Origin of the sequence: Streptomyces sp. NPDC127106, assembly GCF_042677605.1 — a bacterium.
GTDB lineage: Bacteria > Actinomycetota > Actinomycetes > Streptomycetales > Streptomycetaceae > Streptomyces.
The window spans coordinates 98,521-156,191 of sequence record NZ_JBHXTC010000004.1 but is presented as its reverse complement, the minus strand read 5'-3'; the positions used below and the strand labels follow the sequence as shown (position 1 = coordinate 156,191).

Sequence of the window (57,671 nt, the reverse complement as noted above, 5' to 3'; positions counted from 1 at the left end):
ATCCGGTGCAGTGGGCCGGGTCGATGTCCTCGCCGCCGGTGAGGAGCAGGCCGTCGACGGCCTCGATCAATTCCTCACAGTATTCCGCGCCGAGCGTCGGTAGGACGATCGGCAATGCGCCGGCGCGGACGACCTGGTTGATGTAGCCGCGGTGAATGCTGTGACTGTCGATCGCAGTAATCGTGAGGTCACCCCTATTCGGGGCCGCCCGGACGAGGACGTCACCATGACCCAACCCCCCGTGATGGCCCCCGCCGAAACGGCATCAGAGGCGCTTCGCGCGACGAACCGGACGGAACGCTAGTCGACGCCCAGACTCCAAGGCACGATCGTGGACGGTCGATCTGCCTGTGTATCGAGCCTCGGGCAAGAGAATCTGCGCTTCTTGGTCCAGCCTGCGAAAAAGTTGCCGCACCCTCCCCGTCTGGCCTTTCCTGCCGCATTCACCGAAGCCCCGAGGGTTCCGGATGGTTGGCGACGCCAGGCACGCACGCACCGCACGCGTGCATTGAGTCCCGTGCCCGACCTTTCCCCGGAATGCAGACCGTACGCCTCCACCCCGATTTCCGGCCACCCGACCCCAGGGTTCGGCCGGATTGCTTCCGGAAAGCCGCCGGGAATTCGCGGCGGTGGATTGAAGCGTCGGAACTCCTGCACCCGGTCGACGACCCGGCGACGCGCCCGGTGCCGGAGGCCGGCACCGGGCGGTAGGGCGTCAGCCGACCAGCTTCGCGTACGCGGCGGCGTCGAGGAGGCCGTTGCCGGAGGTGCCTGACTTCGGCTTGATCTTGAACAGCCACGTGCCGTAGGCGTCGTCGTTCACGTCTTCGGGTGAGTCGGCGACGTCGGCGTTCACCTCGACGACCTCGCCGCTTACCGGGGCGTAGATGTCGGAGGCGGCCTTGACCGACTCCACGGTGCCCACGGGGTCCCCGGCTTCGACGGCCCTGCCCACCTCGGGCAACTCAAGGAAGACGATGTCCCCGAGCGTCTTCTGGGCGTGGTCGGTGAGGCCGATGGCCACCGCCCCGCCGGCTTCGGTGCGCACCCACTCGTGGTCCTCGGTGTACTTGAGATCGGCAGGGACGTTCGACATGGCAAGACTCCCCAGAGCGTGCTGTGATCAACGGGTTACACAGTGCCATGCCGGCGGGCTCAGGTGACGACTCCCACGGTGCGCCGTGGCGCGATCTGCCGTCCGATCAGGTGCTGGCGAGCTGGAAACGAGGGCACGGCCAGGCAGGCGGTCGTGGACTACGTCCCCGGGGCGACGACGCCGGGGCCGGCGTTCGTCGAACCGGCCGATCGGATCGCCGCGTTCGACAACGACGGCACGCTGTGATGCGAGCAGCCGATGCCGCCGCAGTTCGTCCCCTGACTGCGGGTCAGCCGCCAGATCTGGTCCTCGCCGGTCCCGGCCGGGGCAAGGCGCTCGGCGGGGCGGCGGAGGTGTTGGGTGAACCCGAGGCGGGCCGGGACGGCACCGCTGGCGCGGTTGGCCGGGTCGTGGACGACCTCGACGTAATCGACGCCGGGGAGGCGGAAGGACTGTTCAACCAGGGCGCAGGCGGCCCGAGTGGCCAGGCCACGGCCGGTGGCGGCAGGGTGCAGCCAGTAGCCGATCTCACGGCCGTCGTCCGGGGTCTGCCCGCGCCGGAACAGTACGCAGGCGCCGACGATCGCCCCGTCCACCACGATCGCGTAGGTGAACGCCTCGCCGCTGGCCCAGAGCTCCGGGCGGCGGGCCAGGAAATCGGCGGTCCTGGCCAGGCTGTGCTCAGCGATCCAGGGCATCCACGGGCGCAGGTGCTCCAGCGACTCCTCAATGACCTGGAAGAACTCCGGAAGGTCCGCCTCGCCGTTGAAGCGGCGCAGCGTCAGGTCGTCCAGTTCGATCACCTGCTGTGGAAGGTCCATGCCAGGAGGATCGTGTGCGGGCCCTACCGCCGGCAAGCATTTCGCCTCACGGCCCAGGGTCTGCCGGCCGGCCGTCGACCGGGATGCCCAATCGGTCGGCGACGGTGCTGAGGGCCGCCCCCAGGGGCAGCGTGACCCGGGTGCGCGCGTGCGGGTCGCCCCGGGTCGGATCCCGGTTGACGATCAACACGGGCTTCCCGGCCCGGGCCGCCTGGCGAACGAACCGGAGCCCGGACATCACCGTCAGCGAGGAGCCCAGGACCAGCAGCGAGGCCGCCTCACGGACCAGCGTGCGGCAGTGCTCGACCCGCCCCGGCGGAACGGCTTCACCGAAGAACACCACATCGGGTTTGAGGATGCCGCCGCAGATCGAACAGGGCACCGCGCGGAAGTCCCCGACCTGTTCCGCGGTGAGGTCGGCGTCACCGTCCGGGTTGATTCCGGCGACCACCGGCTCGAAGCCGGCATTGGCCTCCTCCAGCCGCTCGGCCAGCTCGCTGCGCCGGCTGAACGCCCCGCAGGAAAGGCAGACGACCCGGTCCAGGCTCCCGTGGAGTTCCACGACGCCCTCGCTGCCGGCGGCCTGGTGCAGTCCGTCGACGTTCTGGGTGATGACACCCGAAAGCAGGCCGTGGCGCCCGAACGCGGCCACCGCCCGGTGCCCGGCATTGGGCCGGGCGCGGCCGAAGGTGCGCCAGCCGAGGTGGCTGCGCGCCCAGTACCGGTTCCGGGCACCGGTGCTGCTGGTGAAGTCCTGGTAGGTCATCGGGGTGTGCCGGCTCAGGCTCCCGCCCTCGCCCCGGTAGGCGGGGATGCCCGACTCCGTGGAGAGGCCCGCCCCGCTGAGCACCAGCACACCGCCGGTCCGCAGCGCATCGGCAACCGGATCCAGATCCGTGGTGCCGGGCGGCAGGTCCTCGGTAGGGGTCCAGTGCAGAGTGGGGCGCATGCGCATGCCGCCAGGGTACGGAACCGGCTCCACCACCCGCTTCCGCCGCCGATGGCGCCGCCGCCGATGGCGCCGCCGGCCGAGGCCATGGCCCCGGCCGCGGGGCTTCCCGGGGACACCGCGCGCGGTGCGGCGTACGCTCGTCAGCAGGGCTTCGTGGTCGGCGCCGCGCCCGTGGGCGGCAGGGCCGGCCCACCGTGGAGGCCCGACGGGCAGCGTCACCCCGCACCCCGCACCCCGCACCCGGGCCCCGAATCCGCCCCGCCAATCCGCCCCGGCCCCCGTCGCCCGCCCCGCACGGCTCCGCCCCGCACGGCTCCTGAGCGGGCCCGGCCCAGACCGCGGGAGGATCCATGACCGCGCTCGGTGACCTCATCGAGATCGACGACCGGACCGTGCTGGTCCTCGGGCAGGAACTCGACGTCGAGCACGATCAGCCGGACGTCGCCAACGCCCTCGTACACCGGGTCGGCGACACCCTGGTGATGATCGACACCGGCGTCACGGCGGCCTTCCGCGCGGCACTGCGGGACGCGGCCGACCGGGTCGGGCCCTGGTCCCGGGCACTGGTGCTGACCACGCACGGCCATCCGGACCACGTCGGCAACAACGACCTGGCCGACGAGCTGGGTGTGCCGGTCGAGCACTACGTCCCCGCCCTCGACCTCGACCAGATGCGGGACCCGGCCTCGTACTGGGTGCGGTCCTTCGACCGCATCACCGGGCTGCCACCGCTGCCCGCGCCGCCCGCAGCCACCGCCGGCAAGGTGGTGTCGCTCTTCCAGCCCATGCGGCCCTTCGGCGCGACGACCCGGACGTACGAGGAGCGACCCCTGGAGCGGATTCGGATCGGCTCGCTTCGTTTCACCGGCTGGACCTTCGCCGACGGGGCGGTCCGCGTGCTGCGCAGCCAGGGGCACTGCGCCGGGCACGTGATCGTGTACCTCGGCGACTGCGGCGTCCTGCACCTGTCCGACGAGGGCAACGGAGCCTGCGGTGCGATGGTCGACGCCGACCAGCTCAAGATCCAGACTGTGCTCGGCGCCGTCTGCCGCCTCTTCGAGGAGGGAGAAGCCGTACTCCTCACCGATGGGCACACCTGCGCCGTGCGCCGCAGCGCCGAGGCGGTGACCCACCTGGACGGGCTGCTGGACCAGGCCACCGCCCTACAGGCGGCGGCACTCGACCTCACCAGGGAGTACGGTCGGATCCGGCCGAGCACGTTCACCACCCGCTACGCGGAAGCCATTGCCGACCTGCGCGTCGAAGGCGCCAACCCGAATCCGATGTTCACCGCCATGATGGCGGTCAACGAACTCCGCGAGCTGGGGCTGCGGCCGGAGTCCGACGACGCCGACGCGCCCTGGTCCCGGCCCGCCCTGTACGACCCCGGGCCCGCCGTCACGGCCACGGAGCCCGGCGCCGTGCAGTCCTAGGAAATGCGGGTCCGTTCCGTTCCGCTCTTCGAGCGGGAACGGGTGCGGGGACCTGTCCCCGCATGCTTCGCACGGCCCGGCCCTGCCGCCACTGCTCGGTGACCTCTGCTGGCGCCGGCGTGTGCGTTCAGCCTCATCTCATTGCAACGCGATCGGTGATCACCCATTGCGTTCAGCGTCACTATCATTGCAATGAAAGGCCCAATCTTCAGCTGTGGTAAGGGCAATCGCCCTCACTGTCGTCGTTGACGGATCTGTGAACGCAATGTAGCGTCGCAGGCGTTCGGCGATTGTCGAACAACCCGACCGGGGCGGCTCGTGAAGGCCGGACACCGTACGCAAGGAGATTCACGATGGAACACGGCAACGGCGGCTTCTCCGCGTCAGGGCTGCGCAGGTGGCGTGACGTGCTGGCGCGGCACGTCGACTCCGGGAAGATCCCCGGGCTCGTCGCGCTGGTCAGCCGGGGCGGTGAGACGCACGTCGAAGCGATCGGGACGATGCGCCACGGCGGGGGCGCGCCGATGCGCCGGGACACGATCTTCCGGATGGCCTCGACGTCCAAGCCGCTCGGGGTCGCGGCGGCGATGGTCCTCCTCGACGAGTGCAGGCTGCGGCTGGACGATCCGGTGGACCGGTGGCTGCCCGAACTCGCCGACCGGCAGGTGCTGAAGCGGATCGACGGCCCGCTGGACGACACCGTGCCGGCGCGCCGGCCGATCACCGTACGGGACGTACTGACCTGCACGTTCGGTCTCGGCATGGATCTGACGTCGATGGGCACGCCGATCATGGCCAAGATCTTCGAACTGGAGCTCACGGGCCACGGAGGGCCGCTGCCCGACCCGGACGAGTGGATGCGCCGCCTCGGCGCGCTCCCGCTGATGCACCAGCCCGGAGAGCAGTGGCAGTACCACATCGGCTCCGACCTGCTCGGCGTGCTCGTCGCCAGGGTCACCGGCCAGTCGTACGAGACGTTCCTGCGCGAACGCATCCTCGATCCGCTGGGGATGAAGGACACCGGCTTCCACGTGCCCGCCGAGAAGATCGACCGGCTGCCGCCGAGCTACGCGCCCGATCCGCAGACCGGGGAGTTCATCGTGTGGGACGAGCCGGCGGGCGGACGGTTCAGCGAGCCCCCGGCGTTCCAGGCGGGCGGTGGTGGACTGGTCTCCACCGTCGACGACTACCACGCCTACTTCCGGATGCTGCTGAACCACGGCATGCACGGGAGCGAACGGATCCTGTCCCGGCCGGCCGTCCAGCTGATGACCACCAACCGGCTCACGCCCGAGCAGGAGGCCGTCCGATCCGCCCTGGCCCGCAACAGCGTCCACGTCTCGTTCGGCCAAGGGCAGCAGGGTGGGTGGGGCTTCGGCATGGCGGTACGCACCTACCGCGGAGACTACGCGCCCCTCGGCCAGTTCGGCTGGGACGGCGGAACCGGCACCTCGGCCTACGCCGACCCGGACGCACAGCTCACCGGAATCCTGCTCACCCAGGTCGGCCTGTCCATTCCGGACCCGGCGCAGCTCATCCACGACTTCTGGACCACGCTCTACCAGGCCGTGGAGGACTGAGACCGAGCCGAGCCGTGCGAGGGCGCGGGCCCTGCCCGGAAAGCCTCCACCAGAACGTCCGATTATCGACGGTCCGCCGGGAACACACCGTTCCCTCCCGTCAGTTCAAGGAAGGCGGGGGCGGGCCGGCACGACTCGTCCTCGACCTGGAGACCGTTGGCAAGGAGAGACCGTGCGCATACTCTTCACCGGACCGGCTTCGGCCGGCCACCTCTTCCCGATGATCCCGACCGCGCAGGCCCTGCGCGCCGCCGGCCACGAGGTGCTGTTCGCGGGTTCGCGGCCACTGGACCGGCTGCGTGAGGCGGGCTTTCCGATCGTCGAGATAGGTGACGGCCGCACCGTCATGGAGGTGTTCGAGCAGTCCACCGACGAGGAGGTGCGCTACGTCAGCCCCGACATGACGACGGACCAGATCCTCGACAGGGCCGCCCGCGGCTTCGCCCTCGTCTCCCGCCCCACCGTGGACGGCCTGCTCGAAGCCGCCGACAGCTGGGGCGCGGACCTGCTGGTCTACGACTCCTTCCAGGCCTCCGCCCCCCTGGTCGCGGCCAAGCTCAAGATCCCGTCGGTGGTCCACAACTTCGGCGTCACCTCCGGCCTCGACATGGTCGGCCGGCTCGCCGCCAACTTCACCGAGGCGTACGAGGCGTACGGCGTGGCCGGCCCGGCCCGGCCCACCGCGCTGAACGTCGTCCCCGCCTCGCTCGGCGGCGACCCGGACGGCCTGCGGATGCGCTACGTCCCCTACAACGGCGGCGGCACCGTCCCCGCCGGGCTGCTCCGCCGCGGCACCCGCCCGCGCGTCGCCGTCACCCTGGGCACCGTCCTCACCGAGATGGACGGCGTCCGCGCCATCGTCCGGCTGATCGAGACCGCCGCCTCGGTGGACGCCGAGTTCCTGCTCGCCGTCGGCGACGCCGACCTCACCCCGCTCGGCACCCTCCCGGACAACGTCCGCCCGCTGCCCTGGATCCCGCTCGCCGAGCTGCTGACCGCCTCCGACGCGCTGGTCCACCACGGCGGCTCCGGCACCCTGCTCACCGCCCTGCAGGCCGGCCTGCCCCAGCTGCTGCTCCCCCAGGGCGCCGACCACTTCGTCAACGCCGACGCCCTCACCGCGACCGGGGCCGCGCTGCGCTCCGCCTCCGACGACGTCGACGTCCCGCTCCTCACCAGCCTCATCACCGACCCGGCCCTGCGCGAGGCCGCCGCCCGCCTCCGGGCGGAGAACGCCGCCCTGCCGACCCCGGCCGCGACCGTCCCCGCCCTGGAGGCCCTGACCACCTCGTAGGCGCTCCGACCCGCAGCACCCCACCGGGCGGGGACCGGCACACGCCGGTCGACCGATCCCGTCAGTGGCCGTGGCCGTGGCCGGGGCCACTGACGGGGGCACCGCCGCCGTGGTCGCCGTCGTCGACGATCGTCCACGGGCGCATCAGGTCGTCGTCCTCGTGTTCGAGGATGTGGCAGTGGTGGACGTACGTCGCCGGAACTCGGTGCCGCTCCCCGGAATCGACGCGATCATGTCCGTCGGCGGGCTGAATTCCTGAATGATGCTCCGGGTCACCGTCTCCGGATAGGACTTGACCGTGTCCTTGTAGGAACGTCCTTCGTCCGGGTCCGGCGGAATCGGGGGGCCGGTGAGATAGCGCGCCAACACCGGCCTGTCCTCCGGTTTGCGGCCGCCGTAGACCCACCTCTTGCGTCATGCGCTCGCCCCGACACCACCACGGGCGATGACGTCCGCGTACCAGTGGGCGCTGTCCTTGAGCGTCCGGCGCTGGGTCGGGAAGTCGACGTGGACGATGCCGAAGCGCTTGCTGTAGCCGTAGGCCCATTCGAAGTTGTCCAGCAGGGACCACAGGAAGTAGCCGCGGACGTCGGCGCCGTCCTCGATGGCGCGGTGCACGGCTGACAGGTGGGCGTGGAGATAGGCCACCCGCTCGGGGTCCTTCACCTGCCCCGAGGGGTCGGCGTAGTCCTCGTACGCCGCGCCGTTCTCGGTGACCACCAGCGGTACGCCCGGGAGGTCGTCCCGCAGCCGGAGCAGCAGCTCGTGCAACCCGTCGGAGTCGACCGGCCAGTCCATGGCCGTGCGCGGCCCTGCGACGGGGAGGAAGCGGACGTGCCGTTCCGCGCCGGCCCACGCAGAGGGCGCCGCCGAGGGGCCCGGCGAGGAGCGGGCCGCCGCGACCGCGGTGGGGGAGTAGTAGTTGACGCCCAGTGAGTCGATCGGCTCGGCCGCCGTCCGCAGATCCCCGTCCCGGACGAAGGACCAGTCGGTGACGGACGCCGTGTCACGGACGAGGTCCTCCGGAAGGCGGCCGTGGAAGACCGGTTCGAGGAAGAGCCGGTTGCCGACGGCGTCGACCCTGCGGACCGCGTCCAGGTCCTGCGGTGCGTCGGTGTGGGCGCGCAGCGCGTGGAGGTTGAGGGTGAGCGACACCTCGGCCGCGGCGGGCACGGCGCCGCGCAGCGCCCGGACGGCGAGGCCGTGGGCCAGGTTGAAGTGGTGGGCTGCGCGCAGCGAGCCGACGGCGCTGGTGCGGCCGGGGGCGTGCACCCCGCTGCCGTAGCCGAGGAAGGCCGCGCACCAGGGCTCGTTGAGGGTGGTCCAGGTCGCCACGCGGTTGCCGAGCGCCTCCGCCGCGATGCCGGCGTACTCGGCGAAGCGGTACGCCGTCTCCCGGTTCGGCCAGCCGCCGGCGTCCTCCAGTTCCTGGGGGAGGTCCCAGTGGTAGAGGGTGGCCACGGGCCGGATGCCGGCCCGGCGCAGCTCGTCGGTCAGGCGCCGGTAGAAGTCCAGGCCCTTCTGGACGGCGGGCCCCCGGCCGGTCGGCTGGACGCGGGGCCAGGCGATGGAGAAGCGGTAGTCGGTCACGCCGAGCCGTCGTAGGAGCGCGACGTCCTCGCTCACGCGGTGGTAGTGGTCGGCGGCGATGTCGCCGGTGTCACCGTTGCGTACCTTGCCCGGGGTGCGGCTGAAGGTGTCCCAGATGGATGGGGTGCGGCCGTCCTCGCCGGCGGCTCCCTCGATCTGGTACGCGGCGGTGGCGGTGCCCCAGCGGAAGCGTGCGGGGAACCGGAGCGTCGCCCCGGTGCGGGGGCGTGCGTCGAGCGCGGTCATGAGGATGGATCTCCCGGAGGTGAGAAGGCTCGTGCGTGCGAGGGGTGAGGGGCCGCGTGTTCAGCCCTTGACCGCGCCCTGCATGATTCCGCCGACGATCTGCCGGCCGAGCAGGCCGAAGACCAGCAGCACGGGCAGCGTGCCGAGCAGGGTGCCGGCCATGATGACCGACTGGTCGTTGACGTAGCCGCCGCCGAGCTGGCGCAGGGCGACCTGGACGGTCGGCTCGGAGGAGGACAGGGCGACGACGGGCCAGAAGAAGTCGTTCCAGGCGGCCATGAAGGTCAGGAGGCCGAGCACGGCCATGCCCGGCCGCGCGACGGGGACGACGATCGACCAGAAGATCCGGGCGGGGGAGGCGCCGTCGACGCGGGCCGCCTCGATCAGTTCGTCTGGCAGCGACTGGGCGAGGTACTGCCGCATGAAGAACACGCCGAACGCGGAGACCAGTCCCGGCAGGACCACGGCCTGGAGCTGGTTCACCCACTGGAGTTCGGCGATCAGCATGAACAGCGGGATGACGCCCAGCTGCGGAGGGATCATCATGGTGCCGACCGTGACCGCGAGCAGTGCGCCGCGGCCCCGGAAGCGCAGTTTGGCGAAGGCGAACCCGGCGAGGGTGGAGCACAGGACGGTGCCGAGGGTGATCGACCCCGACACGATGAGGGAGTTGACCAGCGCCCGGCCGATGTCGGCCTCCTCCACCACCGCCTCGAAGTTCCGCATCAGGTGCGGACCGGGCAGCAGCGCCGGCGGCACCCTGGCCAGATCGGCGTTGGAACGGCTGGCCGCGACGACCGTCCAGTAGAACGGGAACGCCGAGACGAGCACGGCGAGCACCAGGACCGCGTGGGCGAGTCCTCCGCCCCGCATCGTGCGCCCGGCGCGGGAGCGGCGGCGGCCGCCCCGGGCGCGCCGCCCGGGGGCCGGGCGCCCGTCCGGAGGACCGGTGACGTGATCGGCGAGGACGGTCATCGGCCGGTCCCCCTGCGGGCGCGGCGGTACCCGATCACGGCGTGGACCCCGACGACCAGCAGGACCAGCAGGAACATCACCCAGGCGACGGCGGCCGCCCGGCCCAGGTGGAAGAAGCCCCAGCCCTGTTCGTACAGGTAGAGGCCGAGCGTCTGGTACTGGTGGGAGATGCCGCCGGAGACGGATCCCTCGAACAGGAGCGGCTCGCCGAACAGCTGCGTCGCGCCGATGGTGGACACGACGACCGTGAAGACGATCGTCGGCCGCAGCCCGGGCAGCGTGACGTGGAAGAACTGCCGCCACCGCGATGCCCCGTCCATCTCGGCGGCCTCGTAGAGCTCGTGCGGGATGGACTGCATGCCGGCCAGGTAGATCAGCGCGTTGTACCCGGTCCACCGCCAGACGACGATGCTGGAGACGGCCACCTGGGAGGCGACCGTACCGGTCTGCCAGTCGACCGGGCCGATGCCGGCGAGCCCGAGCACCTGGTTCACCAGGCCGAAGTCTCGGCCGTAGAGCTGGGCGAAGACGAGCGTGGCGGCAGCGACCGAGGTCGCGTACGGAAGCAGCATCACCGTCCGGAAGAACGTGCGCCCGCGCAGCCTGTGGTTCAGCAGGTGCGCGAGGCCGAGCGCCATCACCAGCTGGGGGACGGTGGAGAGCACCCCGATGGTGAAGGTGTTGCGCAACGAGGTCCAGAAGAACTCGTCACCGAGGAGCGCGGTGTAGTTGCCGAGCCCGCGCCACTGCATGTCGCCGGGCGCCTGGAGTTCCACCCGGTACAGCGACACGTACGCCGTGTAGAGCAGGGGGAAGAGCCCGAAGGCGGCGAACAGAATGAAGAAGGGGGCGATGTAGGCGTACGGGGAGACCGTGTGCCACGCGCGCCGGACGGTGGACGGCCGGGCCGGCGCCGGCCGTGGGGGTGCTGCCAGGGTCACGATGCGGCCCTTCGGGAAGAGTCGGTGCCTGGGGCGGTGCCTGGGTCGGTGGGTGGGAGGGGCCGGTGCGGGGCCGGTCACGGGCCGGTGCGGGGCCGGTCAGGGGCCGGTGCGGGGCCGGTCAGGGGCCGGTCAGCCGATGGTGTTCGCCACGCCCTTCCTGGCGTTCGCCCAGGCCTGGTCGGGCGCCGTGCCCTTGCGCTCGACCTCGCCCAGGGCGTTGGTGATCTGCTGGGCGATGTTCTGGTCGTGGACCCCGAGGACCTGGACGGGAGCGGCCTTCGCGGCATCGCCGAAGATCCGCCCGATCGGGGCGTTCGAGAAGTAGGGGTCGGTGGCGTCGGAGATCTGCGCGATGGCGCCGGTCGCGGACGGGAAGTTGCCCTGCTTGCGGAAGACCTTGGCCTGCTGCTCGGGCGCGGTGAGCCAGGCGATCAGCTCGTACGCCTCCTTCTTGTGCTTGGCGGCCCGCGGAACGGCGAGGTACGAGCCGCCCCAGTTGCCCGCACCCGCGGGCAGCTCCGCGACGTCCCACTTGCCCCGGCCCGCGTCACCCGCCTGGCCCTTGATGTAGCCGAGCATCCAGGCGGGGCAGGGGAGCGTGGCGAAGGAGCCGGCGGCGAACGCCTGGTTCCACTGCGGCGACCACTGGTCCAGTTTGGCGCTCAGCCCGCTCTGCGCCGCCGTGACCGATGCCTCCCAGGCGGCCTTCAGGGCCGGGTTGGTGTCCCAGACGAGCGTGCCGGAGGCGTCGTAGTAGCGCTCCTTCTGCTGGCCGATCATGACCGAGTAGAGGCTGCCGACGCTGTCGAGCCACGCGCTCCTGTCGGGGGCCTTCGCCCGGTACTGCCGGCCCAGTTCGAGGTACCCCTCCCACGTCGACCACCTCTGCGAGAGTTCCTCGCGGTCGGTGGGCAGGCCCGCCCGGGCGAAGAGGTCGGTGCGGTAGCACATCGCCTCGGGGCCCACGTCGGTGCCCAGGCCGAGGACCTCGCCGTTCTTTCCGGTGGCCGCAGCCCACGTGGCCTCGGCGAACCCGCCCTTGAGCGCACCCGCGCCGTACGTGCGCAGGTCCTCGAACCTGTCGCCCTGCTGCTGGGCGACGGAGGCGATCCGGCCCACCTCGACGGCCTGGACGTCGGCGAGACCGCCACCGCCGGCCAGCCGGGTCTGCAGCGACTTCCAGTAGTCGGCCTCGTCCTCGGTGTCGGTCTGCTTGACGGTCACGCCGGGGTGCAGCGCCTCGTACTCGGCGTAGAGCCCGGCCTCCGCGTAGCCGAAGGAACCGAACAGGTCCACGGTGATCGTGACCCTGCCGTCCGCGCGGTCGGAGGCGCCCTCCGACGAGCCGCCGCAGGCGGTGAGCAGGATCCCGGCAAGAGCGACCGCCCCCAGGCGGACGGCGGCTCTCCTGGCGGCTCTGGCAGTGGGCATGGGAAGCCTCCCTCGGCTCCGGGGTCGAATGGGAACGCATCCTTGAGAGCGCTCTCAGTCAGCGAGGGGAGCGTGCCCGCGGCGCGTGTGATCCGTCAAGAGTCGAAGGCGCATTGGACCGGAATCGGCTCCAACTTCCGTTGTTGCGCGGTCCCTTGACACCCGTGTTTCGGGAGTCTTACGTTTCCGGCCAGCTGAGAGCGCTCTCGGATACGAGTCCCGGACATGACCACCGAGCTGACATGAGGTGTTCCCCGTGCCCGTCCCCCACGCGCGCCGAGCCGCCCCGCTCGTCCGAGCCGCCCCGCTCGTCCTGGCCGCCGCCCTGGTGGCCGTCGGACTCGGACCGGCCGCGAGCCCTGCGGCAGCCGCCACCGTCCCCGTGGGCGCCGGAAGCTACTCCGACTCCCGCCCCGCCGGAACCTCCGGCCCCACCACCCACACCGGTACGCCCGTCACTCCCAAGGTCACCTCCGCGGCCGAGGGCAAACCCGTCCCCACCAACGACTGGTGGTCCTCGCTCGCCTTCCAGCGCTACGGCGACAACCCGTACTCCACCCCCATGTACGGCCACCCCCTCACCTACCAGGCGGTCGCCGGCGGGCTGGAGATCGGCTACCCCACCGGCCCCGCCGTCGTCGGGGACGGCCGCCAGTACGAGTTCGCCCACAAGCGCGACCTCACCGTCGGCCTCGCCGGACTGAACTCGCCCGACGCCAAGGCCGACTCCTGGTCCGACTGGACCGTCACCCCCTACTGGTCCGACGGCGCCCGCACCCTGCGCACCACCATCGGCCACGGCAGCCCGTTCGTGTACGCCCAGGGCTCCGGAGGCAACGCCCTGGTCACCACCGCGAGCGCCCCCACCGTCTTCGCCGACCAGGGCAACGTCCTCGGCATCACCGTCGCCGGCCACCACTACGCCCTCTTCGCGCCGACCGGGAGCGACTGGACCGTCTCCGGCAGTACGATCAGCGCCGCCCTCGGCGGTAGGAACTACTTCTCCGTCGCCGTCCTGCCCTCCGCCGACGCGCTCGCGACCTACCGGAAGTACGCCTTCAGCTTCGTCACCGGATCCCGGGTCGACTGGAGCGTCGCCGGCGGCACCGTCCGCGCCACCTACACCCTCACCACGGAAGCCAGGGAGGGCACCGAACGCGGCACCCTCCAGGCCCTCTACCGACACCAGTGGCTCCACACCGCGGACCCCCTCACCCCCTACACGTACGTCTCGCCGCGCGGCACCATGAAGGTCCGCGAGGGCAGAGCCTTCACCACCACCCAGAAGACGGCCCCGGTCCTGCCCGGCCTGCCCCGCACGACGGACGTCGACGCCGCCCGACTGCGCGCCCACCTGAACGAGGTCGCGTACGCCGCCGACCCGTTCTCCGGAGCCGTGGACACCTACTGGACCGGCAAGGCGCTCGGCCGGCTCGCCCAGCTCGTGCCGCTCGCCGACCAGATCGGCGAGACCACCACCCGCGACCGGCTCCTCGCCCTGATCAAGGGGCGTCTCCAGGACTGGTTCACCGCGGGCGGTGCGAACGGCTTCGCCTACGACCGCACCTGGAAGAGCCTCACCGGCTACCCGGCCTCCTACGGCAGCGACACCGAGCTCAACGACCACCACTTCCACTACGGCTACTACGTGTACGCGGCCGCGATCACCGCCCAGTACGACCCCGGCTGGGCCGCCGATTCCGCCTGGGGCGGCATGGTCAAGGCCCTGGTCCGCGACACCGCCAACCCCTCCCGCACCGACAGCGCCTTCCCGTTCCTGCGGGGCTTCGACGTCTACGCCGGCCACAGCTGGGCCTCCGGACACCAGGGCTTCGCCGCCGGCAACAACCAGGAGTCGTCCTCCGAATCGACCAACCTCAGCGCCGCCCTCGTGCTCTGGGGCTCCGCCACCGGTGACACCGGCCTGCGCGACCTCGGCTCCTACCTGCTCGCCACCGAGGGCGAGGCGATCGCCCAGTACTGGTTCGACGCCGACCAGCAGGTCTTCCCCGCCTCCTTCGGGCACGACACCGTCGGCATGGTCTGGGGCAGCGGCGCCGCCTACGCGACCTGGTGGACCGCCAACCCCGAGGAGATCCACGGCATCAACGTGCTCCCCGTGACGGGCGGCGGGTCGCTCCACCTGGGCGGGCACAAGGAGGCGATACGGCGCAACACCGCCGAGATGGAGCGCGAGAACGGCGGTCCCGCCGCCGAATGGCGCGACATCCTCTGGGAGTTCCAGTCACTGGCCGACCCGGCGGCCGCGAAGACGAAGTGGGACGCGGGCCACGCCGCCTACACCCCCGAGGCGGGCGAGTCCACGGCGCACACCTACCACTGGATCACGACACTGGACGCACTGGGCGCCCCCGACCCGTCGGTGACCGGCGACCTGCCCACCTCCGCGGTCTTCAGCAGGAACGGCACCCGCACCTACGCGGCCCACAACCACGCTGCCACGGCCCGCACCGTCACCTTCTCCGACGGCAGGACCCTGACCGTGCCGCCCCGCTCCACCGCCACCGGAAGCGGGACCGGCACCGACCCGGACCCGGACCCGGACCCGGACCCCGACCCCTCCGGCGGCGACACCTACCACCTCCGCTCCGGCGGCGTGCTCACCACTGCCTCCGGCGGCACGGCAGGCAGCGACACCATCCCCTCGGCCGGCGGCGCCAACCACGACGGCACCCCGTACCGGCCGCTGGTCTACGAGGCCGGAAACGTGAACGGGACCCTCAGGGCAGGCGGCGCGACCGCGTTCCGCCTGCCGGTGGACGCGGGCACGGCGGTCGGCCTCGGCCAGCAGGCCCGGGTCAGCTACGACCTCACCGGCGACGGCACCTTCGACCGGACGGAGACCTACCACTACTTCGCCACCGACCCGCTCCCGGGCTGGGAGGAGTACCAGCAGGCACGGGGCCTGAAGGCAGCCACCGGCGCACTCGGCGACCTGCGCGGCGGAACGATCCGGCTGGAGGTCTGGAGCGCGATCGGCAACGCCGACTCCCGGCTCCGGACGGGCACGGACACCGCCGTTCTGGTCATCCCGTACGACTGACGTCCCCCGGGGGAGGGGGAGGAGGAGGGGGAGCGGCGGCGGGCCCGGGGCACGGCCCCGTGCGCCCGCCGCCGTCCGGCATGCCGCCGTCCGCCAGGCCGTCGTGCGGTCGTGCGGTCACGCGGACGCCCGCCGGACCAGGTGAGTCGGCGTGATCACGGACGTCGATGCGGCGTCGGCCGCCCCGTCCAGCACGCGCATCAGCAGCCTGACCATGAGCCGGCCCATGCCCTCGATGTCCTGCCGCACCGTGGTGAGCGCCGGTTCCGCATCCCGGACCACCGCGTCCATGTCGTCGAACCCGACCACCGCCACGTCCTGCGGCACCCGGATCCCGCGCTCCCGCAGGGTGCGCAACGCGCCCGCCGCCATCAGGTCGTTGGCCGCGAAGACGGCGTCAACGTCCGGCCGTCGGTCCAGCAGCCCGGCCATCGCGCGGGCCCCGCTCTCCCGGGTGAAGTCGCCCTGGCACAGCAGCTCCGGGTCCGCGTCGACCAGCACGTCGTGGTAGCCGGCGATCCGGTCCAGCGCGGACGTCTGCGTCCGGGGGCCCGCGATGTGCCCGACCCGCCGGCGCCCCAGGGACACCAGGTGCCGCACGGCCTCCCGGGCGCCGCCGCGGTTGTCGCAGTCGACGAACGGCACCGACGGCCCCGACCCCAGCGCCGGGCGGCCCCCGAACACCACGGGGACCCTGCTCCGGGCGATCAGTGCGGGCAGCCGGTCGTCGCTGTGCAGGGAGAAGGCCAGCGCCCCGTCCACATGCCCCCCGTCCAGGTAGCGCGCGATCCGCTCGTGGTCGCCGAGGCCCTCCACCCAGAGCAGCACCAGCTGGGTGTCCTGAGCGGTCAGCTCCCGGCTGATTCCGCGCACCTGCTTCTCGAAGAACGGGTCGGAAAAGATCCGGAACTCCGGCTCCGCGATGATCACGGCCACCGCACCGTGCCTCCGCGTCACCAGTGAACGGGCCGCGTGGTTCGGCACGTAGCCCAGCTCCTGCACCGCCTCGCGCACCTTGTGCGCCACGGACTGGCGCACGCCGGCGCCGCCGTTGACGACCCGGGAGACGGTCGCCCGGGACACGCCGGCCCGCGCGGCGACGGCTTCCAGGGTGGGCCGCGACGATCCCGCGGTCTGCTCGGACAAGCCAGTCACTCTCCCGTCTCCCTCCACGGCCACCGCCGGGCCGCTGCTCGGACGCCGACCCAGGATAATCGCTGCCCCCACCGCCTGAGAGCGCTCCCAACCCGGCGCTGCGGCGAGCTGTCCCAGGACGCGTTCTTAACCCAACGTCACGGCCCGCAACGATACGTCACGCCCGGTGGTGGAGTACCGCTCGCGAGGAGCAGGTGCACCGGGTTCCGTCAAGTCCCGAAATGCAGGGGCATGACGTGACGCGTCCGGCGGGGCCTACTGGAGACATGGGTCCACGCAGCACCGGTGGCCCCCTCCCACTTCCCCCCACCAGGAGATTTCCCATGTCCCGCACCTCCCGCACCTCCCGCACTCTGCGTCTCGTGCTGTTCACCGCCTCGGCTTCGCTGGCGGCAGGAGGCGTGCTGCTGCCCACGGGTGCGATCGCCGCCCCGGCGACGCCGTACCCGGCCGCCGTCACGGCCGAGCGCGACGACAGCGACCGCGGGGACGACCAGGGCGAAGGCGGGAGCGTCGGCGAAGAGCGGAGCAACGACGGGGACGACACCCAGCAGAAGGACTCCGGCGAGGGTGAAGAGCAGTCCCCGCCGCAGGGCGACGCCGAGTCCGGCGTGGTTCCGGAGAGCTCCTGCAACGACCCGAAGCAGCTCCCGGGGCTGTGCGTCGACGGCAAGCCGCTGCCGAAGGGCGACGGCACCGTCAAGGTTCCCCAGGGGTCCGTCCCCTGCCTCGGGATCGACACGCCCGAGCAGTGCGCCGAGCGGCAGCGGCCCGTCGTGAAGAGCCCCACGGGCAGCTCCACCGTCGAGCTCGCGGTGTGATCCGAGCGGGTCGGCCGGAGGGCGGATCGGTCCGCCGGTGAACCGAGCGCCGCATTGTGGATCTTCCGTCACTCACCGTTACGGACAGTAGGCGACCCCCGCCCTCCGCGAGCCAAGATGCCCGCTTGACCCCGTTCAGTGCCCCCCCGGTGGCGAGCGGCCGACACAGAGTGTGATTGGATCTTGGTCGTGGTTCTCCTTCCCCAAGGGGGAACGCATGAACGGAAATGCCGAGAAACGGAGTACGGGGAACATGCGCAAGACGGTTACGGGGCTGGCACTGCTCGCTGCGGCGGTGCTGCTGACCGGCTGCGGAAGCGACAGCGGGCAAGACGGCGGCGCGAAGGCGGACGGCGCCGGCGCCAAGGGGGCGGCGTCCCAGGGCGCTTCGCCGGAGGCCAAGGCGCCGGACGCCAAGACGGGCGCCGACAGCGCGACCCGCGAGGTGACCCTGGAAGTCTCCGGCCAGGGCAAGACCCAGATCATGTACAACGCCGAAACGAGCGGCTTCGAACAGCAGACCCTGCCGTGGACGAAGACGGAGACCGTCAAGCTCATCGGCGCGGAACAGAAGGCGGGCCGGCTCCTGACGGTCGTCCCCGGCTCGGTCCAGGGCGCCGACGGCATGCTGCAGCAGGCCCCGTGCGTCATCAAGGTCAACGGCAAGCAGGTCGCGGACAACGACGGCGGAAAGAACCCCAAGGGCTGCTTGTACCGGCTCAAGTAGCGTCGTAGTGGAGGCGATTCCCATCCGGGGACTCCTGCCCCGCCGCTAGAACCGCGGCGTGTTCGGCAGCCGGCACGCACCAGCCACAGCGGCGTGCGTGCCGGGCGGGGGAGGAGTCGATCTGTGGCCCACGCCGTGTATTTCGACGCCGCCGGCGGCATCGACGAGGGCAGCCGGGGCGAGCTGAAGCCCGCGGGCCAGGAGCCGCCGGCCGCGCTGTTCGCCCCGTACCCATCGATCCGGGGGACGTCATCGTCCCCGTGCTGGGGTTCCGCAAGCGGTGGCTCGGCCAATGGTGCGTGAGGGGTGGGAGAAAGAGCCGGGCCGTCGCCACCCTGATCGAGGACCACCTGTTTCCGGCCGTCCAGGCGGTGAAGGGCCTGGCCCCGCGGATCGAGTTCCGGACCCCGCCCGACGCCCTCGTCGTCACCTACGAGAACCTCCCCTTCGTCATGGTGGAGCGCACCGTCCTACAGGCGATGCCGCTGGTGGCCGGCAGCGAGGCCCTGCGGCAAGACGGGAAAGAAGATCGACCTGTCCGTGGCCGACATGAACGGAAGCCGAGCGCGCGCTCGACGGGCCGCGTCCCGCGACACCCCGTCCACCGCGCGCCGGATCCGGGCCGGTTTCGGTGCCTGGAGGTGACAGACGGCTGACGAGGGTGTGTTTCTGCTGGCCAGGGGCTGGTAGGTCACTGTCCTGAAGGTGAGAGGGCGGCCGGGGGGCCGCTGTCTCAGGGCATGACCGGCAGGCGGGAATACCTCGGGTGGACCTCCCGTTCCCGGGTATAGTTGAATCGTAAACAACCTGGAAGGGGAGCCATGCAGTTCGGGATCTTCACCGTCGGTGACGTCACCCCCGATCCGACGACCGGACGCGCGCCCAGCGAGCACGAGCGCATCAAGGCGATGCTCGCCATCGCGCAGAAGGCCGAGGAGGTCGGCCTCGACGTCTTCGCGACCGGCGAGCACCACAACCCGCCGTTCGTCCCCTCCTCGCCGACGACGATGCTCGGCTACGTCGCCGCGCGCACCGAGAACCTGATCCTGTCCACGTCGACGACGCTGATCACCACGAACGACCCGGTGAAGATCGCCGAGGACTTCGCGATGCTCCAGCACGTCGCGGACGGCCGCGTCGACGTGATGATGGGCCGTGGCAACACCGGTCCCGTCTACCCCTGGTTCGGCAAGGACATCCGCGACGGCATCGACCTCGCCATCGAGAACTACGCGCTGTTGCGCCGCCTGTGGGACGAGGACGTCGTCACCTGGAAGGGCAAGTTCCGCACGCCGCTGCAGTCCTTCACCTCGACCCCGCGCCCGCTGGACGGCGTCGCACCCTTCGTCTGGCACGGCTCCATCCGCTCGCCGGAGATCGCCGAACAGGCCGCGTACTACGGCGACGGCTTCTTCCACAACAACATCTTCTGGCCCCCCTCCCACACCAGGCAGATGGTGAACCTCTACCGGCAGCGCTACGCCCACTACGGGCACGGCACCCCCGAGCAGGCCATCGTCGGACTCGGCGGCCAGGTCTTCATGCGCAGGAACTCGCAGGACGCGGTGCGCGAGTTCCGCCCGTACTTCGACAACGCGCCGGTGTACGGCCACGGCCCCTCCCTGGAGGAATTCACCTCCCAGACACCGCTGACCGTCGGCTCGCCGCAGCAGGTCATCGAGCGGACCCTGTCCTTCCGGGACTACGCCGGCGACTACCAGCGTCAGCTGTTCCTGATGGACCACGCGGGCCTGCCCCTGAAGACCGTCCTGGAGCAGCTCGACCTGCTCGGCGAGGAGGTCGTGCCGGTGCTGCGCAAGGAGTTCGCGAACCTGCGCCCGGCCGGCGTGCCGGACGCGCCGACCCACTCGGCCCGCGTGGTGGCGGCCCGGGAGACCCTGAAGGAGACGACGCAGGCATGAAGCTCATCGTCGTATCAGCGGGACTGAGTTCGCCCTCTTCCACGCGGCTGCTCGCCGACCGGCTCGCGGCCGCGACGCTGCGGCACGTGGACGCCGAGCCAGAAGTGATCGAACTGAGGGACCTCGCGACGGAGATCGCCCAGCACTTCGTCACCGGGTTCCCACCCGCCCGGCTGGCCGCCGCGCTCGACGCGGTGGCGGCCGCGGACGGCCTGATCGCCGTGACACCGGTGTTCGCGGCGTCGTACAGCGGCCTGTTCAAGTCGTTCTTCGACGTCATCGACAAGGACGCCCTCACCGGGAAACCGGTGCTCCTCGGTGCGACCGGCGGCACCGCCCGGCACTCCCTCGTCACCGAACACGCGCTGCGCCCGTTGTTCACCTACCTGCGCGCGCTCGCCCTGCCGACCGCCGTGTACGCGGCCTCGGAGGACTGGGGCGAGGAGGGGCTGGCGCAGCGGATCGCCCGGGCCGGCGCGGAGCTGGCCCGCTTCATGGCCCCCGCCACCCCGGACGCCGCGCCGCACGTCGACACCGCCGCGGCGATCGCCCCCCGTTCGCTGACGGGGGCGATCACCTCGGTGGATCCGGCGGACGGCTTCGAGGTGGTCCCGTTCGAACAGCGGCTGGCCGCGCTACGGGTCCCGTAGTAGCGGCACGAGGGTCCGGGACCAGAGCCTTTCACCGAGCCGGATCCGGAACCGGCGGCCGGGAGTCAGCGGGTGGGGCGGGAGGCGAATTCCCCGAGCAGGTTCTCGAGGATCTGCGCGACCTCCGGGAGGTCGTGCTGCCTGCAGCGCAAGGCCGCCGCCCTGAGGCGGGCCTTCGCGGCGTCGTGGCGGCCCAGGCCGTCGTGCTCGATCAACGACGCCAGGCGGACGGACTCGGCGCGGGGCACTTCACCGTCCTCGCCGTCCCGTTCGTGCGCGGCGGCCGACGCCTCCGCCTCGGCCAGGGCCTCGGTGAAGCGCTCGGCCTCGGCCAGGAGGCCGGCGCGCCGGTAGTGGACGTTCCCGGTCAGGTACGCGCGGGGGAAGCCCTCGTCGTCCTGCGGCACCGCCGCACTGACCGCGTCGGCCTCCGCGAGATGGGCGAGTGCCGCCTCCAGCCCCTCCACGCCCTGCGAGAGGCGGGTGAGACGGGCGAACTCGCACATCATCTGGATCACCGCCGGAGGGTTGGGTGCCTCTGCGTGCGAGGCGACGGCGCGCGCGTACGCCGCGCGGGCGGCCTCCCAGCGGTCCGCCATGGCCAGCGCGCCCGCAGCTTCCGACGCCACCAGCGTCAGCACCGACCCGCCGTCCTCCCACCCCGCGACCGTGTCGGCCAGCCGGAGGAACTCCTCCGCCGCCGCACGGTGTTCCTCCAGCTCCCGCAACCCGCGGGCGAGGGTCAACCGGACCTGGGCGAGCAGGCGCCCGTCGACGGCATCGGCACCACCGTCCGCGACCACGGACTCCAGGACGGCGACGGCGTCCGCCTGCCGGCCGGCGCGCACGAGCACGTCCGCGAGCTGGAGCCGCATCTCGGCGGCGTCGTTGTGCGCGCCCTCCCGGTCGTGGCGGGCGGCGGCCTCGGAGAGGTGGCGTACGGCGCCGGCCGTGTCTCCGGTGTGCGAGGCCGCGTGGCCGAGCAGCCCGTAGGTGGGGGCCAGCGGGAACGTGGTGTCGTCGTGGCGTACGGCGAGGGCGATCGCCTGGTGCAGCAGATCGACCGCCTCCTCGTACCGACCGCACGCGAGCAGGGTCTGGGCGAGTACGGCCCGCAGCCGGGTGCCGTCCCAGGGGCGGTCGGAGGCCTCCACCGCCTCCAGCGCCGCCCGCAGCTCCTGCTCGGCGCGGTCCGTCTCGCCGAGGCGGAGGGCGAGGTTCGCCGTGAACTCCAGGGCGCTGGCCTCGTGGTGGCGGACGCCCAGCCGTGTGGCCTCGGAGCGCAGGGCCCCGGTCGTCCCCTCGAACCTTTCGAGCGTGGGCGCGGTGACCTCCGGCAGCTGGGCCATGGCCTCGTGGAAGGCGGCGTACGCCCGGCAGTAGAGCACCGTCAGGTACCTCTGGGCGGCCAAGCTGTCCGGCCCGGTGCCCAGGGCGGGTCCGGCGGTCCCCGGTTCCTCGTACGCGGTGCCGACTCCCGTGCCCGCGGCGATCAGCTCCTCGGCTTCCCGCAGGACCGCGTCGAGGCCGGCGCGGATCCCGGTGCGGCCCGGGAGCCCGGCGCCGTCCTGCGGGGTCCCTTCGGGGCCGGTCGCGTCCGCGTCACCGTTGTCGGAACGGCGCACGGCGGCCCAGGCCAAGGAGCGCGCCCGGGCCGTGAGCGCGTCCCAGGCCATGCCGGCCCGCCGGAACGGTACGGCGGATTCGGCCATGAGGGCGACCGCCTCGGGGTGGCGGTCCTCCATGAAGAGGGCGATGGCGCGTTCCTTGACGATCTCGGCGCGCAGGCGGTCCTCGGGGCCGAGCCCGTCGTCGTGTACGTAGTCCTCCGCGCCGGCCAGTTCGGTGATCCGCGCCCACAGCCGGACGGCGCCGGGATGGCTCTGCGCTGCCAGGTCACGTGCGTTCCGTACCAGGGTGGGGAAGTCGTCGGGGACGTCACGGCCCGCCGGGGCGGCGGCGCCGGCAGCAGCAGTCCGGGCGCCGGCGGCCCCGGCGATGGTTTCGACGCCCGTCGCCGCCGGGCCGGCCGGGCGGGTGACGGCCGTGCGCAGGCCCAGCGGGAGGGGCTCGTCGAGCAGGGGAGGGTGCTCCAGCCTGCTGCGGCGCCGGTCGCCGACGGCCGTCGTGCCGTTGCGCGCGTCGAAGGCGGCGGCGAGCCCGTCCGCCTCGCCCCGCACGGTGTCCAGCAGCTCGCCCGCCGTCCAGTTCCGTCCGGGCGGTCCGGCGACGGGCGTGGCGGAGTACCCGTCCGCGACGAGCCGGGCGAGCAGCACCTCGACGCCCGTCAGGAACCCCAGCCGGGCGAGCGGGGCACCGGTCGCCTCGAACAGCGGCCGGTTCTCGGCCAGGATCTCCAGGCCGCGCCCCTCGTTGCGGGTGAGCGCGCAGAACTCCAGGTGCAGCCCGACCTCCTCCTGCATGCCCGCCATGCCGCGCACGCGGCGGTATCCGGTCAGGTGGTGCGAACGGGCCTCGTCGGTGCGGCCGAGCCGCACCAGCGGCAGCAGCGCCTGCGCCTGGCTCATCTGCGGTTCGTCCGAGCAGGAGGAGGACCCGTCGAGGACCGGCCGCCACGTGTCCAGTGCCGCCGCATCCTCGCCCGCGCGGGCACGGTGCAGCGCGTGGTGGCGGGTCTCGCACGCCTCGCAGTCGCTCAGGCTCGTACGCGGCCGTGTCGCCCACAGGTCGTAGGCGGCGACGAGGCCGGCGCCCGTGTGGGCGGCGACGTGGTGGCGCATCGCGGCCACCGGCTGCACGCCCTGTCCCTCCGCCTCGTACCGCTCCCGCATCCGCCCGATCCAGGCCTCGATCGTGGCCAGGGGCACCTCGGGCACCTGGAGCAGGGACGTCGCCACCCACTTGAAGCGCCACAGGAGCTGGTGCGCCTCCCACTCGCTGAACGCGCCGGGGGAGTCCTCCCCCAGCTTCAGCAGCCGGGCGAAGGCCACCGGCGACTTGCGGTGCTCGCCGGTGTACTCGTACGCCGCCATCAGCTCCATGAGGGCCGTGACCAGGATGTCCGGCTTGTCGAAGGGTTCGGCGGCCTCGACGAGCTCCTCGGCGGTGATGGTGCGCTGCAGGCCGTGCGGCCGCTCGTTGTTCTCGCGCAGCGCCTCGAACACGGCCTCCGGGGTGTCCAGCATCTACTGCTCCTTCCGAGGCTCGGAGTCGGGTGCGGCCGTCGTGCCGCCGGGGTGCATGGCATGGGTGAGCAGGCCGATGAAGGCCCGGTTGAGCAGGGCGCTCTCGCTCGCCCTGAGCGGGCGGCGGCTGAGCAGCAGGGCCTGGCCGTACAGGGACTCCGCGGCGGCGACGGCGAGCCCGCGCTCGGTGATCGTGACGGCCTGGCGGACCAGCGGGTTGAGATGGTTGAGGACGAGCTGGGCGCGCGGGGTCTCGCTGCGCAGGGAGCCCAGGATGTCGGCCCACAGGCCGTCGCTGCTGTCGGCGGCCAGGGTGGAGCGGGTCCGCTCGTGGCGGGCCTCGCGGTTGTCCAGGAGCAGCACCGGGGCGGTCACCGGCTGGAAGTCGCGCAGCACGACGTCGCAGTCGTGGGCGGCGACGGTCTCCCGCGCGACGGCCAGGAACGCCGCCGCCCGGATTTCGGCGGACGGGTCCACCGCGTCGAGGTGCGCGGTGACGGTCGACGGGTCGAGATCGGTGACGGCGGTGCCCGGCCGGATCTCGGGCAGCCGCTGTACCAGGTCGCGGTCGTAGGTGTAGCCGCCGTTGACGACGCCGAGGCCGGCCGCGGAGGCGATGGGCGCGACCTGGCGGAACTCCTCCACACTGCGCGTGACGAGGACGGTGGCGTGGGTCCTGGCGAACTCCTCCAGCGTGACGTTGCCGTCCGTCGTCTCGAACGGCAGCCACGGCAGCACGATGCGCAGCAGCTCGTCGTCGTAGCGGGCCAGCGCCTTGACCGCGAGGTGGTGGACGTCGATGAACCGGTGCAGCAGCGCCGGGTCGCTCGCCGCCAGACCCGTGAGCCAGTCCCGGATCCTGGCGCCCAGGGCGTCGCGGACCGCGGAGAGCGTGCCGTCCTCGTACAGCGCCTCACGGGAGGCGGTCGGGCGCAGGCTGGTGGTGTCCACCACGCAGCGCACGAAGAACGCCCAGTCCGGCAGGAGCTCCGGCGCCTGGTCGCTGAGGAGCATGCCCTTCAGGTGCACGCGGTGGCCCGCGCGCTGCGTCGGGCTGAGGGCGTTGGGCAGGACGTACGCGACGCCGCGCAGCCCGGCGGCCGGCAGGTCGAGCTCGATCGTGTCGAGGGGGGCGAAGTCGAAGACGGCCCGGCAGTAGGCGGTCAGCGCTTCGCGGCGGGCCAGCGGTGAGCGGTGCGCCTGCTCCCAGGGCGGCGTCTCGTCGATCCGGGTGCTCTCGCCGTCCGGGCCGACGACCTGGACCTCGTGGGGAAGCAGGCGGCCGTAGTGCCGGGCGAGCTCGACGACCCGGCCGGGGGAGGTCCACTCGGCGTTGTCCACCCGCGGGGTGAGCCGCACGGTGGTGCCGGGCTGCGGCACGGCGCCGGCCGGCAGCGTGCGGATGGTGTAGCGGCCGTCGGAGTGGCCGCGCCACTCGACGGCGGGCGCGTCGGGGTCGGCGGCGTGCCGGCTGACCACGGTGATCTCGTCGGCGACGACGAAGCAGGCGAGCAGGCCGATGCCGAACTGGCCGATGAAGTCGCCCCGTGCCGCGGCGAGCCCGGCGCCGTCCAGGCCGCCGTCGGCGGTCCGCTTGGAGCTGCGGCCGATGGTCGCGAGGAAGCGGTGGACGTCGGCCTCGGTCAGGCCGATGCCGCTGTCGGTGACGGTCAGGGTGTCCCCGGTGCGCACCGTGATGGTCGCGGGGGCGCCGGGGTCGGCCGCCCGCCGGGCGGTGATGGCGTCCACCGCGTTCTGCAGGAGTTCGCGCAGGTAGACGCGGGGGCTGGAGTAGAGGTGGTGGGACAGCAGGTCCACCAGGCCGCGCAGGTCGACCTGGAAGGTGTGGGCGGACTCGGAATGCGACACCTAGGCGGGATCTTTCGCTCGGCGCGCCGCGCGGTGCGGCACGGTCTGCGTGCTGCGTGGCGTGACGGCAGGACAGGTGGGTTCGGGAGAGGGGCCGGGTCCGGCAGGACGCCCGGCCCGTGGCGGCCGGGCCGGACGGGGGCCGCGGACCCGGCGGCCGGCGTCGGCCGGCGCCGGTGCGGTGCTGGTGGCGGCGTTGCGCCGGAGTGTGCCGGTGCGTGCCGGCGTGTGCCGGTGCTGCGGGTGCGGTGCGTGCGGACGGGGGCGTCGGCCCGGTCAGGCGCCCACGGTCGAGCGGTGGTGCCGGTACGCCGCGACCGGGTTCTCGCCGTTGACGTAGTACCAGGGGAACTCGGACACGGTTCCCTCCGTCGCCTCGAAACAGCGGCGGGCCATGATGGCCTCCCCGGCCAGCGAGAACGCCATGGCGAAGGTGTTGCACACCTGGACCCGGCCCGCTCCGCGCTCGAAGTCCGGATGCAGGACGGACCGTTCGGCGGCCTCCCGCAACGAGGCGACGACGTCGGAGCGCCTCATGTACTGCTCGTCGGGTCCACTGTCGAGGGAGAGCCAGTGCTCGATGTGCGCGACCGCGACGAGCTGGCCGAGCAGGCTTCCCTCGGGCGCCTTGAGCACGGACTCACGGGCGAAGGCGTGCATCTCCTCGTGCGAACCGCCCCACTTCTTGCAGACCTGCTGCAACTGCTGCTGGTGGGCGCGCAGATGGAACGGGTCCCGCCGCACCGTCGCCTCGAACCGCCGCCGCGCCACCACCGGACCCACCTGGAGACCGCGACCGGTGACCTGCAGGAAGTGCCAGGGCGAGGCCCACGCCGGCTCCCGTTCCGCCGCCGCGTACAGGAACTCCTCTGCCCGGTGCAGTCGCGCGTGGAACACTTCGAACTGTTCGCGCGAGACGTCCTTCGCCCACGCCCCGGTCCGGGCTTCCCAGCCCCAGCTCACGTAGCGGGCTCCGGCGACCAGCACCGGCAGCGCCGAGTCGGGCTCCGCCGCGACGGCGCGGTGGATCCACTCCTCCACCCCGGCGACGTCGCCGACCGTCCACAGCAGCCAGCTGCGGTCCTCGCTCTCGGGGCGCGCCGCGAGCACGTCCCGTACGCCGGCCCAGTCCGCCGCCTCCGCGGCCTCACGGATCCGCGTCACCGCCGGATCGCCATAGTCCTTCTCCAACTGCGCGCCGGATCTGCCGATCAGCCGCTTCAGCGAGAGCCCCGCCCCCCGGAGCAACGCCATACCCACCCCTCGACCCTGCTGCATGTCTATGACCAGGGACGTTGGTTGAGCGCCCCCGCGAGGCTAGTGAGTATCACGAGCCACTGACGATCGCACAATTGTTTCCCCTGGTTCGGCAGGGCATTGGCCGATTCGGCCGGACAATTCAGCCCGTTCCCGCCTGTCCGGTCAGCCGATCGGCTGCCTGGCCTCCGCCCGGACCTTGAGGGTGATCTCGGCGAGCTTGTCGAGATCGACCGATCCGGGGGCCTGTCGTGCGGTCTCGGGCGTGGCGAGGGCGACCCCGGCGCTCGTGTTCTCGTCCCCCCAGGCGCACATCGGCAGGGTGGAGGTGGCGCCGCCGTCCTGGTACGTCAGCACCTGGCAGCTCAGCGTGATGCCGGAGCCGGTGGGGGTGACGTCCCGGGCGGGGACCGCCAGGGTCGCGCCCTCGGCGTCCGCGGCGCCGGCGAGCGTCTTCCTGCGGGCTTCTGCGGGGTCTTTGAACTGGCCGTACATCCCCGAGAGGACGAGGACGCTCGAACGGGCCGGGTCGCCGGAGGTGTACTGGCCCACGGCCGGCCGGGGGTTGCGGACCTTCGAGCTGTACGTGCCCTTGAGCCCTTCCTCGCCCTGGGACTGCGACAGGTCCTGGGCCAGTTCGAACGTGCCGCCCACGAGGGTCTTCGGCACCGTGAGCCGGTACTCGGCCTTGGGGAATCCGACTCCGCTCGTTCTGGACGAGACGTCGGTCGCCACCTTGATGACGCTGGCCGCCGCTATCGAGGCCGCGATGATCCCGAACACCATCCAGGGCCGGGACGTGCGCTGCGGCGGGCCGACCGGCGGCTGCCCCCAGGCCGCCTGGCCGGGATGCGGCTGCGGCTGCGCCGGGTACTGCGGCTGGAAGGACTGCGGGGCGTAGTGCGGGCCGCCGTACGGGTGCGGAGACTGCGGCGGCCCGTAGGGTCCGGGGCCGGGGGACTGCTGAGGTGGCGGCATGCTCATGATCGAAAACGCTACCGCACCCCGGTGACAGCAGCTGCCGGCACCGTCCGCCGCCGCGGCGACGACCGAGGGGTGGGATCGGGCCCGGGCCCTCGGTGCAGCCACCCCCGCCGGAACGCGCCGGGCCATGGTCCGGGCAGTCGGGGAATGGCAGCAGGCCCGCACGCTGCGGCAGCCCGACACCCCGTGAACGGGATCGGCCCGGAAGAGGGCCTGCCTCAGGCCAGGGCGTAGCCCGCGATCACGGAGACCATGGCGATGGCTCCTGCGGCGAAGACCGCTGCGGCCACTGCCAGGATGGCGATACCGGCACGTTCGACGCCGAGCCGGTGGTCGGCGGGCTTCCATTCACGCTGGTGCATGCCCTCAGCCTGCAGCAGCAGCTTCGCCATGGCCTGAGTACGCGTACTCATCACATGACTCATGTATCCCACGACGTCTGATCCGGGCCCGTCCCGGCGCCTCGGGCGGGCACCGCCGGGAACGCGCCGACAGCGCACGTCACCGCCAGGCACTGGCCTCGGTGGCGTGCACACAGTAGGTCTCGTAGGTGCTCTGGCCACCCGCTTTCGGGATCGCGCAGGCCGTGATCCGGAAGTCGCCGTCCGGAACGGCGACCATGGTGGTGAACTGGTCGTCCCCGTACTCGATCTCTGCGGTCCTTTTCGCGCCGCCGGCGACCTGCACGGTGACCAGGTCTCCAGGATTTCCCCGCTCGATCCTCGCCCAGGCGGCCTTGCAGTCCTCGCTGCGCCGAACCTGGAGGAGGGCAGGGTTGTTGATCCCGGGTTTGAACGTCCGGGCGTCCTCTCCGCAGCCCTGGTTCTGGGGGTTCTTCCCCTCGCAGGCCTCGCCGGGGCAGGTCGGCTCATCGAGCAGGGCCTTCATCAGGTGATCCCCCAGCGGGGTCACGAACGCGGCCAGTACGGCGCCGACCATGGCAACGACCAAGGCCAGCGCCGTCGCGCCGGTTAACCAGGGGCGCCGGTCCGCGGGCGCCTGCGGCGCACGGGCGGGGGGCTCTTCAGTGTCGCCGTCGGTGTCACTCGTGGTCATGGACGCACAGGTTCCTTCCCCCTCGTCTCGGGGGCAAGGCGCACGCGCCGGGGCATGGACATCACCGAGTTCCCCGTGCGTGCGCCCCCGAGTGGATCGGCCCTGGCGCGCCCGCGCAGCAGCAGGCACCGTCGCTGTGGGGCGGGGTCAGCCGCCGCCCCTGTGGAGGAAGAGGAGGAGGTCGTTCGCTTGGGCGGGGGTCAGGTCGACCGGTACGTCCCGGGGGGCCGGTCTCCCCTGGGCGATGGCGAGGAGGCAGGCCTCGGCTTCTTCGGGTGGGACGCTGTCGAGGATCTCGTTGACCAGTTTCATCATCTCTTCGTCGGAGAGTGATTCCGGATCGGGGGGACCCTCCGGCTTTTTCTTGTCCATTTCCGGCCTCACCGCGTAGTCATGTGATCGAACGTGCGCGCCCTCGCCGCAGCAATGCCCGGGGAAGCTGCACACCAGGACACGCCGGCTCATTCGTCGGTGCGACGTGCCGGCTTGGGCCGCGTCCGTGGTCCACCATGGCGAACCGGGCCGCTGGAGTCGCTGCGACCCGCTCGCATGCCATGCGAACGAGCGAGCCCCGATGCAGCAGGCACCGGACCCGTGGCCGTCCCCGCAGGGCCGAACCGCCGCTTGTACGCCGACGGGTTGATGCCCGTCTCGCGGCGCATCAGCATGCGCAGGTTGGCGGCAGTGCCGAGCCCGCTGCGCCGCGCGACCACCTCGAAGCGGGACTCGCCCCGCTCGATCAGCCGGCATGCCAAGGCGAGCCGTTCCCCCGTGAGCCACGCGAGCGGGGTCGTTCCCAGTTGTGCCCGAAAGCGGCGATGGAGCGTCGCCGGGCTGACCGCCGCCCGCGCCGCGAGGTCCGACACCGTGAGCGGCACGTCCAACCGCTCCTGGGCCCAGGCCAGCACGGGCGCCAGGGACTCGTCCACCAGGTCGGGCACCGGACGCTCCACGAACTGCCGCTGCCCGCCGTCCCTGTGGGCCGCGAAGACCAGTCGCCGGCTCACCGCGTTGGCGATCTCCGCGCCGTAGTCGCGGCGGACCACGTGCAGCCCGAGATCGAGCGCGGCCGCGCTGCCCGCGGCGGTGAGGATGTCGCCGTCGTCCACGAACAGCACGTCCGGTTCAAGACGGACGGAAGGGAAACGGGCCCGGAAGGAATCCGCCCACTGCCAGTGTGCGGTGGCCCGTCGCCCGTCGAGGACGCCGGCCTCGGCCAGGGTGAAGGCGCCGCTGCAGAAGCCGATCAGGCGCGCACCGCGCGCGTGGGCCCGTCGGATGGCATCGAGTACGGCGGGCCGGCGGGGCACCTCGACGTCGGGACGGTTGGGAACGATCAAGGTGTCCGCCGTGTCGGCCGCCTCCAGACCCGCGACGCCCGTGAGCGTGAAGAACCCGTCCCGCATCAGGGTGCGGGGCTCGGGGGAGCAGAGCCTGAAGTCGTAGAGGTCACGGCCGATCTCCGGTCTGCGCAGCCCGAACACCTCGGTCGCACAGCCGAGCTCGAAGGGGTTCGAGTTCTCGTCCACGATCACGACCACCCGGGGTGCGGCTGCCGCGCGCCCGTCGTGCGAGGATCCTTTCGCCATGTGCAATTCCTAGCACTCACGTCGACCGTGCGAAACGGCTCAGGATGAGCCCATGAGCAACCAGCCCATCTCCCTCCACCAGGCTCTGGCCTCGTTCGACGCCCTGTGGAGCCCCCGCATCGTCACGCGCGTCAACGACTACGACGTCCGCATCGCCAAGGTCGAGGGCGAACACATCTGGCACGCACACGACAACACCGACGAGTTCTTCCTGGTGATCGACGGCGAACTCCACATCTCCTTGCGCGAGCCCGACGGCGAGCGCACCGTCCGACTCCCGCGGGGGGCGGTCTTCACCGTCCCCCGCGGCACGGAGCACAAGCCGTACGCCCCGTCCGGCGCCGCGATCCTCATGTTCGAGCCCACCGGGACACCGACCGTGGGAGACCGCCACGGCGAGATCCCGGACCACGTGGACGCAACCACCGGACACAGACTCAACACCTGAATTGCGAAGTCCGGTCCCTTCAGTACCTGCTCGGAACACGAAACGGTCTCTGACCTGCGTACTTCGTCAGGGACCGAACGGCGGCGCACGCACGGGACGCGGGGACCCGTCCTCCACGTCGGCGGCCGGACGGGGTCGCGTACGCGCGGACCACCTCTCGGACCGGGCCTGCTTGTCGGAGTCCCCGCACGCCCGGGCATGCCACAGCAGACGCTCCCGGAGCCGTTCGGGAAGGCGGGCCGCACTACCGCGCCGGCGCCCGCAAGGGCAGCTCGAGGCGGGTGCCGTGAAACCTCGATCCGCTCCACGGCTGAATCCACGGCGGACGCGGCCGGGGCGGCGGGCGTGGCGTGGGGATTTGTGCGGGTTGTCGGGTGATGATGGCGCAGTGCGACTTGATCACGTGTCCTATGCGGTGGCCCGCGACAGCTTCGTCTCGACCGTCCAGTGGATCGGATCGGCCCTCGGCGCCGGGTTCGTCGACGGGGGCGTGCACCCGCGATTCGGCACCCGCAATTTCATTCTCCCGCTGAGCGGCGGCACCTACGTCGAGGTCGTCACCACACTCGACCACCCCGCCGCCGACCGCGCACCCTTCGGCCAGGCGGTCGCGCGCCGCGCCGCCGAGGGCGGCGGCTGGCTCGGTTGGGTGGTCTCCGTCGACGACATCGCCCCGGTCGAGGCCCGCCTCGGCCGCACCTCGGCCGAGGGCCACCGTGTCCGCCCCGACGGGTTCGACCTGAGGTGGAAGCAGATCGGCCTGCTGGAGCTGCTGGAGGACCCGCAACTGCCCTACTTCCTCCAGTGGTTGGTCCCCGTCGAGGAGCGCCCGAGCGCCGACCCGCGCACCTCCACCGCCATCCACGGGGTCTCCATCGCCGGCGACGCCGCCTCCATCGCCGAATTCCTCGGCGAACCGGCCGACCACCCGCTCGACCAGATCGACGTCACCTGGGTCGAGGATGAGGAACCGGGCCTGGTCTCGGTCGAGTTCGCCACCGCTCACGGCCCGGTCACGATCTGACCAGGGCCCCCGATTGCCCCGCGGGAGCAGCCGGCTGGGGTTCGACTCCACCGTCGTCCGCGCCCACCAGCATTCCGCCGGAGCACGCAAAAAGGGGCCGAAGGCCGCAACGAGCCCGCCGACCACGCCCTCGGACGCTCACGCGACGGCCTGAGCACCGTCGAACGCTGCGTCAACCGCCTGAGGCAGTGGCGCGGCCCGGCCACACGATGCGACGAACTCGCCCTCGCCTACCGGGCAGCACTCCACCTCGCCGCCATCCTCATCTGGGCACGACACTGACCGAGAACGGCTCGCGGGCATAGAAGGCCACTCGTCACAGCACGGTCAAGACCAGCAACCCGATGGTCATGTCCGCGCATACGTGTGCGACGTACGGGGCTGCCATGCCCTCGCTGCGCTGCCGGACGAGGCCCAGGAAAAGCCCGTAGACACCTGCCAGCAGGGCGCCTGCGGCACCCGAGGGGAAGCCGGTGATGTGCAGCAGGCCGAACGAGACCGCTTGTACCGCGACCGCGGGCAGCGCGCCGATCAACGGCGTCAGCTCCGTCTGGAAGACGCCCCGGAAGACGGCTTCCTCGCAGAACGAGTTGATCAGGGAGAACGCCAGAATGCCGAGCAGCCCCACCAGCAGAGGCTGCTGCTGGAGTGACGTCAGATACGGTCCCCCCGAAGGATCCGTCAGCCACGCCCAGACGGTCAGTGCCACCCCGCTGACCACCACCGTGGCCAGGGTGAGCCAGAACACCTCCCGGTTGAAGACGCCCGGTCGTAGCCATTCCCGTTCCTGGCGAAATCGAGGGAGGAGGCCGCTGGCGAGAACGACGAGCGCGGCGACGCCCAGAGGAGCCGGCCACGTCCCGAGCCCTGTGACGAGGGTGATGCCGAGCACGAGGTCGGACGTGAGGACCACGCGCGCGGCCCGGGGGGAGCCAGTGCGTAAGGCGACCGCGGTGACCGCGGCGAGCACCGAGACGTACAGGACCAGCGGCAGGGGGTGGCTGCGCAGCCAGGGGACGACGATCGGCAGGCCGGTCAGGACGACCGCGATGACAGCCGCTACCGCGGCCGTCCGTGATCCGCCGGCGGGCCCCGCGTCGCCGTATCCCGGCGCCGTGCCGGTCGTCGTCGTGCGTGTCATGGCGTCGAAGCCCCTTTTCCCTGCCGGCGGTCCTGGTCTGTTCCCGTCGGGCCCAGTCTGGCCGATGCCGTCACGCGGAGGAGCGAAGGTATTCGACACTCATGCACGCGAGCGCCCGTGAAGCCGCTCGCTCGGCCTCGTCGGCGGAGTTCCCGGTCGTGATCACGTAGGCGAGCCGGTCCTTGAAGGAGTGCGTCACCTCGACCCGGTCCCCAGGGGAGACGTTGAAGGAGGCCGCGACGAGACCGGGGACGTCGTCAGGGCCCGGCAGTTCACCGACGGACGCCACGACCCCGGACTCCTGCCCCACGAGGAACCTGATGGCGCCGTGCGCGCGGCTGCTGAGGCGGGCGGCGACCCCGTGTCCCGAGGCACGAGCGATCACGGCGTCCACCAGGTCGAGTCCTGCCGCGCTCTGGATCATGTGAGGGATCATGCCGCCGGCCAGCCGGGGGTTGACCTCGATCACGACGGGCCCCCGGGCGGACATGCGCAGCTCCGTGTGGGCCGCGCCCCAGCCCAGCCCCAGCGCGGACAGCGCCCTCAGGACCGTGCCCGTCAACCGGTCGTGGTCGCCAGGTGCCAGCGGCGCCGGGAAATCGTGCCCCACTTCCACGAAGTGCGGGGCGGGACCGAGGTGCTTGCGCACCACCGCGATCGCGTTCAGATCGAAGGTCTCCACCGAGTACTCGTCGCCGTCGACGTACTCCTCCACGAGGATCCGTCCCCGGTCGTTCGTTCCCGCTGCCGCGAAGAGACCGCCGCACCAGTGCTCGACCTCGGCCGCCGTCGTGCACAGCCGTACGCCGATCGATCCCGATCCGGACACCGGCTTGACAACGACGGGCAGCCCGAATGCCTCGGCGGTGCGGACGGCGGACGCCGTGTCGTTCACCTCGGCGAAACGGGGCACGTTCACGCCCGCGTGGGCCAGCACGACGCGCTGCCGCGTCTTGTCCCGGCACTGCTCGACGGCCTGGGGATCAGGGGCCGAGAGGCCGAACTTCGCGGCCGCTGCGGCCGCCGTCGCGATGAAGTACTCCGAACTGGAGGTGACTCCGGCGAGTCCGGCTCCCTCGGCGAGCCGAGCGCAGGCGTCCAGGACGGCCGAGAGATCGGAGGTGTCGACCACTCGCGTGTCGACACGGTCGAGGACGACGTACGGGTAGCGGGCCGGGTCACGGGTGAGGACGACCGGCCGGTAACCCCGGGCGCGGGCCGACGCGCAGAACAGGCGTCCGGTGCCGGTCGTATTGCTTTCCACGAAGGCCAGCCACGGGCGGCCCGCCGCCGTCTCATGCTCCATCGCTCGTGTCTCCCATCACGTCGGCGACTGCCTCGTCCAAGGTACGGGCGGCTGCCCGTCGTCGTTCCCGCACGGTCCTCCACCAGGCGGCGTGGGCGGCGAGGACCGACAGTGCCTCGCTGAGCGCGTGCTCGACGGAGCCGGGGCCGCCTCCGTACCGGAGCTCCGAGGTCGCCTGCGGCAGTGGCGGGTTGCCGGCGGCCTCCGGAGGGGTCCCCGCGGGGAGCCGGATCCCGGAGAGGTCAGTCGTGCCCTCGTCCACCGCACGCCGGACGGCGTCGCCCACCAGATGGTGGGCGACGCGGAACGGCACACCGTGTCGGACCAGGCGGTTCGCGATGGTCGTCGCCGTGACGAAGCCCTCCTCCGCCCTGCTGAGCATCCGCTCGCCGACGGGACGGGCCCCGGCGACCAGAGACTGGCAGAGGAGAACCGAGTCCCCGACAGCCGAGAGCCCGGGCCAGCAGGCAGCGACTGCCTCCGTGCCCACCTCGATGGAGTTGGTGAAGGGCGTCGACTTCATGGTGCTCGCCGCGGCGGTCCAGGCACCCAAGGCCACTCCGGCCTTTGCCTTCACATGCTCAAGAAGGAAGGCGTTCCGCTTCTGCGGCATGGCCGAACTCCCGCCGACCAGCCGGTCCGGGAAGGTGAGGAAGCCGAACTCCGTGCTGCTCCACAGTTGGAGGTCGGTGGCCAGGCGGCTGAGCGTGACGCCGAGGCCGGCCACCGCGCCGAGCAGCCGGAGCAGGACGTCCCGGCTCGCGACCGCGTCGATGGAGTGGACGCAGGCCCGGTCGAAGCCGAGGAGCCCCGCCACCCGGCCAGGATCGATCGGCAGATCCGTACCGGCGACCGCCCCGGCTCCCATGGGGCACACCGACAGTCCCTCGGCAGCCTGCTGCACCGCGGTGATGTCGCGTCCGAGAGCGAGGGCCACACCGGCGAGGTAATGGCCGTACGTGACGGGCATGGCCGCCTGGAAGTGGGTGTGCACGGGCATCACCACGGCCTTGTGGGCCCGGGCCCTGGCCAGAAGGACCGCTTCCAGACGGACGGCGTCGGCCAGGAACGCCATCGTCCAGTCGGACAGCCTCATCGCCGTGGCCGTCGCCTTCAGGTCGTTGCGGGAACGGCCGGTGTGCAGGCGCCCCCCGGTCTCCTCGCCCAGGCTGCGCATGAGGTACTGCTCGTACATCAGATAGACACCGCGCGGCGCGGGCAGGCCCCACAGCGGTGCGAAGTCCTGCCGGCGCAGCCCGGTGACGAGCCGGAGCAGCGCAGTCGCCCGCTCGCGTTCCAGGAGCCCCTGCTCCACGAGCATCACGACGTGCGCAAGGTCGATGGTCGTCGTCAGCGACAGCTCGTCGCGCAGCGCGTCCGGGGTGAGCGTCCCGTACACCAGGCGCCGGGTGCGCGCGCCGACGCCCGACGTGATCCTGCCCGGTGCGGTCGTCGCGGTCACGCCCTCGCCTCCGCGAGGACCGCCTCCAGGCCGCGCCGTTGCCAGGGGTACCGGCTCCACCCGTCACCCGCGGGGGAGGACGGGTGGAGCACCTCGACCGGCTTGTCGGGCAGCGGTGCCGTGACGTCGATCCCCTGTCCGTCGATCCACTCGTCGTCATAGACCGTGTCCAGGTATCGGTATCCCTCGTCGGGGAGCATCACGACGCACACGGCATCCGGGTTCGCCTCCGCCCACCACCGCGCGGACAAGAGCGCGGCGCCGCTCGTCGGCCCCTGGAAAAGGGCGTGATGGCGGTGGGCCCAGCGCGTCATGGCAAAGGCCTCCGCAGCGGAGCACCAGTGGACCTCGTCGAGGACCGTGTGGTCCAGGTTGGCGGGCAGCAGGCTGTTGCCGAGCCCGCGGAGCAGACGGGGGCCGTCCGGCTGGCCGAAGAGCACGCTGCGGTGGGTGTCGACGCCGATGGCCCGGGTGTGCGGGGTCTGAGCGCGCAGGGCGCGGACCGTGCCGCACAGGGAGCCGCCCGAGCCCACGGGCCCGACGACGCAGTCGACCTGCCCGAGGGTGTCGCGCAGCAGCTCCGCCACGATGCGGTACGAGGCGGGGTTGTCCGGGTTGGAGTACTGCTCGGGGCAGAAGGTCCGCGGCAGCCCGGCGCGCAGCTCGGCGAGTCGGGCGAGCCTCGACGCCTGGTAGCCGCCCTCCGCCGCAGGGTGCTCCACGATGACCACGGTGGTGCCCAGGTCCGACAGTCTGCGGTGCAGCCGTGCGTCGATGATGGGATCGCTGACCAGGATGAGTTCGCGTTCCAGCAGTGCGGCTTCCATCGCGAGGGCGAGCCCGAAGGTGCCGGAGGTCGTCTCGACGATGACCGTGCCCGGTTCGAGCTCACCGCGCTCCAGCGCGCGGCGCAGGATATACCGGGCGGGCACGAGCTTCATCAGGGAGAACACTGCCCCGTAGAGGTTCGGACCCAGTCGGACGACCTTCGGGAGGAGGGTCGCCTCGGTGATCTCCCTGAAGGGGGCGGAGCTCTTTGTCATCATCCGTTCCTCTGTCGATGGACGTCGGCGGGCGGGTCGCCGGCCTCCGCTGCCGCGAGTGCCGAGTCGAGGTGCTTGCCGATCACGGTCAGCGCCTGTGGCGTGGTCATGTCCATGTGCCCGCTGTCGACGAGGTGCTCGACGACACGGCCCGTGATGTGTCCCTGCCAGGAGCGCCGTGCCGACCGGCCTTCGGCCAGGTCCCGTGCGGCGGTGAAGAAGAGCAGGTCTCCGCGGAACACCCCCGGGGTGAACTCCCGCAGGAGACGGTGGTTGTTGATGCCCGTGTCGACCACCGCCTCCAACGTCCGGCGGTCCGGGAAGTCCGCCTTCCCGAGCAGGTCGAGCACGGGCCCGCGTCGCGGTGCGGCCATGCCGAGGGCGTCCAGGTCATGACCCAACCTGGCCGCCAGTTCGCGCAGCACCCCTTCCTCCGCCGCCTGCTCGGACAGCGGGGGCACTGCCCCGGCCGGATACGAGTCGAGCATGGCCAGCACCCCGACCTGCTCGCCCTGGCGCTGGAGTTCCTCGGCGACCCCGTGTGCCAGCACCCCGCCGAACGACCAGCCAAGCAGGTGGTAGGGGCCTGAGGGCCGTACAGTCCGCAGCTGTGCCACACAGTCGGCTACAACGGCGCTCATGTCGGCCGGCTGGGCACCAGGCTGCCCGATGCCACGCGACTGCAGGGCGTACAGGGGTCGGTCCGCGCCGATGTGCTGGGTCAGTCCCATGTACGACCAGCTGATGCCGATGCCCGGCGGCAGGCAGAAGAGCGGTGCGCGACCGCCTTCCGTGCGCAGCGGCAGCAGCACGTCCAGGTCGCAGGAGTCGTTCCCGGTGACCAGCCGTCCAGCCAGCTCGGCCACCGTGGGTGCCTCGTAGAGGATCCTGAGGTCCACCGACCTGCCGAGTTCAGCTCGGATGCGGCGTACCAGGCGGGCGACCGTCAGGGAATGCCCACCCAGCTCGAAGAAGTCGTCGTACGGCCCGATCTCGGGCACTCCGAGCACGTCCTCGAACAGCTCGCTCAGCTTCCGCTCCAGCGCAGCGCTGCGAGCGGTGCGCGGCGGCTGGGGACCGGCCGGGAAGGCAGGGCCCGTCGTGGATACGGCGAGGGCCCGCTCGGGGATGACTCCGGCGAGGTCCGGCAGCGTGTCCGTACGCGCGGCCGGGTCTTGGGCCACCCTTTCAAGGACACCGAGCAGCAGATCCCTGAGCGCCTCGGCCGTCGCGACGGGAAGCAGCTCCACGTCGTGGTCCATCCGGAGGTGCAGCCGGTCACCGGGCGTGGCGAGCAGGGCCAGGGGATAGTGGACGCCATCCCGTACGTCTGGCTCTCCGATACTCACCCCGATCCCGTCGGCGGGCAGTGCGTCGGGATCGAACGGGTAGTTCTCGAAGGCGATCATGGTGTCGAAGAGGGAGGGCTGTGCGGTGATCCGGTGGATGTCCGTGAGCCCGAGGTGGTGGTGGTCCAGGAGCGCGGCCTGTTCGCGCTGAAGGCGGACGAGGAGATCGGCGAGGGACTGTGCCGGGTCGAGCCGGACACGTACCGGAACCGTGTTGATGAACAGGCCGACCATCCCCTCGACGCCGGGGAGCTCGGCAGGACGACCGGAGACGGTGGCTCCGAAGACGACGTCGGTGCGACCGGTCAGCCGGGACAGCACCACCGCCCAGGCGGCCTGCACCACCGTGTTCAGCGTCACCCCGAGACCCCGCGCGCACTCCTGGAGCCGCGCGGTCGCTTCCTCGGTGAGTTCTCCGGTGAGCCTGCCCACAGCAGACCACCCGGCTCGGGAGCCACCGGGAGCGATCAGGGTCGGACCCTCCAGTCCCGCGAGGGACTCCCGCCACGCCCGCCGGGCCGCCTCGTCATCCTGGGCCGCGAGCCAGCGCAGGTAGTCCTTGTACGGACGGGCGGGGAGCAACTCGTCCTGGCCGGCGTACAACCGGAACAGCTCCTGCACCACCAGCGGCGCAGACCAGCCGTCCAGCAGGATGTGGTGGTTCGTCAACATCAGGTGCCACCGGTCCGCCGCGAGCCGGACGAGGGCGAACCGCAGAAGCGGCGCGCTGGACAGGTCGAAGCGACGCGCGCGGTCCTCGTCCTGGAGCCGGCTCAGCTCGGCCTCGGCCGACTCCCGTGGCAGCCTCGACAGGTCATGCTCCGTCCAAGGCGGCGGGCACGCCTCCGCGTCCAGTACCACCTGGACCGCGCCCCCGTCGGGGACCTCCAGGAACGCGGACCGCAGTGCGGAGTGCCGCGCCAGCAGCAGCGCTGCTGCGGCGCGCAGCGCCACCGGGTCCAGCGGCCCTTCGAGCGGAAGGCTGATCTGCACGTTGTACGGATCGGGACCGGTCCTGTCGTATTCGGCGTGGAAGAGCATGCCTTCCTGCAACGGCGACAGGGGGACGACGTCCGCAAGACCGGGGATCCGCTCCTCAAGACGTTCCAGCGTGTCCTGTCCCAGGACGACCAGCGGTACGTCCGAGGGCGACCGGCCTCCGGAGCCGGGTCGGGCGGCATGCTCCGCCACCGCCCTCAGCGCCGCGAACCAGTCGTCCGCGAGGTCCTGCACCCGCTCGGTGGACAGCAACGCCTCCGGCCAGGTCCAGGTGGCGGTCAACTCGGGCCCGTCGGCGCCGTCCTGTACCAGGACATCGACCGTGAGCGCATGGGCCAGGGGACGGGCCGTGTCGTGGCCGGTCGTATCGATCCGGAACGAAGGATCGACGGCCCAGCCGTCCGCGCCGGCCGCTGTCCCGGTGGCCCGGCCCAGGTAGTTGAAGCACAGCTGGGGAACGGGCAGGGTCGACAGCTCGTCGGCCGTTGCCGGATTGAGCCGGCGCAGCAGACCGAAGCCGATCCCCTTACCGGGCACGGCTCGCAGCTGCTCCTTGACCCGCTTGAGGGCACGGCCGAGTTCGGGGTCACCGACGTCCAGGTCCTCCCAGCGGCTGACGCCGGGGTCGAGATGCACCGGATAGAGGCTGGTGAACCAGCCGACCGTCCGTGAGACGTCCAGCCCTTCGGCGATCGCCTCCCGCCCGTGCCCCTCCAGGTTCACGAGCAGCCCGGTGACCGTGGCGCCGCCCCGCCGCCGCCACCGCTCGACGCCGAGCGCGAGCCCGGTGAGCAGGATCTCGTCGGGGCCGGCATGGAACGACTTCGCCACTGCGGTGAGCAGACCGCCGGTGTCGCCCGTGGGCAGCGTCACGGTGAGGGTCCGGGCGCTGCCCTGCACGTCCTGGCCGGGATCAAGCGGACGGTCACCCAGCGGCGGGTCGGGGCGGTCCAGCGTGTCCCGCCAGTGGGCGAGCTCCCCGACCGCTTCCGCGCCCGCGGCCTGCACGAGACGGCGCGACCATGTGCGATACGACGTGCCGGGCGTGCTGAGCTCCGGTTCCGTGCCGATCGCGTGGGCACGTGCGGCAGCGACGAAGTCCTCCACGAGGATGCGCCAGGACACGCCGTCGACCACGAGGTGATGAACCACGAGCGCCAGGCGGCCAGGCGCACCGGGACCGCCGTTCTCCATGACGCCACGGACCATGACACCGCGGCGCGGCGCCAGGCGGGTCACGGCGGACCGTGCCGCGTCCGCCAGCCGGTCGCTCCCGGACGTGTCGTCCGCGCGGGGCAGGGCGATGTCGACCGCTTCCCAGCAGTCCTCAGCACGTACGGTGCCCGGTTCGGAGACGAGCAGGGTCCACACCCCGGCGGCGTCGGTGTCGAGCCGGGCCCTGAGCATGTCGTGCCGGTCGAGGACGCTCTGCAGCGCCCTCAGCGCGTTCTGCGGTCGCAGCCACGCCGGAGTGTGCAGCAGCACGGACTGGTGGAAGCCGTCGAAGGGCCCGCCGGTCTCCCGCAGCCACTCGATGATGGGAGTGGCCGGTACGGCCCCCCAGGCGGCGCTCCGCGGCTCACGCTCCTCCTCGGCGTCGAGGGCCGCCGCGGCCGTCTCGGCGAGCGAGCCGTGCCGGAAGACGTCACGGGCGGACAGCAGCAGCCCGGCTTGCCGAGCCCGGCTGGCCAGCTGGATGGCAAGGATGCTGTCCCCGCCGAGATCGAGAAAGTTGTCGTCCGGGTGGACCTCGCCGACACGCAGCAACTCCGCGGCCAGAGCGCACAGCAGGGCTTCCCGTGGTGTCCGTGGCCGCGCGACGGCGCGCGGGGCGCGGACAGCGGGCGGCTCGGGCAGGGCACGCCGGTCCACCTTCCCGTTCTCCGTCAGCGGCAGCCGCTCCAGCCCGACGAGGACGGCAGGCACCATGAAGGTGGGAAGCTCTTCCCGCAGACGGGCGGTCAGAGCGGCGGACACAGCCTCCCGTCCCGCTCCTCCGGCCGGCACGTAATAGCCGACAAGCCGTTGGGCGCCCGAGGCGTCCTGGCGCACGGTGACCGTCGCTTGGCTGACGTCCGGCTGCCTCGCCAGGGCCGCCTCCACCTCGCCGAGGTCGATGCGCAGACCGCGCAGCTTCACCTGATCGTCGTCGCGGCCCCGGTACTCGAGGACACCGTCGGCGACCCAGCGAGCACGGTCGCCCGACCGGTACATGCGTGCACCAGGCGGGCCGAAGGGGTCGGGGACGAACCGCTGGGCGGTCAACCGGGGGTCCCCGGCGTATCCCCGGGCGACACCGGCGCCCCCGATGTACAGATCGCCCTCGACGCCGGGCGGCACCGGAGCGAGATCCCCGTCCAGGACGTACAGACGGGTGTTGTCGAGTGGTCTGCCGATCGGTATCGCGGTCCGACCGGCGGTGACCGAGTCGATGGAGTGCGCTGCGGCGAAGGTGGTCGTTTCCGTAGGGCCGTACCCATTGAACAGGTGGAGGGACGGGCATGCTGCAAGGACCCTGCGGGCGGCCTCGGGCGACACGACATCGCCGCCGGTCCACAGCTCGGACAGGCCCCGGAACGCCTCTGGGGAATCCTCGGCCATGACGCGGAAGAGGCCCGCCGTCAGCCACAGCGCCGTGACGCCGTGCGCCTCCACGAGCCGCCGCACCAGGTGGGCGTCCACGGGACCGGGAGGGGCGACGACGACGCTGCCACCGCTCGTCAGCGGCACCCAGAGCTCGTAGGTCGACGCGTCGAAGGAGTGTGGGGAGTGCATCAGCACCCGGTCGTGTCCGGTGTGCCAGTGCCGGTCGACGGTCAGGGCGAGCACGTCACGGTGGCGGACGGCGACGCCCTTCGGCTGTCCGGTGGAGCCGGAGGTGTACATGATGTACGCGAGCCGGTCGGGCGAGACGTCGCGACGGTTCCCCGCGGGGCCCGCGGCGGGCCGGTCCGCTGTGGCCCCCAGCGGGACGACGAGGACGCCCTCGGCGGTCTCGGCCGCGGCGAGGTCCCAGCGCTCCGGGTCGTCGGTGAGCAGGACCGCGCAGCGGGCCTCGGCCAGAATGTGCTCGCGTCGGGCGCGGGGGAACTCCGGATGCAGCGGCACGTAGCAACCGCCGGCCTTGAGCACCGCGAGGAGGGCGACGACCAGTTCGGGCGACCTCTCCATCAGCACCGCCACGGCGCTCTCGGCGGTCACACCGTACGCGGCCAGGCGCGCGGCGAGCCGGTCCGCCCGCGCGTCGAGCTCCGCGTAGTTGAGCTCCGTTCCGCCCGAGACGAGGGCCACCGCGTCGGGAGTGCGCCGCGCCTGGTCCTCGAACCGGCCGTGCACGGACGCCGTGGGGATCTCGGTGGCGTGGCCCCGCCCCTGTGCGAGCACCCGGTCCCCGTCCTCGGGCGCCAGGATGTTCCAGTTGTGGAGGGGGGTGTGGGGGTGGTGGGCGGTGTGGTGGAGGGTGTGGGCGAGGGCGGTGGCGAGGTGGTGGGCGGTGTGGGCGTCGAAGAGGTCGGTGGCGTACTCCAGGACGCCGTGGATGCCGTCGGGTTGCCCGGTGGGGGTGAATCGTTCGGTGAGGTCGACGGTCAGGTCGAATTTGGCCGTGTCGGTGGTGAGGGGCTCGTCGGTGACGTGGAGGCCGGGGAGGTGGAGCTGAGGGGTGGTGTTGTTCTGGAGTACCAGCATCGTCTGGAACAGGGGGTGTCGTCCCGGCGTGCGGGCCGGGTTGAGGTCCTCGACGAGTCGTTCGAAGGGGAGGTCCTGGTGGGCGTAGGCGGCGAGGTTCGTGTCGCGGACCCGGGTGAGGAGTTCGGTGAAGGTGGGGTTGCCCGTGGTGGCGGTGCGCAGGACGAGGGTGTTGACGAAGAAGCCGACGAGGTCGTCGAGCGCCTGTTCGGTCCGGCCGGCGATCGGGGTGCCGATGGGAATGTCCGTGCCCGCGCCGAGCCGGGTGAGGAGACCGGCGAGGGCGGCCTGGACGGCCATGAAGGTGGTGGCTCCGTGCTCCCGCGCGAGCCGGGTCAGACGCGTATGGGTGTCGGCGTCGAGGGCGAGGGGAACGGTGCCGCCGTGATACGTCGGAGTACTGGGGCGGAATCGGTCGAAAGGCAGGGTGAGTTGGTCGGGTAGACCGTCGAGTACACCGCGCCAGTAGGAGAGCTGCTCGTTGACGAGGCTGGCGGGGTCGCTGTCGTCACCGAGGAGTTCACGCTGCCACAGCGTGTAGTCGGCGTACTGGACGGGCAGCGGCTGCCACCCGGGCTCGGTCCCGTTCAGACGGGCGGCATAGGCCTCGGCGAGGTCCCGGGCCAGCGGCCCCAGCGACCAACCGTCACTGACGATGTGGTGCACCACCACCACCAACACGTGCTCCTCCCCCGCAAGCTCGAAGAGGCAGGCCCGGACGGGCAGGTCGGAGTCGAGGCGGAAGGGCTGGTCCGCGAAGGCCCGCAACTCCGGGCCCGGGCCGCCGCCGTCCGCGGGTGCACCGCCGAGCGTGACCGTGCTGAGCGGGACGTGCGCGTCCGCGGCGGACAGGATGCGTTGGTACGGCGTCTCGCCGTTGACGGCGATCAGGGTGCGCAGGCTCTCGTGGCGGTGTACGACGTCGTCGAGCGCGCCCCGCAACGCCTCACGGTCGAGCGGACCGGCCAGGCGCAGCGCCAGCGGCACGTTGTAGGTGGGGTTCGGGCCCTCCAGTTGATCCAGCATCCACAGGCGGTGCTGGCCGTACGACAGGGGAATCATGACTCGGTCACCTCCGGCCGGGCCATGGGCCGCAGCGTGGGCCTGGCCCGGCGGGCGCCGACGGCCCACAGATGGGCGGCGGCGATGGTCGGGTTCTCGAAGAAGGCGCGCAGATCGACCTCCGCGTCGAGTTCGGTGCGGATGCGGCTCGCGAGCCGGGTCGCCAACAGGGAGTGGCCGCCCAGGTCGAAGAAGCCGTCGTCGACACCCACCTCGGACACGTCGAGCACCTCGGCGAACAGCCGGCACAGCACCTCCTCCCGCGGCGTGGCCGCCCGGCGCCCTCCCCCACCACCACCGCCGCGCGCCTTCGACACCGCCGGGGCGGCGTGCGCGGACATGTCGAGGCGCGGGCGCGGCAGGTCGGACGGGCCCCAGTTGTGGAGGGGGGTGTGGGGGTGGTGGGCGGCGTGGTGGAGGGTGTGGGCGAGGGCGGTGGCGAGGTGGTGGGCGGTGTGGGCGTCGAAGAGGTCGGTGGCGTACTCCAGGACGCCGTGGATGCCGTCGGGTTGCCCGGTGGGGGTGAATCGTTCGGTGAGGTCGACGGTCAGGTCGAATTTGGCCGTGTCGGTGGTGAGGGGCTCGTCGGTGACGTGGAGGCCGGGGAGGTGGAGCTGAGGGGTGGTGTTGTTCTGGAGTACCAGCATCGTCTGGAACAAGGGGTGTCGTCCCGGCGTGCGGGCCGGGTTGAGGTCCTCGACGAGTCGTTCGAAGGGGAGGTCCTGGTGGGCGTAGGCGGCGAGGTTCGTGTCGCGGACCTGGGCGAGGAGTTCGGAGAAGGTGGGGTTGCCCGTGGTGGCGGTGCGCAGGACGAGGGTGTTGACGAAGAAGCCGACGAGGTCGTCGAGCGCCTGTTCGGTCCGGCCGGCGATCGGGGTGCCGATGGGAATGTCCGTGCCCGCGCCGAGCCGGGTGAGGAGACCGGCGAGGGCGGCCTGGACGGCCATGAAGGTGGTGGCTCCGTGCTCCCGCGCGCGCCGGGTCAGACGCGTATGGGTGTCGGCGTCGAGGGCGAGGGGAACGGTGCCGCCGTGATACGTCGGAGCACTGGGGCGGAAACGGTCGAAAGGCAGGGCGAGTTGGTCGGGTAGACCGTCGAGCACGCCGCGCCAGTAGGAGAGCTGCTCGTTGACGAGGCTGGCGGGGTCGCTGTCGTCACCGAGGAGTTCACGCTGCCACAGCGTGTAGTCGGCGTACTGGACGGGCAGCGGCTGCCACCCGGGCTCGGTCCCGTTCAGACGGGCGGCATAGGCCTCGGCGAGGTCCCGGGCCAGCGGCCCCAGCGACCAACCGTCACTGACGATGTGGTGCACCACCACCACCAACACGTGCTCCTCCCCCGCAAGCCGGAGAAGAGCGAGGCGCAGTGGCAGTTCACTGTCCAGCCGGAAGCCCTTCCCCGTCTCCGCCGCCATGGCGGCGGAGAGGCCCTCGGGAGCGATCTCCGTCAGCGAGACGCCGACCACCGCTTCCTCGGCGGGCACCACCCGCTGCACGGGATCGCCGTCCGCCTCCACGAACATCGTGCGCAGACTCTCGTGGCGCCGCAGCACGTCCTGCGCCGCAGCACTCAGCACGGCGGCGTCGAGCCGTCCGTCGAGGCGCAGTGCGAACGACAGGTTGTACGCGGCTCCCGGCCCTTCGAACCGGTTCAGGAACCACAACCTGCGCTGCCCGAAGGCCAGCGGTGCGTCATCCGTCCGCTCACGACGGACCAGGGCCGGGCGGGCCGCCCCGGTCGCAGCGAGGCGCAGCGCCAGCCGCGCCGGCGTGCTGTTCTCGAACACGGTCCGGACGTCGATGTCCGCGCCGAGTTCGGTGCGGATACGGCTCGCGAGCCGGGTCGCCAACAGGGAATGGCCGCCCAGGTCGAAGAAGCCGTCGTCGACTCCCACCTCGGACACGTCGAGCACCTCGGCGAACAGCCGGCACAGCACCTCCTCCCGCGGCGTGGCCGCCCGGCGCCCTCCCCCACCACCGCCGGACCGGCCACTCGCCGGAGCCGGCAGGGCCTTGCGGTCCAGTTTCCCGTTGGGCGACAGCGGCAGGGCGGGCACCGTGACGAACACGTTGGGCACCATGTAGCCCGGCAGACGGTCCGCCAGCGCGCGCCGTAGCTCCGCAGGCCGCGGTTGCGCGTGCGGTTCCGGCACGACGTAGCCGACGAGCCGGACGTCCCCCGGGCGGTCCTCCCGGGCCACCGCCGCTGCCTGCGCCACACCCGGCACAGCGGCCAAGGCGGCCTCGACCTCGCCGAGCTCGATGCGGAAACCTCGGACCTTCACCTGGTCGTCGATGCGGCCGAGGTACTCCAGAACGCCGTCGGGGCGCCGGCGCACCACGTCGCCCGTGCGGTACATCCGCCCGCCCGCGGGGTCGAACGGGTCCGCGACGAACCGCTCGGCGGTCAGCGCGGCACGGCCCCAGTAGCCGCGCGCCAGCTGGACGCCGGCGAGGTACAGCTCGCCTGCCACACCGACGGGCGCGGGCCGCAGCCACGGGTCGAGGACGTGCAGCCGGGTGTTCCACACCGGCTCCCCGATCGGCACGGACCGGTCGCTGTCGCGGGCGTCGCACCGCCACGCCGTCACGTCGACCGATGCCTCGGTGGGGCCGTACAGATTGTGCAGCTCCGTGCCGGGCAGCAGCTCGAAGAACCGATCCCGGGTCCTGGCGGGCAGGGCCTCGCCGCTGCACACCACGCGGCGCAGCCCGGTACAGCCGGCCGCCTCCGGTTCCAGCAGGAACTCCTCCAGCATCGACGGCACGAAGTGCATCGTGGTCACGCCGGCACGGCGGATCAGCTCGGCGAGGTACAGCGCGTCCCGGTGCCCACCGGGTCGTGCCACCACCAGCGAGGCACCGGTGACGAGGGGCCAGAAGAACTCCCACACCGATACGTCGAAGCTCATCGAGGTCTTCTGCAGGACACGGTCCCCGCCGGTGAGCCCGAGGTGGTCCTGCATCCACAGCAGTCGGTTCACGATGCCTCGCTGCGGCACGACGACACCCTTCGGGCGCCCGGTCGACCCCGAGGTGTAGATGACGTACGCCGGGTTCTCCGGCTCGACCGCAGCCTCCCTGGACAGCGCCGGTCCCTCGTTCAGGGCCGCCGCCGTCTCAGGGTCGTCGAGCAGTACACGGTGCGTGCGACGGGCGGCGCCGTCCGGCACCACCACCCCGTTCGTCGTCACCAGTGCGGTGGGCGCGGCGTCGGACAACATCCAGGCCACGCGGTCCGAGGGGTAGTCGGGGTCGACGGGTACGTACGCCGCCCCCGTCTTGAGCACGGCCAGCAGGGCGACGACGAGATCCACCGACCGGTGCAGCATCACGGCGACGAACGTCTCGGGCCCCACGCCGTGGTGGGTGAGGATCCGCGCCAGCCGTCCGGCCCGCTCGTCCAGTTCCCGGTAGGTCAGCGTCCTCTCGCCGTCCCCCACGACGGCCGGCGCGTCCGGAGTCGCGCGCACCTGCCGGGCGACCAGCTCGGTGAGGGTGACGTCGGGCACCGCGGTGTCCGTGTCGTTCCAGGACGTCCGAGGGTGCCGTTCCTCGGTTGTCTCGCCCGTCCAGGAGCGGACGGGCGCGGCGGCTGCGTCCCGGCATGTGCTCAGCAGTCCGCCCAGCAGTCGCGCCGCGGTGGTGGCGAGCTCCGCTTCGACCGCGTCGGGGCGGTAGTCCACGTGCAGGTGCAGCCCCTCGGCCGAGGGCAGGGCGACGAGCCGCATCGGGTAATGGGCTCCGTCGCGAACCGTGACCCCGCGCAGGGTGAGGCCGGTGCCGAGCTTGTCGAACGCCGCGGTGTCGAAGGGGTAGTTCTGCACCAGCACGACGGTGTCGAAGAGGGAGGGCCGTGCGGTGATCCGGTGGATGTCCGTGAGCCCGAGGTGGTGGTGGTCCAGGAGCGCGGCCTGTTCGCGCTGAAGGCGGACGAGGAGATCGGCGAGGGACTGTGCCGGGTCGAGCCGGACACGTACCGGAACCGTGTTGATGAACAGGCCGACCATCCCCTCGACGCCGGGGAGCTCGGCAGGACGACCGGAGACGGTGGCTCCGAAGACGACGTCGGTGCGACCGGTCAGCCGGGACAGCACCACCGCCCAGGCGGCCTGCACCACCGTGTTCAGCGTCACCCCGAGACCCCGCGCGCACTCCTGGAGCCGGTCGAGTTCCGACGAGGGGAGGACCGACGTCAGCCGCACCGGTTCGCCGTCCGGGGCAGTGCCCGCGTCGGGCGCGACGAACGTGCCCTCGGACACACCGTCCAGCGCACTGCGCCATGCGTCGGCCGCCGCCCCGCCGTCCTGTCCCGCGAGCCATTCCAGGTGGTCGCGGTACTGGCGGGTGGGCGGAAGCTCACCGGCCTCGCCGGCGGCGACCGCGGCGTAGTAGGCGAAGAGGTCCTGAAGCAGGACGGGCATGGACCAGCCGTCCAGGAGGATGTGATGGTTCATCAACGCGAACCGGTGGCGGTCCTGAGCCAGGCGGAACAGCGCGAAGCGGATGAGGGGTGCCCTGCCCAGGTCGAACTTCCCGCTGCGCTCGGCTTCCAGAAGCACGGCCAGCTCGGCTTCGCCGTCCTCGCCGGGCGTCACGGAGAGGTCGTGCTCGCTGAAGTCGAGCCGGACCTCGCTCTGCACGATCTGCACCGTCTCGCCGTTGCTCCGCTGCCGGAACGACGCGCGCAGCGCGGAGTGACGGCCGAGCACACGGCGGGCGGCCTCCCGCAGGGCGGCGGTGTCGAGCGGCCCTTCCAGGTCCAGCACGTACTGGACGTTGTAGACGTCGGGGGCGTCTCGGTCGTAGACGGCGTGGAAATGGAGTCCGTTCTGGAACGGAGCGAGCGGCAGGACTTCCTCGATGCGGGGCTTGCTCACTGGTCGGTCTCCGGTGTGTGAGAGGCGTCTGCCGCCAGCAGGGCTTCGAAGTCGTCGATCTCGTCCTGGTCGAGGGCGACGAGCGGCATGTCGGAGGGGGTGCGCCCGCCCGCGTCCGCGCGCAGGCCGTGCCGTGCCAGCGCGTCCAGCGCCCTGCCCCAGTCCTCCGCCAGCCGCCGTACGTACTGCCCGGGGAGCAGCTCCCCGGCCCATCGCCAGCGGGCCACCAGCCGCCCGGAGCCCGGGCCGTCGCCCGTGAGGTGGACGTCCACGGTGAGCGGGTGGGACAGGGGGACGGTGCCCGTGGCGCCGCCGCCGAAGCCGCTCCCGTGTCCGAGCTCGCCGGCCAGCGACCAGGTGCCGAGGGACGGGGCGCCGTGGAGGCCCCCCAGGTAGTTGAAGGCGAGCTGCGGAGCCGGGCACGCCGTCAGGGCCTCCCTGCTGGGTTCGTGGAGGTAGCGCAGCAGTCCGTGACCGATTCCGTTCCCCGGGACGGCCGCGAGCTGCTCCTTCACCCGCTTCACCACCCGGCCGAGCTCAGCGCCCCCCTCCCAGATCTCGGTCCAGTCCTCGGCGCCGGGGGCCATCCGTACGGGATACAGACTGGTGAACCAGCCGACGGTGCGGGACACGTCGGCTCCGGGCACGATGTCCTCGCGGCCGTGGCCCTCGACGTCGACGAGCACCGCGCCTCCGGTCTCGCCGCGCTGGGCCGCCCCGTGCTCGACGGCCAGGGACAGGGCGGTGAGCAGGAGCTGTTCGGTCCGCGTGTGGAACAGCTCCGGCAGCGTCGTGACCGCGGCCGTGGTGGTCTCCGGGGAGAGGTGGACGGCGAGTTCCTCGGAGTGCTCGTACGTGTCCCGGCGAGGGTCGAGGGGCCGCGCGCAGGGCAGCGGCCGGACGTCGGACCCGAGGTGCCGCCAGTGCTCCAGCTCGGTGTCCCGACGGGCTGTGAGGGCCCGGTCGTCGTGGAGGGCGGTCGCCCAGCCGCGGAAGGAGGTCGCCACGGGTTCGAGCTTCGGTTCCTCCCCGTGCTCGGCCTGGGTGTAGGCGGTGACCAGGTCGGGCAGCAGGATCCGCCAGGAGACGGCGTCCACCACCAGGTGGTGGACGAGGACCAGCAGTCGGCCGGTCTCGTCCGGGCCGCGGTCGAACCAGACCGCCTGGAGCATGATGCCTTCGGCGGGGGAGAGGCCTTCGAGCGCGGCCGCATACCGTGCGCGCACGGTCTCCTCCAGAGCCGGGCCGTCGAGGCCGGTCGCGTCACAGCGGTGCACGAGGGACGCGGCGGGCGGCCTGACCGAGCTCCCCGGCACCTCCAGGTGGAGCGGTTCGCGCTCCGGCCCCAGGACGGCGCGGGCCCGCAGCATGTCGTGGTGGTCGAGCAGCACGTCCAGGGCGGCGGTGAGAGCGGCGACGTCGAGGCCGCCCGGGACCTGGAGGAGCACCCCTTGGTGGTAGCTGTCCACCGGGCCGCCGAGCGACCGCAGCCACTCGTGAACGGGTGTGGCGGGGACCCGTCCGACGCCGCCGCCGGGCGGCTCGGCGGCCGTCGCGCCCACCGGTCTGACGACCTCCGCGAGGGCGCGTGGCGTGCGGTGCTGGAAGATCTCCCTCGCGGTGACCGCGTAACCGGCCTGCCGGGCCCGGCTGATGAGCTGGATGGAGACGATGCTGTCGCCGCCGAGGTCGAAGAAGCTGTCGTCGAGGCCGATCGCGGGAAGTCCGAGCGTGCGGGCGAACGCCTCGCACAGTGCGGCCTGTACCGGCGTCCGGGGTGTGTCGGCGGACGCGCCCGTGGTGACGTCCGGGGCCGGCAGGGCCTTGCGGTCCACCTTGCCGTTGGTGTTGAGGGGGAAGGCGTCGAGCCGGATGAGGAAGGCCGGGACCATGTAGTCCGGCACGGTGGCGGCCACGGCAGCGCGGACCGTTTCGGGTCCGGGGTCGCCGATGAAGTATCCGACGAGCCGCTGGACGTCGGCCGACCGCTGCACCGTGACCACGGCGTCGACCACGCCGGGGACACCGCGCAAGGCGGCCTCCACCTCTCCCAGTTCGATCCGGTTGCCGCGGATCTTGACCTGGTGGTCGCGTCGTCCCAGGAAGTCCAGCTGGCCGTCCGGGCGGAAGCGCGCCCGGTCGCCGGTGCGGTACATCCGCGCGCCAGGCTCCGCGGCAAAGGGGTCGGGCACGTAGCGCTCGGCCGTCCGCGACGGGTCCCCGAGGTAGCCACGCCCGACGCCGGTGCCCGCGATGAAGAGTTCACCGGGGACGCCGACCGGGACGGGCCGCAGCTGCGCGTCCAGGATATGGAAGGCGTTGTTCCGAAGGGCGCGTCCGACGGGCAGGCGGGTGTCGTGGGCGATCTCGTCGTCGGTGATGAACGCGTGGGCGTTGTCGTCGGAGCACTCGGTGAGACCGTAGGCGTTGACGATGGCCGCCTCGGGGAAGCGCCGGTACCAGCGGCGGCAGAGGGCGGGGGGCAGGACCTCGCCGTTGACTATGAAGGTACGCAGCCGGGGCAGAGCGGGGCAGGGCACGCCGGCGTCCCAGGCGTCGAGGGCCGCGCGCATCTGGGAGGGGACGACCTCCAGGCAGGTGACGCCCGTCTCCGCGGTGCGCTCGAAGAGAGCGAGGGCGTCCTGTCCGGCCTCGTCGTCGATCACCTGGGTGCAGCCGCCGACCAGGAGGGCGGCCAGCATCTGCCACACGGAGACGTCGAAGGTCAGGGGCGCGTTGAGGGCCACCCGGGACTCCTCGCCGAGGGCGAGGTCCTCCACCTTGGCCAGCAGGTGGTTGACCATGCCGCGCTGATGCACCATGGCGCCCTTGGGCCGGCCGGTGGAACCGGAGGTGAAGATGGTGTAGGCGAGACCCCGGGCGACGGCTTCCGGGCGCTCCTCGGCGGGAGGGGTGTGGGTCGGCCGCGCCGCGAGGTCCGCCCTGACGGCCTCGTCGTCCAGCGCGAGCCAGAGGTCGCCGTGGCCCGCCATGCGCTCCGCGTCCCGGGCCAGGCCGAGGACGAGTCGGGGCCGCACCGTGTCGATGACGCCGGCCACGCGCTCCGCGGGGTGGCCCGGGTCCACCGGCACGTACACGCCACGTGCCTTCAGTACGCCCAGCAGGGTGAGGACGGCCTCGGCGGAGCGGGGCATCGCCGACACCACGGGGGTCTCCGGGCCGATGCCGCGGGCGATCAGCAGATGCGCCAGGCGGTTGGTCCGCTCGTCGAGTTCTGCGTAGGTCCAGGAGCGGGAACCGCACCGGACCGCGATGCGGTCCGGGGTGCGCGCAGCCTGCTCGGCGAAGAGGCGGGGGACCGTCGCCTCCGGGACGGGCCGCTCGGTGGCGTTCCATCCCTGGATCAGCGTGCGCTCGCCGCCGTCCATGAGGTCCAGGTCGCCCAGGCGCCGGTCCGGGTTCTCGGCCGCGGCCATGAGCAGAGCCGTGTACCGGCGACGATGGCCCTCGATGTCCTCGGTGTCGAAGCGGCGGACGTCGGCGTCCACGTCGATACGGATGGGGCCGTCGTCCGGGCGGCCGAACAGGGAGAAGGCGAGCTCCTCGGTAGGGGGGTTGGCCAGGTTGTGGAAGGTGGCCGTGCAGCTGGCCAGGTCGACGGTGTCGTCGAACGCCATGACGTTGATCTCACAGCCGGAGAGCCGGCCCTCGTTCATCCCCAGGCCGATGTCGCGGCGCAGGTCCTCGTAGCGGTAGCGCTGGTGCACCACCGCCCGGCGCACCTCGGCCGAGACCTCCCGTGCCAGGTCGGCGACCGTGACGGTGGGGCGCGGGCGCAGCCGCAGCGGCACGATGTTCGAGGTCATGGCCACGGCCCGGCGAAGGATCTGCCCGGTGCGGCCGGTGACCGGCATGCCGAGGACGATGTCGTCGTGCCCCGTCAGCAGGTGCAGGTACGCCGCGCACGCGGTGACGGCAAGGCCGCTCCAGGTGGAGCGGGCGGCCCGCGCCCGGTCCCGGAGCCGCCCGGCCTGCTCGACGCAGAGCGTGCCGGTGACCGTGAGGGACCCCTCGGGCGCGGCGATCCCCTGGTGGGAGAGGGTGAGCGCCTCGGGCGGGTCCGCCATGTGCGTCAGCCAGAACTCCCTGCTCTTCGCGTGGCGGGCGGAGTTCAGGTAGGCGTCCTCTTCGCGGCCCAGCTCCGCGACGCCGGGCAGCCCACAGGCCGGCGGTGGGGCGCCGTCGCAGAGGGCGTTGTACGCGGTGGCCGCGTGTCGGGCCAGCAGCGGTCCGCTGAAGCCGTCCACGACGCTGTGGTGAGCGCGCTGGTACCAGAAGTGCCGCTCGTCGGAGAGCTTGATGAGGGCGGCGTCGAACAGGCGAGGGGCCGCGAGGTCCGGTACGCGGTCCGTCTCGCCGCGCATCCAGCCGAGGGCCGCCTCGCGCGGGTCCGGGGCGGTGGACAGGTCGAGCACGCGGGGCCGCCAGTCACCAACGGGAGAGACGAGCTGGCGCAGTCCGGCGTCGGTTTCCACGAAGTGGACCCGCAGCGGCTCCGCTTCGCGGACGACATGGCGCAGCGCTTCGGCCAGCCGCCCGGTGTCGAGCGGACCGACGACGTCGATGTACTGGGCGACGTTGTAGACGCGTGTGCTGTCGGCGATCCGCTGGGCGAACCACATGCCCGCCTGCGCTGCTCGTACGGGGTGGCGGTCCTGCTGTTCGGCGTGGTGCATGAGACACGACTCCCTTGCCCGTGCAAGTGCCAATACGCATGGCGGGAACCGCCGCTGTGCGACGCCGCAGCGGGCGCCGGGCACAGCAACGAAATGGGCAGGGAGGTAGTCATGGACAGGCACTGGTGCATACCTGCAGCACGCGCCGGCATGGGTCCGCCAAATGAACGCGCGCAGGCGCCACGACATGCTCTGCTTCACGCAGGTGTCGAGCGCGAAAATCCCCGTTACCCCGTTCGCCGCCGATCTAATGCAATCGAACTGAAGGCTGGTTCGGAACCTATCACCCCGTGCCCGGCGACCACGGGCAGGTATATGGATCAAGCCATACGATACTCGCCGGTACCGCATCGAGACACTCACGGTCCGGAACTGCCGATGACGCCGGTGCGAGACTGACCTGGCATTTTGATGGGACTTCAATCACGCTACGTGATGCGGGGAGCAGAAGGAAGGTGGCCGGAAGATCGAAGGTGGACACATCGCGTCACGAGCTGATAGGAATCGAACGCGGCATGCCTCACCCGCATTTCTTGCGCTGCGGCCGCTTTCCGAGTCCGGTGATCACTGAGGCGAAGGCCTCCTCAGCCCGGCTCCCATACCTGACGGGGGATGAGAAGTGAGCAATCCTTTCGAATCCGAGAGTGCCCCATATCTGGTCGTGGCCAACGAGGAGGAGCAGTACTCCTTGTGGCCGGAGTTCGCAGAGGTTCCGAAGGGCTGGCACATCGTTTTCGGCCCTGCCGACCGGCAGAGCTGCCTCGACCACGTCACCGCAGTCTGGACCGACATGAGGCCGGCGAGTCTCGTAGCCGCCATGGACCGGGCCGACGTCTGACCGGCAGCTGCCGAGCAACGGCGACGACGGGGGACTGAATTGAGACAGGACACAGGTCAGGACGGCCCGATACGCCCGCCGCACGGGAAGCGGCGGGGCACGGGTTCGGCCCCGGGGCATCACGGCGAACTGCTCCAGGGCGTCTTCACGATGCCCGACGGCAGGCTTCGCCGAGGGCTGACCACGCTTCCGTGCCGCCTGTTCACCTCCGAGGCGACAGTCGACCTCGACGATTCCGCTTCCGAGTTGACCGTCACGCCGACCTGGAAGACCAAGGCGCTCCGCGCCGCGCTGCTCACCGCCGCGGAACTGGGACTTCCCTCCCTCAGGGGGGTGCTCACCGTGACGAGCAGCATCGAGGTGAGTCTCGGCTTCGGCTCCTCGACCAGCGATGTCACGGCGTCCATCCGCGCGGTGCTCAATGCCTTCGGTGGCGAGCTCGAGCATGGACGTATCGCCCGGCTGGCCGTCGCGGCCGAGTCTGCGGCGGATCCGCTCATGTTCGACGAGATGGTGCTCTTCGCTCATCGCGAGGGCCAGCTGATCGAGTCGTTCGGCACCACCCTGCCGCCCATCGCCGTGCTGGGCTTCCCCCTCGGCATCGGTCCGGTGGACACGCTCTCCCTGCCGCGTGCGCGCTACGACGCCCAGGAAATACGCCACTTCGACGAGTTGCGCGTCCATCTGCGATGCGGGGCACTGGCCGGAGACCTGGCGACCATCGGCCGCGTCGCCACTCAAAGCGCACGCCTCAACCAGCGGTTCCTCCCGGTTCCGCTTTTCGACGACCTCATGGGCGTGGCCCGCCGGACGGGTGCCGCCGGACTGCAGATCGCGCACAGCGGCAGCATCGGCGGAATCCTCTTCGACCCCGCCTCGCCCGAGCACGCGCACGCTGCCGTCCGCACCGAGAAAGAGCTGAGCGCCATCGGTATCGACGACTGCTGGTACTACGTGGAGGAACCGGAACCGGTTCGGCCGCTCATCGGCAGTGCCGACTGACGGGGCGCTCGCTCTCGTCCCGCGCCTTCCCGGCGCGTCCCTCATCCTGGAGATGACTTCATGGTCGAGCGTGATTCATCCGTTTCCGGAATTCCGCCGATCGGCCCTTTGCCCTCTGCTTTCCAGCTCCGCGAGCCGGTCAGGATCAAATGGGCAACGGCGCCGAACGGAACCGGAATGTGGGCTGTGACCGACTACCGGCTCGCGCGCGAGGTGCTTGCTGACAAGAGGTTCAGCAGAGCGGAGGCGGTGCGCCCCGACGTACCCCGGCTCAGCATCACCGATCCCTCGCCCGATTCCATCATCAGCCTCGACGGTCGGGAGCACGCCCGCATGCGCAGGTTCGTCGCGGGCGCCTTCACAGAGCGTCGTTTAATGGAAATTCAGCCGTTCGTCGAAAAGACTGCGGCTGAATGTCTGGAAGAGCTGGCCGACCAAGGTCCGCCGGCTGACTTCGTCGCCACGGTGGCCCAGCCGCTCCCGCTCGAAGTGCTCTGCCACATCCTGGGGGTGCCGACCGCCGACCGCAAACTGTTCGGGTCCTGGGTGTCCGTCCTCTTCGACCTGACCGGGGACGAGGAGATGAACCGGACTCAGACCTTCGGCCTGACCCGGTACATGAGCGGACTCGTCACACAGAAGCGGAAGAACCCGGGGGACGACCTGCTCAGCTCGCTCGTGCGGCTCAAGGACCACGGAGAGGGTCTGACCAACCGTGAGCTGATCACTCTTTGCCTGTCCCTCCTGATGGCCGGCTACGAGACCACGATCGACCAGCTCACCCTCTGCGTGCTCAGCCTGCTCTACGACCCCTCCCTCATGGCCGCCCTGAGAGCTGATCCGAACCTCACGCCCTCGGCCGTCGAGGAGCTCATCCGGCTCAGCCCCTCGGCGTTCGTCAGCTTCGCCCGCGTAACGACCGAGCCCGTCGAGATCGACGGTGTCACCATCCAGCCCGGCCAGCCGGTCGTCGTGTTCATCCTCGGTGCGAACCGCACCGCGCCGCTTCCGGGGGAAAGCGACGGCCACCGTACCGGTCATCTCACCTTCGGCCACGGAGTGCACCGCTGCCTCGGGGCCCCCCTGGCACGCATGCAGCTGATCACGGTGATCCAGGCCCTCGTGGAACGGTTCCCCCGCCTGGCCCTCGCGCAGGACCCGGCGACCTTCGACTGGAAGACCGGCATGGCGACTCGGGGTCTCGCCGAGCTGCGCGTCCGCTGGTGACCGTCCGACCGCCTCGTCAGGAGACCACACGTGTCCATGCCCACGCCCGCCGCACCGGGCGGGAGCCGTATCGTAGCCGTTGCCGGATACCGCCCCTCCCGGATCGTCGGCAACGAAGAGCTCGCCGCCCGCCTCGACGTCAGCGGTCCCTGGATAGAGCGCCGAGTCGGGATCCGCAGCCGCCGCTATGCCCAGCCCGATGAGTCAGTGGTGGACATGGCCGCAACGGCCGCCGGAAAGGTCCTGGCCACCGCCGGACTCACCGCTCGGGACATCGACCTCCTCGTGCTCGCGACGTGTTCCCTTCCCTCGCCCATGCCGAACGGCGCGGCCAGCGTCGCGGCCCGGCTGGGCCACCCAGCGATGGCGGCGTTCGACGTCAACGCCGCGTGCGCCGGCTTCTGCTACGCCCTCGGCGTCACCGACGGTCTCATACGGGCCGGGACGAGCCGCCGCGCGCTGGTCGTCGGTGCGGAGAAGATGACGGACTGGGTGGACCCCGACGACGTGGACACGGCGACGGTCTTCGCCGACGGTGCCGGGGCGGCGGTCGTCGTCGCGGCCGACCGTACGGAGATCAACCCCGTGGTGTGGGGAAGCGACGGCGACCGGGCCGACCTCGTCACCATTCCCGACCGGCACAGCAGCGTCACCATGCAGGGGCAGGCCGTCTACCGCTGGGTGACGACCAGCCTGGCGCCCGTCGCACTCGACGCCTGTCGCCGGGCCGGCATCTCGCCGGCGGACCTGAAGGGCTTCGTCACCCACCAGGCGAACCTGCGCATGATCGAGCACCTCGCCGCCGCCCTCGGGGCCACCGGCGCGGCCGTCGGCCGGGACATCGTGGAGAGCGGCAACACCTCCGCCGCCTCCGTGCCGCTGGCGCTTTCCCGGCTCATCGGCA

General features: G+C 71.8%; 40 protein-coding genes and 1 pseudogene (2 of these 41 only partly in view). 17 read left to right on the top strand and 24 right to left on the bottom strand.

From position 1 onward, the window contains the following. The 4 genes from ACFVGY_RS06535 to ACFVGY_RS06520 form a co-directional block, all read right to left on the bottom strand. Positions 1 to 235 carry the start of a gamma-glutamyl-gamma-aminobutyrate hydrolase family protein gene (locus ACFVGY_RS06535; protein WP_385671969.1) on the bottom strand. 530 nt of this gene lie to the left of the window's left edge, so only the first 235 of its 765 coding nucleotides appear in the window; the start codon lies at positions 233 to 235; the stop codon falls past the left edge of the window. Positions 236 to 715: 480 nt separating this feature from the next. Then, positions 716 to 1,096: a glycine cleavage system protein GcvH gene (gcvH, locus tag ACFVGY_RS06530; RefSeq protein ID WP_385671966.1), complete on the bottom strand. Its 381-nt coding sequence runs from the start codon at positions 1,094 to 1,096 to the stop codon at positions 716 to 718. A 158-nt stretch (positions 1,097 to 1,254) separates the two neighbouring features. Then, entirely contained in the window at positions 1,255 to 1,917 is a 663-nt protein-coding gene (locus ACFVGY_RS06525) for a GNAT family N-acetyltransferase (protein WP_385671963.1), read from the bottom strand. Between the two features lie 46 nt (positions 1,918 to 1,963). Next, on the bottom strand, positions 1,964 to 2,872 hold the full coding sequence (locus ACFVGY_RS06520) for an NAD-dependent protein deacetylase (RefSeq protein ID WP_385671960.1): 909 nt from the start codon (positions 2,870 to 2,872) through the stop codon (positions 1,964 to 1,966). Positions 2,873 to 3,219: 347 nt separating this feature from the next. Between ACFVGY_RS06520 and ACFVGY_RS06515 the strand changes: the two genes are divergently transcribed. The 4 genes from ACFVGY_RS06515 (at position 3,220) to ACFVGY_RS06500 (ending at position 7,435) form a co-directional block, all read left to right on the top strand. Then, positions 3,220 to 4,302: an MBL fold metallo-hydrolase gene (locus ACFVGY_RS06515; protein ID WP_385671957.1), complete on the top strand. Its 1,083-nt coding sequence runs from the start codon at positions 3,220 to 3,222 to the stop codon at positions 4,300 to 4,302. A 353-nt stretch (positions 4,303 to 4,655) separates the two neighbouring features. After that, positions 4,656 to 5,882, top strand: a complete 1,227-nt coding sequence (locus ACFVGY_RS06510) for a serine hydrolase domain-containing protein (RefSeq protein ID WP_385671954.1) — start codon at positions 4,656 to 4,658, stop codon at positions 5,880 to 5,882. 172 nt (positions 5,883 to 6,054) lie between these two features. Beyond that, positions 6,055 to 7,176: a nucleotide disphospho-sugar-binding domain-containing protein gene (locus ACFVGY_RS06505; protein ID WP_385671951.1), complete on the top strand. Its 1,122-nt coding sequence runs from the start codon at positions 6,055 to 6,057 to the stop codon at positions 7,174 to 7,176. 64 nt (positions 7,177 to 7,240) lie between these two features. Further along, positions 7,241 to 7,435, top strand: coding sequence for a hypothetical protein (locus tag ACFVGY_RS06500; protein WP_385671948.1), 195 nt, complete (start codon positions 7,241 to 7,243; stop codon positions 7,433 to 7,435). 155 nt (positions 7,436 to 7,590) lie between these two features. Here ACFVGY_RS06500 and ACFVGY_RS06495 read toward each other — a convergent pair whose 3' ends face one another. From ACFVGY_RS06495 to ACFVGY_RS06480, 4 genes are all read right to left on the bottom strand, one after another. Continuing rightward, positions 7,591 to 9,012, bottom strand: coding sequence for a GH1 family beta-glucosidase (locus ACFVGY_RS06495; RefSeq protein WP_385671945.1), 1,422 nt, complete (start codon positions 9,010 to 9,012; stop codon positions 7,591 to 7,593). Positions 9,013 to 9,072: 60 nt separating this feature from the next. Beyond that, a complete protein-coding gene (locus ACFVGY_RS06490; protein WP_385671942.1) occupies positions 9,073 to 9,987 on the bottom strand; it encodes a carbohydrate ABC transporter permease in 915 nt (304 codons plus the stop codon). Then, positions 9,984 to 10,928 (bottom strand): carbohydrate ABC transporter permease, encoded by a 945-nt coding sequence (locus ACFVGY_RS06485; protein ID WP_385671939.1) that lies wholly within the window; start codon positions 10,926 to 10,928, stop codon positions 9,984 to 9,986. Before ACFVGY_RS06485 ends, ACFVGY_RS06490 begins: the two co-directional genes overlap by 4 nt. 132 nt (positions 10,929 to 11,060) lie before the next feature. Beyond that, positions 11,061 to 12,362 carry an extracellular solute-binding protein gene (locus tag ACFVGY_RS06480; protein WP_385671936.1) on the bottom strand — a complete coding sequence of 434 codons (1,302 nt, stop codon included), beginning with the start codon at positions 12,360 to 12,362 and terminating at the stop codon, positions 11,061 to 11,063. Positions 12,363 to 12,618: 256 nt separating this feature from the next. Between ACFVGY_RS06480 and ACFVGY_RS06475 the strand changes: the two genes are divergently transcribed. Beyond that, positions 12,619 to 15,426, top strand: a complete 2,808-nt coding sequence (locus tag ACFVGY_RS06475) for a glycosyl hydrolase (protein ID WP_385671933.1) — start codon at positions 12,619 to 12,621, stop codon at positions 15,424 to 15,426. A gap of 117 nt (positions 15,427 to 15,543) precedes the next feature. Here the strand turns inward: ACFVGY_RS06475 and ACFVGY_RS06470 are convergent, their stop codons facing one another. After that, complete coding sequence (locus ACFVGY_RS06470) at positions 15,544 to 16,572, bottom strand: LacI family DNA-binding transcriptional regulator (protein ID WP_385671930.1); 1,029 nt, start codon at positions 16,570 to 16,572, stop codon at positions 15,544 to 15,546. Positions 16,573 to 16,904: 332 nt separating this feature from the next. On the opposite strand from ACFVGY_RS06470, the gene ACFVGY_RS06465 reads away from it, so the two are divergent. The 5 genes from ACFVGY_RS06465 (at position 16,905) to ACFVGY_RS06445 (ending at position 20,701) form a co-directional block, all read left to right on the top strand. Continuing rightward, the gene (locus tag ACFVGY_RS06465; protein ID WP_385671927.1) at positions 16,905 to 17,402 is read left to right on the top strand and encodes a hypothetical protein; all 498 of its coding nucleotides are present in this window, start codon (positions 16,905 to 16,907) and stop codon (positions 17,400 to 17,402) included. A 253-nt stretch (positions 17,403 to 17,655) separates the two neighbouring features. Then, a complete protein-coding gene (locus ACFVGY_RS06460) occupies positions 17,656 to 18,129 on the top strand; it encodes a hypothetical protein (protein WP_385671924.1) in 474 nt (157 codons plus the stop codon). Positions 18,130 to 18,389: 260 nt separating this feature from the next. Then, a complete protein-coding gene (locus tag ACFVGY_RS06455) occupies positions 18,390 to 18,785 on the top strand; it encodes a hypothetical protein (RefSeq protein ID WP_385671922.1) in 396 nt (131 codons plus the stop codon). A 165-nt stretch (positions 18,786 to 18,950) separates the two neighbouring features. Next, the gene (locus ACFVGY_RS06450) at positions 18,951 to 20,051 is read left to right on the top strand and encodes an LLM class flavin-dependent oxidoreductase (protein ID WP_385671919.1); all 1,101 of its coding nucleotides are present in this window, start codon (positions 18,951 to 18,953) and stop codon (positions 20,049 to 20,051) included. Further along, complete coding sequence (locus ACFVGY_RS06445) at positions 20,048 to 20,701, top strand: CE1759 family FMN reductase (protein ID WP_385671916.1); 654 nt, start codon at positions 20,048 to 20,050, stop codon at positions 20,699 to 20,701. The genes ACFVGY_RS06450 and ACFVGY_RS06445 overlap by 4 nt, the downstream gene beginning before the upstream one ends. Positions 20,702 to 20,766: 65 nt before the next feature. On the opposite strand, the gene ACFVGY_RS06440 is transcribed toward ACFVGY_RS06445, so the two are convergent. The 8 genes from ACFVGY_RS06440 to ACFVGY_RS06405 form a co-directional block, all read right to left on the bottom strand. Further along, complete coding sequence (locus ACFVGY_RS06440) at positions 20,767 to 23,847, bottom strand: hypothetical protein (RefSeq protein ID WP_385671913.1); 3,081 nt, start codon at positions 23,845 to 23,847, stop codon at positions 20,767 to 20,769. Continuing rightward, positions 23,848 to 25,716 (bottom strand): HSP90 family protein, encoded by a 1,869-nt coding sequence (locus ACFVGY_RS06435; protein WP_385671910.1) that lies wholly within the window; start codon positions 25,714 to 25,716, stop codon positions 23,848 to 23,850. Positions 25,717 to 25,992: 276 nt separating this feature from the next. Further along, on the bottom strand, positions 25,993 to 26,970 hold the full coding sequence (locus ACFVGY_RS06430) for a hypothetical protein (protein ID WP_385671907.1): 978 nt from the start codon (positions 26,968 to 26,970) through the stop codon (positions 25,993 to 25,995). A 168-nt stretch (positions 26,971 to 27,138) separates the two neighbouring features. Continuing rightward, positions 27,139 to 27,957 carry a hypothetical protein gene (locus ACFVGY_RS06425; protein ID WP_385671904.1) on the bottom strand — a complete coding sequence of 273 codons (819 nt, stop codon included), beginning with the start codon at positions 27,955 to 27,957 and terminating at the stop codon, positions 27,139 to 27,141. Positions 27,958 to 28,175: 218 nt separating this feature from the next. Then, positions 28,176 to 28,370 (bottom strand): hypothetical protein, encoded by a 195-nt coding sequence (locus tag ACFVGY_RS06420; protein ID WP_385671901.1) that lies wholly within the window; start codon positions 28,368 to 28,370, stop codon positions 28,176 to 28,178. An 88-nt stretch (positions 28,371 to 28,458) separates the two neighbouring features. After that, complete coding sequence (locus tag ACFVGY_RS06415; protein ID WP_385671898.1) at positions 28,459 to 29,013, bottom strand: DUF2690 domain-containing protein; 555 nt, start codon at positions 29,011 to 29,013, stop codon at positions 28,459 to 28,461. Positions 29,014 to 29,160: 147 nt separating this feature from the next. Beyond that, positions 29,161 to 29,385, bottom strand: a complete 225-nt coding sequence (locus ACFVGY_RS06410; protein WP_385671895.1) for a hypothetical protein — start codon at positions 29,383 to 29,385, stop codon at positions 29,161 to 29,163. Between the two features lie 89 nt (positions 29,386 to 29,474). Beyond that, positions 29,475 to 30,602, bottom strand: coding sequence for a GlxA family transcriptional regulator (locus ACFVGY_RS06405; RefSeq protein ID WP_385671892.1), 1,128 nt, complete (start codon positions 30,600 to 30,602; stop codon positions 29,475 to 29,477). Between the two features lie 52 nt (positions 30,603 to 30,654). Here ACFVGY_RS06405 and ACFVGY_RS06400 point away from each other — a divergent pair, with 52 nt between their 5' ends. The 3 genes and pseudogenes from ACFVGY_RS06400 to ACFVGY_RS06390 form a co-directional block, all read left to right on the top strand. After that, a complete protein-coding gene (locus tag ACFVGY_RS06400; protein ID WP_385671889.1) occupies positions 30,655 to 31,050 on the top strand; it encodes a cupin domain-containing protein in 396 nt (131 codons plus the stop codon). A 388-nt stretch (positions 31,051 to 31,438) separates the two neighbouring features. Then, a complete protein-coding gene (locus tag ACFVGY_RS06395) occupies positions 31,439 to 32,074 on the top strand; it encodes a VOC family protein (RefSeq protein WP_385671886.1) in 636 nt (211 codons plus the stop codon). A gap of 43 nt (positions 32,075 to 32,117) precedes the next feature. Then, a pseudogene (locus tag ACFVGY_RS06390) lies at positions 32,118 to 32,356 on the top strand (hypothetical protein); the annotation flags it as partial. Positions 32,357 to 32,390: 34 nt separating this feature from the next. On the opposite strand, the gene ACFVGY_RS06385 reads toward ACFVGY_RS06390, so the two are convergent. The 7 genes from ACFVGY_RS06385 to ACFVGY_RS06355 form a co-directional block, all read right to left on the bottom strand. After that, the gene (locus ACFVGY_RS06385) at positions 32,391 to 33,215 is read right to left on the bottom strand and encodes a CPBP family intramembrane glutamic endopeptidase (RefSeq protein WP_385671883.1); all 825 of its coding nucleotides are present in this window, start codon (positions 33,213 to 33,215) and stop codon (positions 32,391 to 32,393) included. 70 nt (positions 33,216 to 33,285) lie between these two features. Beyond that, a complete protein-coding gene (locus ACFVGY_RS06380; RefSeq protein WP_385671880.1) occupies positions 33,286 to 34,521 on the bottom strand; it encodes an ATP-grasp domain-containing protein in 1,236 nt (411 codons plus the stop codon). Beyond that, a complete protein-coding gene (gene argH / locus ACFVGY_RS06375; RefSeq protein WP_385671877.1) occupies positions 34,511 to 35,983 on the bottom strand; it encodes an argininosuccinate lyase in 1,473 nt (490 codons plus the stop codon). Before argH ends, ACFVGY_RS06380 begins: the two co-directional genes overlap by 11 nt. Next, positions 35,980 to 37,026 carry a cysteine synthase family protein gene (locus ACFVGY_RS06370; protein ID WP_385671874.1) on the bottom strand — a complete coding sequence of 349 codons (1,047 nt, stop codon included), beginning with the start codon at positions 37,024 to 37,026 and terminating at the stop codon, positions 35,980 to 35,982. Before ACFVGY_RS06370 ends, argH begins: the two co-directional genes overlap by 4 nt. Beyond that, entirely contained in the window at positions 37,026 to 44,123 is a 7,098-nt protein-coding gene (locus ACFVGY_RS06365) for an amino acid adenylation domain-containing protein (protein ID WP_385671871.1), read from the bottom strand. Before ACFVGY_RS06365 ends, ACFVGY_RS06370 begins: the two co-directional genes overlap by 1 nt. Then, on the bottom strand, positions 44,120 to 49,003 hold the full coding sequence (locus ACFVGY_RS06360; protein WP_385671868.1) for an amino acid adenylation domain-containing protein: 4,884 nt from the start codon (positions 49,001 to 49,003) through the stop codon (positions 44,120 to 44,122). The genes ACFVGY_RS06365 and ACFVGY_RS06360 overlap by 4 nt, the downstream gene beginning before the upstream one ends. Beyond that, positions 49,000 to 53,700 (bottom strand): amino acid adenylation domain-containing protein, encoded by a 4,701-nt coding sequence (locus tag ACFVGY_RS06355; protein ID WP_385671865.1) that lies wholly within the window; start codon positions 53,698 to 53,700, stop codon positions 49,000 to 49,002. The genes ACFVGY_RS06360 and ACFVGY_RS06355 overlap by 4 nt, the downstream gene beginning before the upstream one ends. A 619-nt stretch (positions 53,701 to 54,319) precedes the next feature. Between ACFVGY_RS06355 and ACFVGY_RS06350 the strand changes: the two genes are divergently transcribed. The 4 genes from ACFVGY_RS06350 to ACFVGY_RS06335 all read left to right on the top strand — a co-directional run. Then, positions 54,320 to 54,538, top strand: a complete 219-nt coding sequence (locus tag ACFVGY_RS06350; RefSeq protein ID WP_385671862.1) for an MbtH family protein — start codon at positions 54,320 to 54,322, stop codon at positions 54,536 to 54,538. 150 nt (positions 54,539 to 54,688) lie between these two features. Then, the gene (locus ACFVGY_RS06345) at positions 54,689 to 55,540 is read left to right on the top strand and encodes a GHMP kinase (RefSeq protein ID WP_385671859.1); all 852 of its coding nucleotides are present in this window, start codon (positions 54,689 to 54,691) and stop codon (positions 55,538 to 55,540) included. Positions 55,541 to 55,600: 60 nt separating this feature from the next. Further along, complete coding sequence (locus ACFVGY_RS06340) at positions 55,601 to 56,767, top strand: cytochrome P450 (protein WP_385671856.1); 1,167 nt, start codon at positions 55,601 to 55,603, stop codon at positions 56,765 to 56,767. 36 nt (positions 56,768 to 56,803) lie between these two features. Next, on the top strand, positions 56,804 to 57,671 hold the 5' portion of the coding sequence (locus ACFVGY_RS06335) for a beta-ketoacyl-ACP synthase 3 (RefSeq protein WP_385672252.1). 89 nt of this gene lie beyond the right edge of the window; the window shows 868 of its 957 coding nt (coding positions 1–868); its start codon is at positions 56,804 to 56,806; its stop codon lies off the right edge, out of view.

Coding starts and splice junctions, on each gene's coding strand:
- ACFVGY_RS06490 (WP_385671942.1), bottom strand. CDS start 9,987: ATGACCGTCCTCGCCGATCACGTCACCGGTCCTCCGGACGGGCGCCCG.
- ACFVGY_RS06400 (WP_385671889.1), top strand. CDS start 30,655: ATGAGCAACCAGCCCATCTCCCTCCACCAGGCTCTGGCCTCGTTCGAC.
- ACFVGY_RS06445 (WP_385671916.1), top strand. CDS start 20,048: ATGAAGCTCATCGTCGTATCAGCGGGACTGAGTTCGCCCTCTTCCACG.
- ACFVGY_RS06370 (WP_385671874.1), bottom strand. CDS start 37,026: ATGACAAAGAGCTCCGCCCCCTTCAGGGAGATCACCGAGGCGACCCTC.
- ACFVGY_RS06340 (WP_385671856.1), top strand. CDS start 55,601: ATGGTCGAGCGTGATTCATCCGTTTCCGGAATTCCGCCGATCGGCCCT.
- ACFVGY_RS06405 (WP_385671892.1), bottom strand. CDS start 30,602: ATGGCGAAAGGATCCTCGCACGACGGGCGCGCGGCAGCCGCACCCCGG.
- ACFVGY_RS06450 (WP_385671919.1), top strand. CDS start 18,951: ATGCAGTTCGGGATCTTCACCGTCGGTGACGTCACCCCCGATCCGACG.
- ACFVGY_RS06355 (WP_385671865.1), bottom strand. CDS start 53,700: ATGCACCACGCCGAACAGCAGGACCGCCACCCCGTACGAGCAGCGCAG.
- gcvH (WP_385671966.1), bottom strand. CDS start 1,096: ATGTCGAACGTCCCTGCCGATCTCAAGTACACCGAGGACCACGAGTGG.
- ACFVGY_RS06520 (WP_385671960.1), bottom strand. CDS start 2,872: ATGCGCATGCGCCCCACTCTGCACTGGACCCCTACCGAGGACCTGCCG.
- ACFVGY_RS06465 (WP_385671927.1), top strand. CDS start 16,905: ATGTCCCGCACCTCCCGCACCTCCCGCACTCTGCGTCTCGTGCTGTTC.
- ACFVGY_RS06365 (WP_385671871.1), bottom strand. CDS start 44,123: ATGATTCCCCTGTCGTACGGCCAGCACCGCCTGTGGATGCTGGATCAA.
- ACFVGY_RS06425 (WP_385671904.1), bottom strand. CDS start 27,957: ATGAGCATGCCGCCACCTCAGCAGTCCCCCGGCCCCGGACCCTACGGG.
- ACFVGY_RS06420 (WP_385671901.1), bottom strand. CDS start 28,370: ATGAGTACGCGTACTCAGGCCATGGCGAAGCTGCTGCTGCAGGCTGAG.
- ACFVGY_RS06480 (WP_385671936.1), bottom strand. CDS start 12,362: ATGCCCACTGCCAGAGCCGCCAGGAGAGCCGCCGTCCGCCTGGGGGCG.
- ACFVGY_RS06515 (WP_385671957.1), top strand. CDS start 3,220: ATGACCGCGCTCGGTGACCTCATCGAGATCGACGACCGGACCGTGCTG.
- ACFVGY_RS06525 (WP_385671963.1), bottom strand. CDS start 1,917: ATGGACCTTCCACAGCAGGTGATCGAACTGGACGACCTGACGCTGCGC.
- ACFVGY_RS06415 (WP_385671898.1), bottom strand. CDS start 29,013: ATGACCACGAGTGACACCGACGGCGACACTGAAGAGCCCCCCGCCCGT.
- ACFVGY_RS06510 (WP_385671954.1), top strand. CDS start 4,656: ATGGAACACGGCAACGGCGGCTTCTCCGCGTCAGGGCTGCGCAGGTGG.
- ACFVGY_RS06410 (WP_385671895.1), bottom strand. CDS start 29,385: ATGGACAAGAAAAAGCCGGAGGGTCCCCCCGATCCGGAATCACTCTCC.
- ACFVGY_RS06495 (WP_385671945.1), bottom strand. CDS start 9,012: ATGACCGCGCTCGACGCACGCCCCCGCACCGGGGCGACGCTCCGGTTC.
- ACFVGY_RS06430 (WP_385671907.1), bottom strand. CDS start 26,970: ATGGCGTTGCTCCGGGGGGCGGGGCTCTCGCTGAAGCGGCTGATCGGC.
- ACFVGY_RS06385 (WP_385671883.1), bottom strand. CDS start 33,215: ATGACACGCACGACGACGACCGGCACGGCGCCGGGATACGGCGACGCG.
- ACFVGY_RS06345 (WP_385671859.1), top strand. CDS start 54,689: ATGCCCGACGGCAGGCTTCGCCGAGGGCTGACCACGCTTCCGTGCCGC.
- ACFVGY_RS06440 (WP_385671913.1), bottom strand. CDS start 23,847: ATGCTGGACACCCCGGAGGCCGTGTTCGAGGCGCTGCGCGAGAACAAC.
- ACFVGY_RS06460 (WP_385671924.1), top strand. CDS start 17,656: ATGCGCAAGACGGTTACGGGGCTGGCACTGCTCGCTGCGGCGGTGCTG.
- ACFVGY_RS06380 (WP_385671880.1), bottom strand. CDS start 34,521: ATGGAGCATGAGACGGCGGCGGGCCGCCCGTGGCTGGCCTTCGTGGAA.